The organism is Burkholderia sp. Ac-20345 (assembly GCF_017104825.1).
GTDB lineage: Bacteria > Pseudomonadota > Gammaproteobacteria > Burkholderiales > Burkholderiaceae > Burkholderia > Burkholderia lata_B.
The window spans coordinates 1-44,849 of record NZ_JAAGPO010000075.1 but is presented as its reverse complement, the minus strand read 5'-3'; the positions used below and the strand labels follow the sequence as shown (position 1 = coordinate 44,849).

General features: G+C 67.2%; 48 protein-coding genes, 2 tRNA genes and 1 pseudogene. 22 read left to right on the top strand and 29 right to left on the bottom strand.

The genetic code is table 11. The features are described 5' to 3' along the window. Positions 1-704 (top strand): acyl-CoA dehydrogenase C-terminal domain-containing protein (locus tag G3O06_RS25400; protein ID WP_205817863.1); only part of this gene is annotated, 704 nt, incomplete at its 5' end. A 93-nt stretch (positions 705-797) separates the two neighbouring features. On the opposite strand, the gene G3O06_RS25395 is transcribed toward G3O06_RS25400, so the two are convergent. Next, positions 798-2,084, bottom strand: a complete 1,287-nt coding sequence (locus G3O06_RS25395; RefSeq protein WP_205817862.1) for a D-amino acid dehydrogenase — start codon at positions 2,082-2,084, stop codon at positions 798-800. A 145-nt stretch (positions 2,085-2,229) separates the two neighbouring features. Here G3O06_RS25395 and G3O06_RS25390 point away from each other — a divergent pair, with 145 nt between their 5' ends. Next, on the top strand, positions 2,230-2,718 hold the full coding sequence (locus G3O06_RS25390; RefSeq protein WP_011351353.1) for an Lrp/AsnC ligand binding domain-containing protein: 489 nt from the start codon (positions 2,230-2,232) through the stop codon (positions 2,716-2,718). A gap of 90 nt (positions 2,719-2,808) precedes the next feature. Beyond that, positions 2,809-3,996, top strand: coding sequence for a PA0069 family radical SAM protein (locus G3O06_RS25385; protein WP_174915602.1), 1,188 nt, complete (start codon positions 2,809-2,811; stop codon positions 3,994-3,996). A gap of 49 nt (positions 3,997-4,045) precedes the next feature. Here the strand turns inward: G3O06_RS25385 and G3O06_RS25380 are convergent, their stop codons facing one another. Together G3O06_RS25380 and G3O06_RS25375 are read right to left on the bottom strand one after the other, a co-directional pair. Further along, complete coding sequence (locus G3O06_RS25380; RefSeq protein ID WP_174915603.1) at positions 4,046-4,513, bottom strand: TM2 domain-containing protein; 468 nt, start codon at positions 4,511-4,513, stop codon at positions 4,046-4,048. Positions 4,514-4,622: 109 nt separating this feature from the next. After that, complete coding sequence (locus G3O06_RS25375; protein WP_205817861.1) at positions 4,623-5,762, bottom strand: PQQ-dependent sugar dehydrogenase; 1,140 nt, start codon at positions 5,760-5,762, stop codon at positions 4,623-4,625. Positions 5,763-5,915: 153 nt separating this feature from the next. On the opposite strand from G3O06_RS25375, the gene rpsP reads away from it, so the two are divergent. The 6 genes from rpsP (at position 5,916) to G3O06_RS25345 (ending at position 10,045) form a co-directional block, all read left to right on the top strand. Then, entirely contained in the window at positions 5,916-6,170 is a 255-nt protein-coding gene (gene rpsP, locus G3O06_RS25370; RefSeq protein ID WP_006476550.1) for a 30S ribosomal protein S16, read from the top strand. 42 nt (positions 6,171-6,212) lie between these two features. After that, positions 6,213-6,890 carry a ribosome maturation factor RimM gene (gene rimM, locus G3O06_RS25365; RefSeq protein WP_205817860.1) on the top strand — a complete coding sequence of 226 codons (678 nt, stop codon included), beginning with the start codon at positions 6,213-6,215 and terminating at the stop codon, positions 6,888-6,890. A 1-nt stretch (position 6,891) separates the two neighbouring features. Continuing rightward, positions 6,892-7,686 carry a tRNA (guanosine(37)-N1)-methyltransferase TrmD gene (gene trmD / locus G3O06_RS25360; RefSeq protein ID WP_174982967.1) on the top strand — a complete coding sequence of 265 codons (795 nt, stop codon included), beginning with the start codon at positions 6,892-6,894 and terminating at the stop codon, positions 7,684-7,686. A gap of 133 nt (positions 7,687-7,819) precedes the next feature. Beyond that, on the top strand, positions 7,820-8,212 hold the full coding sequence (gene rplS, locus G3O06_RS25355; protein WP_174915607.1) for a 50S ribosomal protein L19: 393 nt from the start codon (positions 7,820-7,822) through the stop codon (positions 8,210-8,212). 87 nt (positions 8,213-8,299) lie between these two features. Next, a complete protein-coding gene (locus G3O06_RS25350; protein WP_174970272.1) occupies positions 8,300-8,986 on the top strand; it encodes a CoA pyrophosphatase in 687 nt (228 codons plus the stop codon). A gap of 120 nt (positions 8,987-9,106) precedes the next feature. Next, complete coding sequence (locus G3O06_RS25345) at positions 9,107-10,045, top strand: CobD/CbiB family protein (RefSeq protein ID WP_021159740.1); 939 nt, start codon at positions 9,107-9,109, stop codon at positions 10,043-10,045. A gap of 64 nt (positions 10,046-10,109) precedes the next feature. Here the strand turns inward: G3O06_RS25345 and G3O06_RS25340 are convergent, their stop codons facing one another. From G3O06_RS25340 to G3O06_RS25330, 3 genes are all read right to left on the bottom strand, one after another. Further along, complete coding sequence (locus G3O06_RS25340) at positions 10,110-10,427, bottom strand: DUF2007 domain-containing protein (protein ID WP_174915609.1); 318 nt, start codon at positions 10,425-10,427, stop codon at positions 10,110-10,112. Positions 10,428-10,493: 66 nt separating this feature from the next. Then, a complete protein-coding gene (gene rsgA, locus G3O06_RS25335) occupies positions 10,494-11,435 on the bottom strand; it encodes a ribosome small subunit-dependent GTPase A (protein WP_174915610.1) in 942 nt (313 codons plus the stop codon). Further along, entirely contained in the window at positions 11,432-12,691 is a 1,260-nt protein-coding gene (locus G3O06_RS25330; protein WP_205817859.1) for a M48 family metallopeptidase, read from the bottom strand. Before G3O06_RS25330 ends, rsgA begins: the two co-directional genes overlap by 4 nt. A 117-nt stretch (positions 12,692-12,808) precedes the next feature. On the opposite strand from G3O06_RS25330, the gene orn reads away from it, so the two are divergent. After that, entirely contained in the window at positions 12,809-13,429 is a 621-nt protein-coding gene (orn, locus tag G3O06_RS25325) for an oligoribonuclease (RefSeq protein ID WP_046545212.1), read from the top strand. A 46-nt stretch (positions 13,430-13,475) separates the two neighbouring features. Here the strand turns inward: orn and mog are convergent, their stop codons facing one another. Both mog and yjgA read right to left on the bottom strand, forming a co-directional pair. Further along, the gene (gene mog / locus G3O06_RS25320; RefSeq protein ID WP_174915612.1) at positions 13,476-14,084 is read right to left on the bottom strand and encodes a molybdopterin adenylyltransferase; all 609 of its coding nucleotides are present in this window, start codon (positions 14,082-14,084) and stop codon (positions 13,476-13,478) included. Then, positions 14,068-14,670 carry a ribosome biogenesis factor YjgA gene (gene yjgA, locus G3O06_RS25315; protein ID WP_277403750.1) on the bottom strand — a complete coding sequence of 201 codons (603 nt, stop codon included), beginning with the start codon at positions 14,668-14,670 and terminating at the stop codon, positions 14,068-14,070. Before yjgA ends, mog begins: the two co-directional genes overlap by 17 nt. 127 nt (positions 14,671-14,797) lie before the next feature. Between yjgA and pmbA the strand changes: the two genes are divergently transcribed. After that, positions 14,798-16,168, top strand: coding sequence for a metalloprotease PmbA (pmbA, locus tag G3O06_RS25310; RefSeq protein WP_174915614.1), 1,371 nt, complete (start codon positions 14,798-14,800; stop codon positions 16,166-16,168). Between the two features lie 83 nt (positions 16,169-16,251). Here the strand turns inward: pmbA and G3O06_RS25305 are convergent, their stop codons facing one another. After that, the gene (locus G3O06_RS25305; RefSeq protein ID WP_205817858.1) at positions 16,252-16,752 is read right to left on the bottom strand and encodes a dihydrofolate reductase; all 501 of its coding nucleotides are present in this window, start codon (positions 16,750-16,752) and stop codon (positions 16,252-16,254) included. 26 nt (positions 16,753-16,778) lie between these two features. On the opposite strand from G3O06_RS25305, the gene G3O06_RS25300 reads away from it, so the two are divergent. Beyond that, positions 16,779-16,964 (top strand): hypothetical protein, encoded by a 186-nt coding sequence (locus tag G3O06_RS25300; protein WP_174915616.1) that lies wholly within the window; start codon positions 16,779-16,781, stop codon positions 16,962-16,964. A gap of 62 nt (positions 16,965-17,026) precedes the next feature. On the opposite strand, the gene G3O06_RS25295 is transcribed toward G3O06_RS25300, so the two are convergent. Next, complete coding sequence (locus tag G3O06_RS25295) at positions 17,027-17,356, bottom strand: hypothetical protein (protein ID WP_174915617.1); 330 nt, start codon at positions 17,354-17,356, stop codon at positions 17,027-17,029. Positions 17,357-17,857: 501 nt separating this feature from the next. On the opposite strand from G3O06_RS25295, the gene G3O06_RS25290 reads away from it, so the two are divergent. Further along, positions 17,858-19,255: a sigma-54 dependent transcriptional regulator gene (locus tag G3O06_RS25290; protein ID WP_174970278.1), complete on the top strand. Its 1,398-nt coding sequence runs from the start codon at positions 17,858-17,860 to the stop codon at positions 19,253-19,255. 41 nt (positions 19,256-19,296) lie between these two features. Beyond that, on the top strand, positions 19,297-20,268 hold the full coding sequence (locus G3O06_RS25285) for a thymidylate synthase (RefSeq protein WP_174915619.1): 972 nt from the start codon (positions 19,297-19,299) through the stop codon (positions 20,266-20,268). A 102-nt stretch (positions 20,269-20,370) separates the two neighbouring features. Here the strand turns inward: G3O06_RS25285 and G3O06_RS25280 are convergent, their stop codons facing one another. After that, complete coding sequence (locus G3O06_RS25280) at positions 20,371-22,944, bottom strand: DUF6600 domain-containing protein (protein WP_205817864.1); 2,574 nt, start codon at positions 22,942-22,944, stop codon at positions 20,371-20,373. Between the two features lie 162 nt (positions 22,945-23,106). Further along, positions 23,107-23,814, bottom strand: a complete 708-nt coding sequence (locus tag G3O06_RS25275) for a helix-turn-helix transcriptional regulator (protein WP_011351374.1) — start codon at positions 23,812-23,814, stop codon at positions 23,107-23,109. A 196-nt stretch (positions 23,815-24,010) separates the two neighbouring features. On the opposite strand from G3O06_RS25275, the gene G3O06_RS25270 reads away from it, so the two are divergent. Next, complete coding sequence (locus G3O06_RS25270) at positions 24,011-24,148, top strand: hypothetical protein (RefSeq protein ID WP_174915620.1); 138 nt, start codon at positions 24,011-24,013, stop codon at positions 24,146-24,148. 130 nt (positions 24,149-24,278) lie between these two features. Further along, positions 24,279-24,791: an acyl-CoA thioesterase gene (locus G3O06_RS25265; RefSeq protein WP_031399991.1), complete on the top strand. Its 513-nt coding sequence runs from the start codon at positions 24,279-24,281 to the stop codon at positions 24,789-24,791. A 52-nt stretch (positions 24,792-24,843) separates the two neighbouring features. Here the strand turns inward: G3O06_RS25265 and fumC are convergent, their stop codons facing one another. The 3 genes from fumC to G3O06_RS25250 form a co-directional block, all read right to left on the bottom strand. Next, on the bottom strand, positions 24,844-26,235 hold the full coding sequence (gene fumC, locus G3O06_RS25260; RefSeq protein ID WP_174915621.1) for a class II fumarate hydratase: 1,392 nt from the start codon (positions 26,233-26,235) through the stop codon (positions 24,844-24,846). Positions 26,236-26,390: 155 nt separating this feature from the next. Beyond that, a complete protein-coding gene (gene norM, locus G3O06_RS25255) occupies positions 26,391-27,779 on the bottom strand; it encodes a multidrug efflux MATE transporter NorM (RefSeq protein WP_205817857.1) in 1,389 nt (462 codons plus the stop codon). A 133-nt stretch (positions 27,780-27,912) separates the two neighbouring features. Further along, complete coding sequence (locus tag G3O06_RS25250) at positions 27,913-28,131, bottom strand: RNA-binding S4 domain-containing protein (protein WP_006486208.1); 219 nt, start codon at positions 28,129-28,131, stop codon at positions 27,913-27,915. A 270-nt stretch (positions 28,132-28,401) separates the two neighbouring features. On the opposite strand from G3O06_RS25250, the gene G3O06_RS25245 reads away from it, so the two are divergent. Next, positions 28,402-28,803: a hypothetical protein gene (locus G3O06_RS25245; protein WP_205817856.1), complete on the top strand. Its 402-nt coding sequence runs from the start codon at positions 28,402-28,404 to the stop codon at positions 28,801-28,803. Between the two features lie 123 nt (positions 28,804-28,926). On the opposite strand, the gene G3O06_RS25240 is transcribed toward G3O06_RS25245, so the two are convergent. From G3O06_RS25240 to fdxA, 8 genes are all read right to left on the bottom strand, one after another. Then, the gene (locus G3O06_RS25240) at positions 28,927-29,709 is read right to left on the bottom strand and encodes a DUF4088 family protein (RefSeq protein ID WP_174970282.1); all 783 of its coding nucleotides are present in this window, start codon (positions 29,707-29,709) and stop codon (positions 28,927-28,929) included. 161 nt (positions 29,710-29,870) lie between these two features. Continuing rightward, on the bottom strand, positions 29,871-30,209 hold the full coding sequence (locus G3O06_RS25235; RefSeq protein ID WP_205817855.1) for an AzlD domain-containing protein: 339 nt from the start codon (positions 30,207-30,209) through the stop codon (positions 29,871-29,873). Continuing rightward, on the bottom strand, positions 30,206-30,973 hold the full coding sequence (locus G3O06_RS25230) for an AzlC family ABC transporter permease (RefSeq protein WP_205817854.1): 768 nt from the start codon (positions 30,971-30,973) through the stop codon (positions 30,206-30,208). Before G3O06_RS25230 ends, G3O06_RS25235 begins: the two co-directional genes overlap by 4 nt. 121 nt (positions 30,974-31,094) lie before the next feature. Next, on the bottom strand, positions 31,095-32,009 hold the full coding sequence (locus tag G3O06_RS25225; RefSeq protein WP_205817853.1) for an AraC family transcriptional regulator: 915 nt from the start codon (positions 32,007-32,009) through the stop codon (positions 31,095-31,097). A gap of 62 nt (positions 32,010-32,071) precedes the next feature. Beyond that, entirely contained in the window at positions 32,072-32,557 is a 486-nt protein-coding gene (locus G3O06_RS25220; RefSeq protein ID WP_174915628.1) for a CreA family protein, read from the bottom strand. A 112-nt stretch (positions 32,558-32,669) separates the two neighbouring features. Beyond that, positions 32,670-32,745, bottom strand: a tRNA-Asn gene (locus G3O06_RS25215). A 75-nt stretch (positions 32,746-32,820) separates the two neighbouring features. Then, a tRNA-Asn gene (locus G3O06_RS25210) sits at positions 32,821-32,896 on the bottom strand. 102 nt (positions 32,897-32,998) lie between these two features. After that, positions 32,999-33,322, bottom strand: coding sequence for a ferredoxin FdxA (fdxA, locus tag G3O06_RS25205; protein ID WP_174915629.1), 324 nt, complete (start codon positions 33,320-33,322; stop codon positions 32,999-33,001). 322 nt (positions 33,323-33,644) lie between these two features. On the opposite strand from fdxA, the gene pncB reads away from it, so the two are divergent. From pncB to rmuC, 5 genes are all read left to right on the top strand, one after another. Next, on the top strand, positions 33,645-34,844 hold the full coding sequence (gene pncB / locus G3O06_RS25200) for a nicotinate phosphoribosyltransferase (protein ID WP_174915630.1): 1,200 nt from the start codon (positions 33,645-33,647) through the stop codon (positions 34,842-34,844). Positions 34,845-34,932: 88 nt separating this feature from the next. Next, positions 34,933-35,595, top strand: a complete 663-nt coding sequence (locus tag G3O06_RS25195; protein ID WP_205817852.1) for a lactate utilization protein C — start codon at positions 34,933-34,935, stop codon at positions 35,593-35,595. Between the two features lie 43 nt (positions 35,596-35,638). Next, positions 35,639-37,069: a sodium:proton antiporter gene (locus tag G3O06_RS25190; protein WP_205817851.1), complete on the top strand. Its 1,431-nt coding sequence runs from the start codon at positions 35,639-35,641 to the stop codon at positions 37,067-37,069. Between the two features lie 81 nt (positions 37,070-37,150). Beyond that, the gene (locus G3O06_RS25185) at positions 37,151-38,140 is read left to right on the top strand and encodes a D-glycerate dehydrogenase (RefSeq protein WP_205817850.1); all 990 of its coding nucleotides are present in this window, start codon (positions 37,151-37,153) and stop codon (positions 38,138-38,140) included. Beyond that, complete coding sequence (rmuC, locus tag G3O06_RS25180; RefSeq protein WP_205817849.1) at positions 38,137-39,615, top strand: DNA recombination protein RmuC; 1,479 nt, start codon at positions 38,137-38,139, stop codon at positions 39,613-39,615. Before G3O06_RS25185 ends, rmuC begins: the two co-directional genes overlap by 4 nt. Positions 39,616-39,705: 90 nt before the next feature. Here rmuC and G3O06_RS25175 read toward each other — a convergent pair whose 3' ends face one another. The 6 genes and pseudogenes from G3O06_RS25175 to G3O06_RS25150 form a co-directional block, all read right to left on the bottom strand. After that, complete coding sequence (locus G3O06_RS25175) at positions 39,706-40,191, bottom strand: GNAT family N-acetyltransferase (protein ID WP_174982994.1); 486 nt, start codon at positions 40,189-40,191, stop codon at positions 39,706-39,708. Next, entirely contained in the window at positions 40,188-40,463 is a 276-nt protein-coding gene (locus tag G3O06_RS25170; protein ID WP_006476519.1) for a hypothetical protein, read from the bottom strand. The genes G3O06_RS25175 and G3O06_RS25170 overlap by 4 nt, the downstream gene beginning before the upstream one ends. A 39-nt stretch (positions 40,464-40,502) precedes the next feature. Then, entirely contained in the window at positions 40,503-41,801 is a 1,299-nt protein-coding gene (gene glp, locus G3O06_RS25165) for a gephyrin-like molybdotransferase Glp (protein ID WP_205817848.1), read from the bottom strand. 105 nt (positions 41,802-41,906) lie between these two features. After that, positions 41,907-42,524 (bottom strand): molybdenum cofactor guanylyltransferase MobA, encoded by a 618-nt coding sequence (gene mobA / locus G3O06_RS25160; protein ID WP_205817847.1) that lies wholly within the window; start codon positions 42,522-42,524, stop codon positions 41,907-41,909. 28 nt (positions 42,525-42,552) lie between these two features. Further along, positions 42,553-43,665, bottom strand: a complete 1,113-nt coding sequence (gene moaA / locus G3O06_RS25155; protein WP_174915638.1) for a GTP 3',8-cyclase MoaA — start codon at positions 43,663-43,665, stop codon at positions 42,553-42,555. 131 nt (positions 43,666-43,796) lie between these two features. Further along, a pseudogene (locus tag G3O06_RS25150) lies at positions 43,797-44,720 on the bottom strand (ribonuclease E/G); the annotation flags it as partial. Between the last annotated feature and the right edge of the window lie 129 nt (positions 44,721-44,849).

The window sequence follows — 44,849 nt, the reverse complement described above, 5'->3', positions numbered from 1 at the left end:
ACGTGGCCGCCGCGCACAGCGACATTGCCCACCGCCATTCGGACGAGGCGACGCGGGCACGTCATCAGGCAATCTACGAGTATCTGGTGCCGGTGGTGAAGGGCTGGAGCACGGAGATGGTGAACGATGTGGCGAGCCTGGGCGTGCAGGTGCACGGTGGGATGGGCTTCATCGAGGAGACGGGCGCGGCGCAGTATTACCGCGATGCACGTATCCTGGCGATCTACGAAGGCACGACGGCGATCCAGGCGAACGACCTGGTGGGCCGCAAGACGATGCGCGACGGCGGCGCGGTGGCGAAGGCGCTGATCGCGGAGATCGGCGAGACGGTGGCGGCGCTGGGTAAGCTGGACGGCGCGGCGGCCGCATCGGTGAAGGCGCAGCTGGAGAAGGGCGCGAAGGCGCTGTCGTCGGTGGTCGATTATGTGGTGGCGAACGTGAAGCAGGACCCGAACGCGGTGTTCGCGGGCAGCGTGCCGTACCTGAAGCTGGCGGGCGTGGTGCTGTGCGGGTGGCAAATGGGCCGCGCGCTGGTGGCGGCGCAGGCGAACCGCGCGAGCGACCCGGCGTTCTTCGATGCGAAGATCGCGTTCGCGCAATGCTATGCGGAGCACGTGCTGGTGCAGGCCGGCGCATTCGAAGCGTCGATCGTCGGCACGAAGGGCAACGAGGGCGTGCTCGCGTTGACGGAAGACCAGTTCTGACCGGCTGACGATTCGATGAAATGAAGAAGGCGCCCCTCGGGGCGCCTTTCTTTTTGATGCCTGCGGGCCCGTATGGCCGCGGGCGTCATCGGCTTATGCGTATGCCGGGCGCGGCTGGCCGGCCACGTCCTTCAGGTAACGGTGCACCGACAGGTCGTCGGCCTGGATCGCGGGCATCTTGCCGGAGATCAGGTCTGCGAGCAGTTGGCCCGAGCCGCACGACATCGTCCAGCCGAGCGTACCGTGGCCGGTGTTTAGGAACAGGTTCGACACCGGCGTGCGGCCGACGATCGGCGTGCCGTCCGGCGTCATCGGGCGCAGGCCCGTCCAGAACGTTGCCTTCGACGTGTCACCGCCGCCCGGGAACAGGTCGTTCACGCACATTTCGAGCGTTTCGCGGCGCGCGGCGCGCAGCTTCTTGTCGAAGCCGACGATTTCCGCCATGCCGCCGACGCGGATGCGCTGGTCGAAGCGCGTGATCGCGATCTTGTAGGTCTCGTCGAGCACGGTCGACACGGGGGCGGCCGCTTCGTTGACGATCGGTGCGGTGATCGAATAGCCCTTCAGCGGATAGACGGGGATCTTCATCAGGTTCGAGATGAAGCTGGTCGAGTACGAGCCGAGCGCGACGACGTACGCGTCCGCGCGCACCGTCTCGCTGCCGCACTGCACGCCGGCGATCTTGCCGCCCGCGATCGCGAGCGCATCGATCGGCGTGTTGTAGCGGAACTTCACGCCGAGCGATTCGGCGAGCGCCGCAAGGCGCGTCGTGAACAGCTGGCAGTCGCCCGTTTCGTCGCCCGGCAGGCGCAGGCCGCCCGTCAGCTTGTGCGAGACGGCGGCGAGTGCCGGTTCGGCTTTCTTCAGGTCGGCCGGCGACAGTAGTTCGAACGGCACGTTCGCTTCCTGCAGGACGGCGATGTCCTTCGCTGCACCGTCGAGTTGCTGCTGCGTGCGGAACAGCTGCAGCGTGCCGCCCGTGCGGCCTTCGTACTCGATGCCGGTATCGGCGCGCAGCGCTTGCAGGCAGTCACGGCTGTATTCGGCGAGGCGGACCATGCGGCCCTTGTTGACTGCATAGCGCTCGGCCGTGCAGTTGCGCAGCATCTGGTACATCCACTGGAGCTGGAAACGCGTGCCGTCGAGACGGATCGCGAGCGGCGCGTGTTTTTCGAACATCCACTTGACGGCCTTCAGCGGCACGCCGGGCGCGGCCCACGGTGCGGCATAGCCAGGGGAGATCTGGCCTGCGTTCGCGAAGCTCGTCTCGAGCGCCGGGCCGGCTTCCCGGTCGATCACCGTGACTTCATGACCGGCGCGCGCGAGGTAATACGCGCTTGCCACGCCCACCACACCGCTGCCCAGAATGACGACTCGCATAGCTGCTCCAGATGGAAGGGACCAGATCGAGGCCGGGCGCACCTGCGGCTCCGTGTAACCTCTAGCTGATCTAGTTTTTTGCGCTATGGTATTGTCGAATGTGTAGGTTTTGTTATCGTATTTTTCAGGTTTTCAGCATAAACAAATGAGAACGCAACGTCAGCCCGTACGCTCGCTCGACAAGCTCGACCGGCGCATCCTGAAACTGCTCCAGGACGACGGCCGGATGGCGATGAAAGACCTCGCGGAACAGGTTGGACTGACCGTCACGCCGTGTATCGAGCGTGTACGGCGCATGGAGCGGGATGGCGTGATCACCGGTTATCACGCGCGGGTCGATCCGCACCAGCTGGATGCCGCGCTGCTGGTGTTCGTCGAGATCACGCTCGGCCACAAGGGCGGCAACATGTTCGAGCAATTCCGCCGGGAAGTGATGAAGATCGACGAGGTGCTCGAATGCCATCTGGTGTCCGGTGATTTCGACTACCTGATCAAGGCGCGGATTGGCGAGATGGCCGACTACCGGAAGCTGCTCGGCGACATCCTGCTGCAGTTGCCCGGCGCCGTGCAGTCGAAGAGCTATGTCGTGATGGAAGAAATCAAGGAGACGCTGACGATCGCGGTGGGTGACTGACGCGGCCGCAGCAGGACGTCGGGCCCTTTATCCCGCCCTTGGCATGCTGCGCCCAATACTGTATAAATGTACAGTATTGGGCGCAGGCGAATGGGTGGGCACATGGACGATCGATCCGACAACGAATTTCCGGTAGCGCCGCCCGTGCCCCGCAAGGGGCGCGGTGCGGTCGACAACCTGCAGGGGCGATACGAGATCGCGCAGCGTGAAGCGGTCGATGACGGCTGGACGCACGAGTCGGACGATGCCGATTTCCCCGCGCCGCTGCGCACGCAAGTATTCGAGGAGCGTGCGAAGAGCATCCTGACGCACAATCAGTCGCCCGACATTCCATTCAGCGTATCGCTCAATCCGTATCGCGGCTGCGAGCATGGTTGCATCTACTGCTTCGCGCGGCCGACGCACAGTTATCTCGGCCTGTCGCCTGGGCTCGATTTCGAAAGCCGCATCTATGCGAAGGTCAATGCGGCCGAACTGCTCGAGCGCGAGATTTCGCGCAAGCGCTACGTACCGGAGCCGATCGCGCTCGGCGTCAATACTGACGCCTATCAGCCGGTCGAGCGCGACCTGCGCATCACGCGCAGCGTGATCCAGGTGATGCACGATCGCGGGTTGCCGTTCGCCGCGATCACGAAGTCGTCGCTGATCGAGCGCGATCTCGACCTGCTCGCGCCGATGGCCGAACGCGGGCAGGTGATGGCGGCGGTCACGATCACGACGCTCGATGCCGATCTCGCGCGCACGCTCGAGCCGCGCGCGGCAACACCGGCGCGACGGTTGCGTACGATTCGTGCGCTGAGCGAGGCGGGCGTGCCCGTCGGCGTGAGCATTGCGCCGATGATTCCGTTCGTCACGGAGCCCGATATGGAGCGCGTACTCGAGGCGTGCGCGGAAGCCGGCGCAACGTATGCGAGCTACATCATCCTGAGGCTGCCGTGGGAAGTCGCGCCGCTGTTCAAGAACTGGCTTGCCGCGCATTTTCCCGACCGGGCGGAACGCGTGATGAACCGTGTGCGCGACATGCGCGGCGGCAAAGACTACGACTCGGATTTCTCGAAACGGATGAAAGGCGAGGGGATCTGGGCCGACCTGCTGCGGCAGCGCTTTCGCCAGGCCGTCAAGCGGCTCGGGCTGAACGAGCGCACGAACGGCATTCTCGATCTGTCGCAGTTTCGCGGTGCGCCGGCCGCCGCGGCGCCGGCGCCGCGCGTTGCCGTTCGTTCAGCTGGCGTGCGGTCGACGCAGTCGCGTGACGACATGCAATTGAACCTGTTCTGACTGGCGTGTTGAACCGGTGCAGGGTGCCGGTGCGTCGCGGTCGTTACGCTTACTGCGAAATCTGCTTGGCCGCTTCGACCTGCGACTCGAAATACGTCTGGAACGACAGCGCGAGTGCGGTCATCAGCAGGAACGCACCGATCAGCAGCGAGAAGATCACCACGAAGATCACGGTCCAGCCCGACTTGCTGTGCTTGCCCGTTTCCGCGTTGAATTGCGCGTCCCATTTTTCGTCGGGACGCAGTCCGTAGACGAGCGCGGCGAGGAATGCCGCCAGCAACGAGATTGCGCCGGGTACCGCGAGCCACCAGCCGAGGCCGGCGCTGCGCTGGGTCGCGGCGAGCAAGAGGAAACCCGGGATGCCGACGATCGTCGCCAGCAGGTGCGCCCAGCCGTACACGTCGCGCAAGCCATACAGATAGAAGCGGTGCGCGCCGAGCGATCCGAGCAGGAACGCGAGGGCGGCGGTGAGCGTCTTGGAGCGAAAGCGGCGGGACGGTGCGGTGCTGCTGGACATGGATGGCGGCGTATTGTCGTTGGCATGGGTGGCCGGCGGGCCGGCGCGGGCGCGCGGCCCGGCACGCATTCTACGATGCCCGGTCGGGCCCGGTCACCCCTGTACTGCGTCAAGGTGCCGCATAGGTCACGCGGTAGATCGCACCCGCGTAGTCGTCGCTGACGAGCAGCGAGCCATCCGGCAGCGGCAGCACGTCGGCGGGGCGTCCCCATACCGTGCCGTCGGGGCGCAGCCAGCCCGTGACGAACGGGGTCTGGCGCGCCTGGCTGCCGTCCGCCGAGACGACCACGCGCATCACGCGGTAGCCGACCTTCGTGCTGCGGTTCCACGAGCCATGTTCGGCGATGAACACGTTATTGCGATACGACGCCGGAAACATCGGCCCCGTATAGAAGCGCATGCCGAGTGCCGCGACATGCGCGCCCAATTTCATCACGGGCGGCACATAGCGACGGCATGCGTCGGCGCTGCCGAATTCGGGGTCGGGCGTGTCGCCGCCATGGCAGTACGGGAAACCGAAGTCGAGGCCGGCGCGCGGTGCGCGGTTCAACTTGTCGTCGGGCACGTCGTCGCCCATCATGTCGCGCCCATTGTCGGTAAACCACAGCTCGCCCGAATCGGGGTGCCACGCGAAGCCGACCGTATTGCGTACGCCGCGGGCGACAACCTCACTCCCGCTGCCGTCTGTTTTCATGCGTGCGATGATCGCGTAGCGGCTGCGGTCGGCGAGACAGACGTTGCACGGTGCGCCGGTCGGCACGTACAGCTTGCCGTCGGGGCCGAACGCGATGAATTTCCAGCCGTGATGGTGCTCGGTCGGCAGCGCGTCGGTGACGACGGCGGGTGCGGGCGGCGTGGCGAGCCGGTCGTCGACATGATCGAGGCGCAGGATGCGCGACACGGCTGATATATAGAGTGCGCCGTCGCGGTAGGCGACCCCGACCGGCATGTCGAGCCCGGACGCGATCACGTAGCGCGCGCTGATCCGGCCCTCGTGCATCACGAGCGCATGCACGCGGCCTTCCCGCGTGCCGACATACAGGATGCCGCGCGGCGACCACGCCATTTCGCGGGCGGTCGGTACCGCGTCGGTCAGTACTTCGACGTGGAAGCCGGGCGGCACGACGAGTTCGCCCACCGGCAACGGCGCGGCAATCGCCGGTGCGGACGCGAGGCAGGCAAGGCCGGCAAGCAGCGCCGCGAAACGGTGCTGAGCACGGCGCGTCGAGGCGGCGCGAAGGGGCGGCATGACGGTGTGGAACGTCCCGGACACGACGATTGTATGCCCGGCGGACAGGCCGCCCGCGGATTTTTTGCGCGTAAGTGTTTGTTGTGCCTCTGGTTTCCGGCTATAATCGCGTGTTTCAGTAGTTTCGAACCCGGTTTTCCCGAAGGACATCATATGGTTATCATCCGTCTGGCTCGTGGCGGCTCGAAGAAGCGCCCGTTCTACAACATCGTTGCTACCGATTCGCGCAACCGTCGTGACGGCCGCTTCATCGAGCGCGTCGGCTTCTACAACCCGGTCGCCACGAAGGGCGAATCGCTGCGTATCGCTCAGGATCGCCTGACGTACTGGCAAGGCGTTGGCGCGCAACTGTCGCCGACCGTCCAGCGTCTCGTGAAGGAAGCGCAAAAGGCGCAACCGGCTGCCTAACATGGCACGGTGTGCCGGTCGTGCCGGCTGTGAGGTGCATTGATGGCGGGTCACGATTCCGGTAATGCAAGGCGCGGGCGTGCGTCGTTTGGCGCATTCGTCCGCAAGCCGGTCGAGCGCGACGCTGTCGCGGACGCCGGTCAGGCTGCCGAGCAGGGTAGTCTCGAAGTGGCGCAAGCCTGGCCCGACGATGCCGTCGAGGTCGGGGCGGTGGTCGACGCCTATGGCCTGAAGGGCTGGGTCAAGGTGGCGACGCATGCCGACGCCGGTCGCGGTGGCGATGCGCTGCTCAACGCGCGCCGCTGGTGGCTGGAACGTGGTGCGGAGCGGCTTTCCGTTCGCGTCATGCAGTCGAAGACGCACAGCGACACCGTCGTTGCGCAAACCGCGGGCGTCAGCGACCGCGATGCCGCGCTCGCCATGCGCGGCTTTCGCGTGTTCGTGCGCCGGGAAGATTTCCCGGCATTGGCCGCGGACGAATTCTATTGGGTCGACCTGATCGGTCTCGACGTCGTCAACGAGCAATCGGTGGCACTCGGGAAGGTGAGCGGGATGATCGACAATGGCGTGCATTCGATCATGCGTGTCGAGTATCCGGCGACCGGCAAAGACGGTCAGCCGACCATCGACGAGCGGTTGATTCCGTTCGTCGGCGTATACGTCAAAACGGTGGATCAGGCGGCGCGTCGCATCGTCGTCGACTGGGAAGCCGATTACTGAAATGAACCAGGTTAACGAGAGCGCGGTGCAGTTCGACGTCGTCACGCTCTTTCCCGAGATGTTCCGTGCACTGACCGACTGGGGGATCACCAGCCGGGCCGTCAAGCAAGGGCGCTTCGGGCTGCGCACCTGGAACCCGCGTGATTTCACGACGGACAACTACCGCACGGTCGACGATCGTCCGTACGGCGGCGGTCCGGGCATGGTGATGCTGGCCAGGCCGCTCGAAGCCGCGATCGATGCCGCGAAAGCGGCGCAGGCGGAACAGGGCATCGCGAGCACGCGTGTGGTGATGATGTCGCCGCAGGGCGCGCCGCTCACGCACGATCGTGCGGTGCGGATGGCGCAGGAACCCGGTGTCGTCGTGCTGTGCGGCCGCTATGAAGCGATCGACCAGCGCCTGCTCGATCGTTGCGTCGACGAGGAAATCAGCCTCGGCGATTTCGTGCTGTCCGGCGGAGAATTGCCGGCGATGGCGATGATGGATGCCGTCGTGCGGCTGCTGCCCGGTGTGCTGAACGATTCGCTGTCGGCCGTGCAGGACAGTTTCGCTGACGGCCTGCTCGATTGTCCGCACTACACGCGCCCCGAGGAATACGACGGTGTGCGCGTGCCGGACGTGCTGCTCGGCGGGCATCATGCCGAGATCGAGCGGTGGCGGCGGCAGGAAGCATTGCGGAATACGTTGCGGAAGCGGCCGGACCTGATCGTCCGGGCGCGCCGCGAGAAGTTGTTGAGCCGTGCCGACGAGGCATGGCTTGCGAACCTCGCACGCGAAGCGAAGAACGCCTCCTGAGGCGGCGTCGCGGGCGGGAATTGGCGGTGCCGCGCATGCGTGCGCGGTGCCTGATGTGAATCCATCCTCTATCGGGGCCAGGCCTGGAAGCAGGCGGGTGCCAACGCCGACACGATGGCATAAGGAGTCAGTAATGAATCTGATCGAAAAACTTGAGCAGGAAGAAATCGAGCGCGCGCTCGCCGGCAAGACGATCCCCGAATTCGCCCCGGGCGACACGGTGATCGTGAACGTGAACGTGGTTGAAGGTACCCGCAAGCGCGTTCAGGCTTACGAAGGCGTCGTGATCGCGATTCGCAGCCGTGGCCTGAACTCGAACTTCATCGTTCGCAAGATCTCGTCGGGCGAAGGCGTCGAGCGTACGTTCCAGACGTACTCGCCGCTGCTGGCAAGCATCGTCGTGAAGCGCCGCGGTGATGTGCGTCGTGCGAAGCTGTACTACCTGCGCGAGCGTTCGGGCAAGTCGGCTCGTATCAAGGAAAAGCTGGTGTCGAAGGATCGCGCCGCAGCAGCTTCCCAAGAGTAAGAGCTGTAAGGAAAAAGCACCCACCCGGGTGCTTTTTTCATTCTGGCGCGACAATATGCTCGATACGACACGAACTCGAGAGTCCCATTGAATCGCCGCCCCATCATCGATCCCGAAGTATTGCCGGTTGAAGGCACCAGCGCCGGCCTGCCGGCCATCGACTCCAGCCTGATGACGCCGTCCGGGCTGCGCGACCGTTTCGCGCGCACGCTCGAATGGAGCGTCGAGCCGGGCGAAGCGAGGCTGCAGGAGGGCATCGATCCGCGTAGCGCGGCCGTCCTCGTGCCGCTCGTCGTCCGCGAGTCCGGCCTCACCATGTTGCTGACCCAGCGCGCCGACCACCTGAACGATCACGCCGGACAGATCAGCTTCCCCGGCGGTCGTCGCGAGCCGTTCGATCACGATGCAACGGCAACCGCGTTGCGCGAGGCGAAGGAAGAGATCGGGCTGGCAGACGAGCGTGTCGAGATCCTCGGTGCGCTACCCGACTACCTGACCGGCACCGGCTTTTGCGTGACGCCGGTGGTCGGCCTCGTGCATCCGCCGTTCACCGTGCAGGCCGACACGTTCGAAGTCGCCGAGATTTTCGAGGTGCCGCTCGCGTTCCTGATGAATCCCGCGAACCATCAGGTTCGTGTGTTCCGCTGGGAAGGCGGCGAGCGTCGTTTTTTTGCGATGCCCTATCCGAACGGCGAACCCGGCGGGCATTACTTCATCTGGGGCGCAACTGCCGCCATGTTGCGCAATCTGTACCGCTTCTTGGCCGCCGGCTAGGCGCGCACGGCGTCCGGGGCGCGCGGCAGGCCGCCGGGCGACCGCGCCGGCAGCCATCCGGTGCTTACGCTGTGCTATCGTTATGCAAAAAATGACATAACTCCGAAGACGGCGCCACGCATGACTTTCTTTTCGGTTCTCCTCGCCCTCATCATCGAACAGGTCCGCGCGTTGTCGCCGAACAATCCGGTGTTCGCGCTGTTCCAGTTTCATGCGGAAACCGTCGCGCATGGTCTCGACGCAGGCAAGCAGAAGCACGGCATTCTTGCCTGGCTCGCGGTCGTGCTGCCGTGGGTGCTGATCGTCGCGCTGATCTATTTCCTGCTGTACAAGGTGAGCTTCGTGCTCGCATTCATCTGGAACGTCGTCGTCGTGTATTTCACGCTCGGCTTCCGCCAGTTCAGCCACTACTTCACCGATATCCACCTCGCGCTCAACAACGACGACGTGCCGCGCGCGCGCGAAATCCTGCACGAGTGGACGGGCATCGACACGGTCGACATGCCGGTCGGCGAAATCGTCCGCCATACGCTGATTCACGCCGTTGTCGCATCGCATCGCCACGTGTTCGGCGTGTTCTTCTGGTATGTGCTGCCGATCGGCCCGGCCGGCGCCGTGCTGTACCGGATTTCCGAATACCTCGCGCGCAGCTGGTCGACGCCGGGCGACGACCGCACGGCGGCTTTCTCGACGTTCGCGCAGCGCGCGTTCTTCGTGATCGACTGGATTCCCTCGCGATTGACCGCGCTCGGCTTCGCGATCGTCGGCAATTTCGAGGACGCGATCTACGCGTGGCGCAACCACACGCGCCAGTGGCCCGACCCGAACGATGGCGTCCTGCTGGCAGCCGGCAGCGGAGCGCTCGGCGCACGCCTCGCGGGGCCGCTCGCGGAACCGTCGAGCCTCGATGCGCTGGCAGTCGGCGACAGCGGTCCGCTGACGGTCGGTGACGATTGCACGCCGCGTACGCTGCAATCCGCGGTTGGCCTCGTCTGGCGCGCGGTGATCCTGTGGATGATTCTGCTGCTGATGCTGACGCTCGCCGTCTGGGTGTCGTGACGGGGCAGTGCGGTACCCGATGAAAGGCAAAAGGCCGGCTTGAAGCCGGCCTTTTTGCTGTGGGTCAGTCGTCGAGCGGGTCGCGTATGGCGCCGCATTGCCAGCACGCGGTGAACTGGGCTTCGAGCGCCTCGCCGCACTGCCGGCAGCGCCACGGCGCGGCGCCGGCCGACGGGCCGTGCGACGCCGCATCGAGGAGCCGGCGCGCGAGCGCGTCGTCGCGTTCGTCGTCGAGCCACAGCTCCGGCGTGCACGCGTCGGCGGGCAGGCCGCCGAGCGCGCCGGTCGCGTAGCAGTTGTGCAGCTCGCAACCGATGCCGGCCACCTGAAGCACGTTGGCCCAATGCTGCGCCGTCGCGAGATTGGGTGCCTTGAAACGCATCGCGGCTCCTGTCGGTGAAAGCCGGCCCGCATGGCACCGGCTGGCCGCCGCGCGCGTGCCGCGCGATCAGCGGACGATCTGGCTCGCCTCGTGCACGAGCTGCGCGTACAGCGCATGCCGCGACGGTGCGATGCGGCCGTCGGTAACGGCTTCCAGAATCGCGCAGCCAGGTTCGTGCAGATGATGACAATTATAGAAACGGCAGTCGGCGAGCAGCGGCCGGAACTCCGGAAATGCGCGCTCGAGACGGCCTTCCGTGAGGTGGTAGAGGCCGAATTCCTGGAAGCCCGGCGAATCGATCAGCGCGCCGCCGCCCTGCAATGGGTAGAGGCGCGTGAACGTCGTTGTGTGACGGCCGCTGTTGAGCGCGGCCGAAATCTCGCGCGTGGCGGCTTCGGCATCGGGAACGAGCAGGTTCACGAGCGTCGACTTGCCCATCCCGGACTGGCCGAGCAGGATCGTCGAATGCCCGGTCAGGTGCGGCATCAGTTGTGCGCGCGCATCGTCGGGCGAGCCCTTCACCGACAGCTCGAGCACGTCGTAGCCGAGTGCGCGGTACGGCGCGAGGCGCTCGCGCGCGACCGGCAGCGCGGCTTCGACGTCGATCTTGTTCAGCACGACGAGCGGCTTCAGCTCGTTCGCCTCGGCGGCGATCAGCGCGCGGCCGAGCAGGTCCTCGCTGAAGTAGGGCTCGGTCGCGAGCACGATCAGCAGCTGGTCGAGGTTGGCCGCGAACAGCTTCGACTTGAACTGGTCGGAACGGTACAGCAGGTTGCGCCGCTCGCCGATCTCGACGATGACGCCCTGGTCGGCCGATGCGAGTTCGTACGCGACACGGTCGCCCACAGCGATATCGCTCTTCTTGCCGCGCGGGAAGCACTGCAGCATCGGGCCGCCGTCGTCGGGTGCGACGATGTAGTGGCGCCCGTGCGCCGCGATCACGCGGCCTTCGACCCGTTGCGCGTTCGACGCGCGCGGGGCCGGCTTGCGGGAGGTCGGGCGGCTCATGCGTGCTGCAGCAGGCGGTCGATCCGCTGCGACGCAGGCGGATGCGAGTAGTAGAAGGCCGTGTAGACGGGGTCGGGCGTCAGCGTCGACGCGTTGTCCTCATAGAGCTTGACGAGTGCGCTGACGAGATCCTGCGCATCGGTCTGGCTGGCCGCGAACGCGTCGGCCTCGAATTCGTGCTTGCGCGACGTGAGGCTGCCGAACGGCGTCGCGAAGAACAGGAACACGGGAATCGCGAGGAAGAACAGCACGAGCGCGGCACCCGCGTTGCTCGTGTCGAGCGACGGCGTGACGCCGAGCCCCGTATAGAACCACGTGCGTTGCGCCAGCCAGCCGAGCAGCGCGAGCAGCACGAGGCTCAGCACGAACGACACGAGCATCCGCTTCATCACGTGGCGGCGCTTGAAGTGGCCGAGTTCGTGTGCGAGTACGGCCTCGATTTCCTGGCCGGACAGGCGCGCGAGCAGCGTGTCGAAGAATACGATCCGCTTCGACGCGCCGAAGCCCGTGAAGTAAGCGTTGCCGTGCGCGGAGCGGCGGCTGCCGTCCATCACGAACAGCCCCTTCGCCGCAAAGCCGCAGCGCTTCATCAGCGACTCGATGCGCGCGCGCAGCGCGTCGTCCTTCAGCGGCTCGAACTTGTTGAAGATCGGTGCGATGAAGGTGGGGTAGATCAGCAGCACGAGCATCTGGAACGCGACCCAGACGATCCAGGTCCACAGCCACCACAGGCTGCCGGCCTGGTTCATCAGCCACAGCACGACGAACAGCAGCGGCAGGCCGAGCGCGGCGCCGATCAGCGAGTTTTTCAACATGTCGGTGAAGAACAGCCGCTTCGTCATCCGGTTGAAGCCGAAGCGCTGTTCGATTCCGAACTGGCGGTAGTACTCGAACGGGATGTCGATGACGCTCGTGATCACGAGCACCGCAGCGACGAGCGTGACCTGCTGCCCGTAGCCGCGGCCGAGCCAGCCGGTGAGCAGCGTGTCGAGCGCGCCGACGCCGCCGAGCAGCGTGAGGCCGACCAGCACGGCCGCGCTGACGACGATCTCGAGCATCGTCAGCCGGGTGCGCTCGACCGTATAGTCGGCCGCGCGCTGGTGGGCGGTCAGCGGGATGGTTGCGCTGAACTGCGCGGGGACGCCGTTGCGGTGCGCCGCGACGAAGCGGATCTGCCGCGACGCGAGCCACAGCTTGGTGACGACCATCGCGAGCACGGCGAGCGCGAACAGCAGGGTGAACGAAAAGGGTGACATCGAAGGCGCCAAAGGGTTCTATGCGAGAATTATATGTTCTTGCGGACCGGGCCCGCTGATGCGATGCCGGCCGCCCGGGCGGCGCCGCGCGCCGTCCGCCATTTTCCAGGATGACTCATGACCGATACCGCCGCTTCCGCCAGCCAGCCCGCGCTCGTGCGCAACGAGTTGAACCTCGTCTGGCTCGACATGGAGATGACGGGCCTCGACCCGGATAACGACCGCATCATCGAGATCGCGGTCGTCGTGACCAATTCCACGCTCGACATCGCCGTCGAAGGCCCCGTGTTCGCGATCCACCAGAGCGACGAAACGCTCGCGAAGATGGACGACTGGAACAAGTCGACGCACGGCCGCTCGGGCCTGATCGACCGCGTGCGCGCGTCGACCGTGACCGAGGCGGAAGCCGCCGAGCAACTGCAGGCATTCCTCGCGCAGTACGTGTCGCCTGGCAAGTCGCCGATGTGCGGCAACTCGATCTGCCAGGACCGCCGCTTCATGGCGCGCTGGATGCCCGAATTCGAGCGGTTCTTCCACTACCGCAACCTCGACGTCAGCACGCTCAAGGAGCTGTGCCGCCGCTGGCAGCCCGCGATCTACAAGGGCTTCCAGAAGCGCGCGATGCACACGGCGCTCGCGGACATCCACGAATCGATCGACGAGCTGAAGTATTACCGCGAGCATTTCCTGATTCCGGCCGCATCGGCTTCGGCAGGCGAATCCGCGCCGGCCGCCTGAGCGGGCCGGCACGCGCTCAGCGCTGGGTACAGGCTCCGCGCCGGGCTCAGCGCCGAGCGCTTTTCGGCCGGAACGCCGCGACCACCGCGGCGTCGGTCTCGATGTACGGGCCGCCGATCAGGTCGATGCAGTAGGGCACCGCGGCGAAAATTCCGGGCACGGTCGACTGGCCGTCGGCATCGCGCAGCCCTTCGAGCGTTTCCCGGATCGACTTCGGCTGGCCGGGCAGGTTGATGATCAGCGCCGCATGGTCGGCTGTCTCGCGGATCACCGCGACCTGTCGCGACAGGATCGCGGTCGGCACGAAATTCAGGCTGATCTGCCGCATCTGTTCGCCGAATCCCGGCATTTCCTTCGTCGCCACGGCCAGCGTGGCCTCGGGCGTCACGTCGCGGCGCGCGGGGCCCGTGCCGCCCGTCGTCAGCACGAGATCGCACCCCGCGACGTCGACCAGTTCAGCGAGCGTGGCGGAGATCGTGGGCGCGTCGTCCTGGATCAGGCGCGTTTCGGCGCGCCACGGCGACGTGAGCGCACCGGCGAGCCACTCCTGCAGTGCCGGAATGCCTTTGTCCTCGTAGACGCCCGTGCTCGCGCGGTCGCTGATCGACACGAGGCCGACGACGAGCTCGTCCGGGTGGTTACGCTTCGTCGTCATGGTCGTCTTCAGTGTCGTCCGGCGCATCGTCACCCGCATCGGGCGTGCCGCTGGCGGTCTTGATCCACTGGAACAGCTCGCGGAAATAGCGCGGCGGCTTGCCTTGCTGCGCTTCCTTGCGTGCATTGCGGATCAGCGTGCGGCCTTCCTGGATATCCGCTTCCGGGTGCTGGCGCAGGAATTCGGTCAGCGCGTCGTCGTTGGCGAGCAACTGGTCGCGCGTGCGCTCGATCCAGTGCAGGCGGGCCGTCGCGGCCTTGTTCACGCCGCGTTGTGCGTCGAGTGCGGTGCGCAGCGCGGCCGTTTCGTCGTCAGTCAGCGAGCGCATCACGCGGCCGACGTACTGGAGCTGGCGGCGCTTGCCTTCGTGATCGGTGATCCGGCGTGCCTCGCGAACGGCGTCCGCGAGACTTTCGGGCATCGGCATGCGCTTGAGGGCGTCCTTCGGCAGATCGACGAGCGCCTGGCCGAGCACCTGCAACTCGTGCATCTCGCGCTTCAACTGGGATTTGCTGGGGCGATCGTAGCCATTGTCGTCGTCTTCGGCGGCATGCTCGATCGGCTGGATTCGGGTTTTGCGTGTCATGGGCGGCATTGTATCGCGCCGCGGACACCCCAAGCTTGTCGGTGTCCGGCCCCGGACCTTGCTATGATCGCGGGATACGCAACATTTTGAACATGCGGGCGCCCGCCCGCCACCGGATATCCAGACGATGGCAGCCAATCTCGACGTACAAGCGCGCTATTTCCCGCACACGCAGGACCAGCTCAAAGAAATCGCCTCCGACATCCTTCGCCATGCGAAGGCGCTCGGCGCGACGGACGCCGCGACCGAAATCTCCGAGGGCGACGGCCTGTCGGTGTCGGTGCGTCGCGGCGAAGTCGAAACGATCGAGCACAACCGCGACAAGATGGTCGGCGTGACCGTGTTCATCGGCAAGAAGCGCGGCAACGCGAGCACGTCGGATTTCTCGCCGGGCGCGATCAAGGATACGGTCGCCGCCGCGTACAACATCGCGCGCTTCACGGCCGAGGACGAGGCGGCCGGCCTGGCCGAGGCCGAGCTGCTCGAAACCGACCCGCGCGACCTCGATCTGTACCACCCGTGGGCGCTGACGGCCGACGAGGCTGTCGAGCTTGCCCGCCGCGCGGAAGACGCCGCATTCGCGGTCAGCCCGCAGATCCGCAATTCGGAAGGCGCGAGCGTGTCGGCCCAGCATTCGCAGTTCGTGCTCGCGACGTCGCGCGGCTTCCTGTCCGGCTATCCGTATTCGCGCCACTACATCGCATGTGCGCCGATCGCGGGCAGCGGCCGTCACATGCAGCGCGACGACTGGTATTCGTCGAAGCGCAGCGCGATCGATCTCGCGGCGCCCGAAGCGGTGGGCCGGTACGCGGCCGAGCGTGCGCTCGCACGGATGGGCGCGCGCCGTCTCGACACCCGCAAGGTGCCCGTGCTGTTCGAGGCGCCGCTCGCGGCCGGCCTGCTCGGCGCGTTCGTGCAGGCGGTGAGCGGCGGTGCGTTGTACCGCAAGACGTCGTTCCTCGTCGACAGCCTCGGCAAGCCGGTGTTCGCGCCGCACATCCAGGTCGTCGAGGATCCGCACGTGCCGCGCGCGATGGGCAGCGCGCCGTTCGACGAGGAAGGCGTGCGCACGCGTGCGCGCAGCGTCGTCACGGATGGCGTCGTCGAAGGCTACTTCCTGTCGACCTATTCGGCGCGCAAGCTCGGCACGCAGACCACCGGCAACGCGGGCGGCTCGCACAACCTCGCGCTGCGCAGCTCGAGCACGCAGCCGGGCGACGATTTCGACGCGATGCTGAAAAAGCTCGGCACGGGCCTGCTGCTGACCGAGCTGATGGGGCAGGGCGTGAACTACGTGACGGGCGACTATTCGCGCGGCGCGGCGGGCTTCTGGGTCGAGAACGGCGTGATCCAGTATCCGGTCGAGGAAATCACCGTCGCGAGCACGCTGCAGGAAATGTTCCGGCATATCGTCGCGATCGGCGCCGATTCGATCGTGCGCGGCACGAAGGAAACGGGCTCGGTGCTGATCGAGCAGATGACGATCGCCGGGCAGTAAGCGGCGCGCGGCAGCGGCCGCCATCAAACGAAAAAGCCCGACCGGCGTAAGCCGGTCGGGCTTTTTTCATGGCGCGCGACGCGTCAGCCGAGCTTGCGCGCGTAGACGACGAACGCATAGCCGAACGTGTTCGGCGCGGCCGCCTGGTGCGCATCGCGCGACACTTCCTGCCACTGCGCGGCGTCGGGCGCCGGAAACGATGCGTCACCGTCGAAGTCGGCATCGATCTCGGTGACGACCAGCTTGTCGGCGAGTGCGAGGCCTTCCGTGTAGAGTTGGGCGCCGCCGATCAGGAACGCTTCGGGCACCCCGTCGCGCGCAGCGAGCGTCAGCGCGTCGGCGAGCGACGTGACCGTGTCGCAGCCGTCGAAGCGGCGCGTCGCATCGCGCGTGACGACGATATTGCGGCGGCCCGGCAGCGGCCGGCCGATCGACTCGTGGGTCTTGCGGCCCATCACGATCGGTGCGCCCATCGTCGTGCGCTTGAAGAAGGCGAGATCCTCGGGAAGTTTCCAGGGCAACTGGTTGTCGCGGCCGATGATGCCGTTGCGGGCACGCGCGACGATCAGGGTCAACGTCGTCATGAAGGTCGTGGGAGAGGAAAACCGGAATGGCGCCGATTCTACCGGAACGGCGGCGCGCGCCGGTTCCTGGTGCGCGCATCCGCCTTTCTGTGCTGCGCGCCGCGACGCTCGAGGCAATGCGTCGCGGCGATGGAATGAATAAAAAGAGTGCCCGCCGGGGGACGGAGCACAAAACCGTTTCGTGTTGCGAGATCGCTGATATCGGCCGCTGATCGATGCTGTCCGGCCTGCTCGAATCAATACGTGATCCTTATCAAATGGATCGGCTCGGGCATCACTGATGCGTACTGCCTTGCGCGGTGCCTTCCATCGCGTGCTGCACGTCGCCCGGCTGCGGTAACGGGAGCGGCATGGGCAGCGGCAATTGGGGCGGCGGGATCTCGTCCCACAGCGTCACCGAAGTCTTGCCGGCCTGCAGCGGTTTCGGTGACGACACGGTCACGATGCCGAACCCGTTGCCGTGCTGCATGCTCGGCGCGTTTGCGGCAAGGAGTGTGGCGCGATCCGGATTCGTGCCTTCGTCTGCGCGTGCGGGTGTGGGCGGGCCTGCGGCCGCGACCGCAATGGCCATCGGCACGAAAGAAAGTAAAAGATGTTTTCGCATGGTCGCTGTCTCCGACGGTTTCCGTATTCAGCGAAATGCATGCCATCGCGCCGGGACCGTTGTAGAGACTGCGATTCGTGCGCAAGCGTTGCGAATTGTGTCTAAAAACGGCTGAAAATGTTTCAGACGTGAAACGAGGGGGCTTGGGAATTCTGCGGATTCATTCGTTACGCTTCAAGGACGAAAATCGTCGCACGTGTTGATGAGAGAACATATCGCTGCGCAGGTGCTATGTGCAGACGATTGACATGCATCGACCTCCTGAGCGATCCGGCCGTATCGCTCACCGCGCTGAAATCGGATTGTCGTATTCAGTGCCTATAACTAAGCTGTCTTGATCAAAATAACTGGACGCGAGATAAGCGCCATCATGCGAGGCCTTGTCGTCGCCGCGCATCGGCATGGCGAATCGAGCCGCCTTCGGCTGACCCGATTCGATCCTTTCGCACGTGACCTGGCGTGCACGGCAATCGTTAGACGGTTGATGAACGGGGTGAGCATATGGGCGCCGATCAGCGGCACGTGATCTACTATTCGCGCGAACCGAACGACGCGTTGCGCGGCCATTTCGACGAATGCGGTTGGCGTGTCGATCTCGCGGAGACCGTGCGGGATGTACGACGCGTCGTACAGCATGGCGTTGCAACGGCCGGGCTGCTCGATTTTTCGCCGGGCTTCAAGCCCTCGGACCTGCGCGAACTCGAATCTTGTCTGAGCATTCAGCACATCGGCTGGATCGCTGCGACGCGCCGTGGCCAGTTGCAGGACGCCACGCTGCGCCATCTCATTCGCGACTACTGTTTCGACTACGTGACGATGCCGTACGAGACGGCGCGGATCGTCGAGACCGTCGGTCATGCGCACGGCATGATCGCGCTGACCGAGCCCGTTGCGCCGCCTGTCGGCGCGGGACGCAGCGAAGGCGAAATGGTCGGGACCTGCGATGCGATGCTCGGTCTCTTCAGGACGATACGCCGTGTCGCGGCGACCGACGCGCCGGTGTTCATCTCCGGCGAATCGGGTACCGGCAAGGAGCTGACGGCGGTCGCGATTCACGAACGCTCGTCGCGCGCGCAGGCGCCGTTCATCGCGATCAACTGCGGCGCGATTCCGTCGACGCTGCTGCAGGCCGAGCTGTTCGGCTATGAGCGCGGCGCATTCACCGGCGCGAACCAGCGCAAGATCGGTCGCGTCGAGGCCGCCAACGGCGGCACGCTGTTTCTCGACGAGATCGGCGACTTGCCGCTCGAAAGCCAGGCAAGCCTGTTGCGCTTCCTGCAGGAAGGCAAGATCGAGCGGCTCGGTGCCCATGTGTCGGTGCCTGTCGACGTGCGCGTGATCTGCGCGACGCACGTGGACATGGAGGCTGCGCTGCGCGAAGGGCGGTTCCGCGAGGACCTGTTCCATCGCCTGTGCGTGCTTAAGATCGAGGAGCCGCCGCTGCGCGCGCGCGGCAAGGACATCGAGGTACTCGCGCGCCACATGCTCGAGCGCTTCAAGGGCGATGCGCATCGTCGCCTGCGCGGCTTTTCCCCTGACGCGGTCGCGTCGCTGTACGGCTACTCGTGGCCGGGCAACGTGCGCGAGCTGATCAATCGCGTGCGCCGCGCGATCGTCATGTCGGAGGGCCGGATGATCACCGCTGCCGATCTCGAGCTGAACGACTTTGCGACGCTCGCGCCCGTGTCGCTGCTGGAGGCGCGTGAGGCGGCCGAACGGCAGGCGATCGAGCAGGCGTTGTTGCGCCATCGCGGCCGTTTCGCGGATGCCGCGCGCGAACTCGGCGTGTCGCGCGTCACGCTCTACCGGCTGATGTGCGCGCACGGCATGCGCGATCGCGGCGACACGCTGGCAGGGTTTTCAGCGCCGTTGTCGGGGCTTCCGCAGCACGCTTGCTAAAATTGGCGGGTACGGCCGCCCTCGCGGCCGAAGGAACCCGCATGAAACAGTATCTCGATCTCGTTCGTACCATTCTCGATACGGGCACCTGGCAGGAGAACCGCACGGGGATCCGCACCATCAGCATGCCGGGCGCGATGCTGCGCTTCGACCTGCAGCAAGGCTTCCCGGCCGTGACGACCAAGAAGCTCGCGTTCAAGTCCGCGATCGGCGAACTGGTCGGCTTCCTGCGCGCATCGCGCAGCGCGGCCGATTTCCGCGCGCTCGGCTGCAAGGTGTGGGATGCGAACGCGAACGAGAACGCGCAGTGGCTCGCGAACCCGTATCGCCAGGGCGTCGACGATCTCGGCGACGTGTATGGCGTGCAATGGCGCCAGTGGCCGGGATACAAGGTGCTCGACGCGGGCGCCGACGCACAGATCGCCGACGCGACGCGCCGCGGCTTCCGGATCGTCACGCGTTTCGACGAAGACGGCGCGCCGAAGGTGCTGCTGTACAAGGCGATCGACCAGTTGCGCCAGTGCCTGGACACGATCATGGAGAACCCGTCCGACCGGCGCATCCTGTTTCACGCGTGGAATCCGGCCGTGCTCGACGAGATCGCGCTGCCCGCGTGCCATCTGCTGTACCAGTTCCTGCCGAATGCAACGAAGCGCGAAATCTCGCTGTGCCTGTACATCCGCAGCAACGACGTCGGCCTCGGCACGCCGTTCAACCTGACGGAAGGGGCCGCGCTGCTGTCGCTCGTCGGCCGGCTGACGGGCTACACGCCGCGCTGGTTCACGTACTTCATCGGCGACGCGCACATCTACGAGAACCAGCTCGACATGCTGCAGCGCCAGCTCACGCGCGAACCTTACGACAGCCCGCGGCTCGAGATTGCCGAGCGCGTGCCGGAATACGCGAAGACGGGCGTCTACGCACCCGAGTGGCTGGAGCAGATCGAGCCGTCCGATTTCTCGCTGGTCGGCTACCGCCACCACGAGCCGCTGACCGCGCCGATGGCGGTCTGATCGCGCACGACGGGCCGCGCGGATGCATCGATCCGCGCCCCGCAGGAAAAAGGCCCGACCGGCTGATACCGGTCGGGCCTTTTTGTTTCACGTTTGCGGCACTTACTGGCGATGCCGCTCTTCGTGACCGCCTTGCGGCGGCGGGTTGCTCGGGTGCGGCGCCGGTTGCGGCCGCGGTTCCATGTGCGGTGCAGGCATCGACGGGCGCGGCTCCATGCGTGGCGCCGGTTGCGGTCTCGACTCCATACGCGGCGCGGGTTGCGGCCGTGGATCCATGCGCGGCGCCTGCGGTTGCGGGCGTGGCATGTCATGCACGGCGGGGGCCGGCGGACGGTACTCGTTCACATGTGGCGGAGCGACTTCGCGGTGTGGCGACGGTTGCGCGAATTCGGGGCGCGGTTGCGGCGCAGGAACTGCCCGTTCCGGTTGGGGTTGCCCATGCTGGGTCGGCGTCGGGAAATCGGGGCGCGGACGCGGCTGCGGAATCTGCGCCGTGTTGTCGAGCCGCGGTTGCGGCAGTGCACGCGGCGCTTCGTTCCGGCCGCCGGGCTGCGCGCCCTGCGGAGTCGGCATGCCGTCCGGATGCGGGACCGCTGCACTGCGCACCGGCGGCAGCGCATTCTGTCCTGCGGCATGCAGCGCGGTCGGCGGAGCAGGGCGTTGACGTTCCATCGGCGTGTGCGGCTGCATCCACGCGGGCGACGGCGCCTCGGCTGCGCGTGCATTGCCGATGCCCGACGGACTGTTGGTCGCGACCGGCGGATGCGGGACGCCGTTGCCGGGCCCGACGGCCTGATGCGGCATCGGGTTGCCGGCTGCCTGCGGCATACCGCCGTTGGCGAAACGCGGTGCGTTGGGGTTTTCGCCGTTCGCCGGCCGCGCGACATTCGGCATGCCCGGCATCGGTGCCCCCGGCATCGGTGCCTCCGGCCGCCCGGCCTGCACGGCGGCCGGCTGGCCTTCGCGAGGCGCACGAGCCGGCTGCACGACGGGGCCGTGCGGATTCACGAGCTGCACGTTGTGCATCGCCCAAGCGCCGCCGCCCGGCTTGCCCGGAACGCGGACCGGGCGAGCCGTATAGTCGGCCGGCACGTTGGTCTTCACGACGGGCGCGCCGGCACCCGGCACGCGCCCGCCTTGCTGTGCGAGGTGGGCCGCGGCGTGGTCGCGATACGCGGCCGGCACGGCGGGATTGCGCGTTGCGACGTACGGGTGTTGCGCGATCGCCGCCGGCGGCCGGTAGGTCGCATTGCGCAGCCCGCCCGTGAAGCTCTGGCGCACCGGCGCAATGCCCGGCGTACCCGGCGTGACGTGCGCATTGCGCCATTGCTGCGGATCGACATGCTGCGAGAAGTGCGCGACAGGCTGGCCGTGCACGAACGCGGAGGCCGGCACGGCCGTGATCGCGTGCGGCGCGCGGAAGTTCACGTACGTCTTGTTGATGTTGGTGATATTGGTGATGTTCGTCACGTTCACGGTCTTGTTCACGTTGACGTTGTTCACCACGATGTTGCGGTTCACGCGGTCGTAGTAGTGCGGGCTCCAGCCGCCCCAGCCCGGATGCCACGGTTCGCCCGGGCCGAGCGCGAACCACGCGCAGCCGGCGGCGGCGACGCCGCCTACCGTGAGCGCGACGCTCCAGTCGGGACCGCCACCACCGCCCACGAACGCGACGAGCGCCGGCGCATAGGCCGGCGGCTGGCTGACGACCAGCGGGCCCGGTACCCAGGCCCAGCTATCGTCCACGTACGCCCAGCGGCCGTAGTGATACGGCGCGAAACCCCATGGCGCGTCGTCGACCCACGTCCAGCCCCACGGGGCCTGCCAGATCCAGTGGCCGTCGTGATACGGCGCCCAGTCGGCCGGCGTGTCGTTCGGCACCCAGACCTGACCGTAATTCGGGGTTTCGCGCCACGTGCCGTTCGCGTCGAGATCCTGGTAGCCGGGAATGTCGCGGGACACATAGCGGGCCGACACCGAGCGCGCCTCGGCCGCGTCGCGGCTGGCGGCCCACTGGTCGAGCGCATCGGGCCCCGGGGAGGCGGATTGCTGCGCGACCTGCAGGTCGGTGCCCGTGAACACGACCTGCTGCCCGGGCGACAGCGGGTACTGCCCGTTGCTCCCGTAGACGGTCGCACTGCCGCTGCGCATCGTGACCGTCGTGCTCGCTCCGTTCGGCGCGACGTCGACGCGATAGTCGCCGGGGCCCGTGATGCCGAGCGCGAGGTTGGGCGTGTCGATTTCGTACGATCCGCCGGCCGGCAGATCGCGCACGTGCGTCGACACGGTGCCGAGCCCCACTTTCAGCTGGGTCGTCGTGTCGTCGAGGTTCAGCACCGACAGGCTGGTCGACTCGCCGATCCGCACCGCGGTCGACCCGACGTGCAGTTCCGAGCGCGCACCGGCGTCGTTCCAGAGCTGGTCGCCGGTCGTCAGCGGCCGGTTCACGGCGGCATACGACCACGTATCGGTGCCGGCCGGTTCGGTCGTCACGGCGCCCGACAGGTAATTGAGCCGCGCGACACGGCTGGGCGGATCGCCGCCCGGTTGCCGTGCCGCGGCCGCATAGGGCGGGGCACCGGCCGATTGCGCGAATGCGGGGGGCAGTGCCGCAAGCGCGACGAACGCGAGCAGCGTGCAGCGGGCGGTTCGCTTGAGCGTGAACAGGGTGGCCATGATGAGCGTCTTCGTCATTATCGCGGCGCGTCGATTCGTGCCGTTGAGTTCACAATATCCGCTCGGCCTGTTTCAATGCTCTGTGTTTTGTAAGTCGATTGGCATGCGATGTAACAAAACCTGTCGATCGCGCGTCGTTGTCGTGCAGACGCAATGCAGGCGTCAAGCGGACGTAAGCCACCCGTCGAAAACCTGCTGTCCGGGCACGGTGACGCGCAGCACGCGCGGCCGTGCGGAGCGCTCGATCCAGCCGTGCGCGCAGAAGCTCTCGAGCAGCGCCGCACCGAGTGCGCCGCCGAGATGCGAGCGCCGCTCGCTCCAGTCGAGGCAGCCGCACGCGAAGCGGCGCCGGCGCGTGCGCTGCTGCGCGACGTCGATACCCCATTGTGCGAGCGCCTGGGTGCCGAGTTCGGTGGTCTCGATCGCATCGCCGTCGGCAAGCAGCCAGCCGCGCGCGGTGAGCCCGTCGAAGATGCGCACCGCAAGTTCGCCGGCCATGTGGTCGTAGCAGGTGCGCGCATAGCGCAGTTCGGCCGGGACCGTGCGGGACGGCGCCGGAACCGGGCGATGCGGTGCGGCCGCGCGGGCGACGTTCGCGAGTGCCTCGAGCGATGCCGCAATGTCGGCCGATGCGATCCGGTAGTAGCGGTGCCGGCCGCGCACGTCGAGCGCGAGCAGGCCGCCTTCGGTCAAGCGCGCGAGGTGGGCGCTTGCGGCGGACGGCGACAACCCCGCGATCATCGTCAGTTCGCCAGCCGGCCGTGCACTGCCGTCCATCAGCACCCACAGCATCGCGGCGCGCCCGGGGTCGGCAATCAGCGAGCCGATGCGGCTCAGGCCCGGAAAGTGGTGGTCGTCTTGGTCGGTCATCGTCGTGTCTCGTCAGGCGGGATGATCCTCAGTGTAGTGGGCGCGCGCATTCGATGTTTCGCTTTTGGCTGAAATGTCGGATGCAGTGGCGCGGGCGCCGTCGATGCGGCGGAACCGGGCTGCGGCCGCTTGCGGCGCGCGCGTAGAATGGCCGAAAGCGGCAGCAGCGGGCTGCCGCACGTGACACGATGCAACGATGAAGACGATTTTCTGTTTGCTGGCGGCTGCGCTCGTCTGCGCGGCCTGTGCGCAGGGCGGTGGCGCGACTGGTGAGCGCGGCGGCAGCCTCGAGATGTACGGAACGATCGATCAGGGCATCACGGTGCGCCGCTGACCGGTGCCGGCCGCGTGTGAGCCGGGCACGGCCCCGGCAGCCGCGCCACACGGGGCGCCCCGCGACGCGTTGCCGCAGTGCAACGTATAATGGCCCGATTACAGCGCCCCTGCCGCCTGGAGCCAACAAGATGTCCCAATCGTCCCCCGTACCGGCGGCCCTCGACCGCACCGAAACCGTATTCCGCTTCCTCGCCGAGCCGTCCTCCGTGAATTTCGGTGGAAAGGTGCATGGCGGCGCGCTGATGAAGTGGATCGACGAGGTCGCGTATGCGTGCGCGGCCGTCTGGTCGAGCCGCTATTGCGTGACGGTCAGCGTCGGCAACATCCGCTTCCAGCGTCCGATTCTGGTCGGCAATCTGGTCGAGTTGAAGGCGCGCGTCGTTGCGACGGGCCGCACCAGCATGCACATCCATGTGTCCGTGCATGCCGGCGACCCGAAGGGCGGCGTGCTGCGCCAGACGACCGATTGCCTCGTCGTGTTCGTCGCGGTCGACGAGAACGGCAACCCGGTGCCGGTGCCGCCGTTCGTGCCCGAGACGGACGAGCAGAAGGTGCTCGCGAAATATGCGGCCGACGTGCGGGCCGCGCTCGACAAGATCGTCGAGATGAAACCGGAAGAGGTCGCGAAGGGCGCGGTCTGACCGCTGCGGGCGCCGCGCATCGCGCCGCGCCCGGTTTCTGCCGTTACTGCCGTTACTGCCCGATCATCTGCTCGGGGCGCACCCACGCATCGAATTCCGCCTCGGTCAGGTAACCGAGCGCGAGCGCGGCCGCCTTCAGCGTCGTGCCTTCCTTGTGCGCCTTCTTCGCGATCTGCGCCGACTTGTCGTAGCCGATGTGCGGATTGAGCGCCGTCACGAGCATCAGCGATTCGTTCAGCAGCAGGTCGATCCGCGAACGGTTCGGCTCGATGCCCACCGCGCAGTGGTCGTTGAAGCTCTGCGCGCCGTCGGCGAGCAGCCGCACCGATTGCAGCACGTTGTGCGCGATCATCGGCCGGAACACGTTCAGCTCGAAATTGCCGCTCGCGCCACCGACGTTGACCGCGACGTCGTTGCCGAACACCTGGCAGCACAGCATCGTCACGGCTTCCGACTGCGTCGGGTTCACCTTGCCCGGCATGATCGAGCTGCCCGGCTCGTTTTCGGGAATCGACAGCTCGCCGAGCCCGCAGCGCGGCCCGCTCGCGAGCCAGCGGACGTCGTTCGCGATCTTCATCAGGCCGGCCGCGACCGTCTTCAGCGCGCCGTGCGCGAACACCAGCGCATCCGCGGCCGCCATCACCTCGAACTTGCTCGGTGCCGTCACGAACGGCAGCTTCGCGAGCCGGCCGATTTCATCGGCGACGCGCACCGCGAACTCCGGATGCGCGTTCAGCCCCGTGCCGACCGCGGTGCCGCCGAGCGCGAGTTCGTACAGGTGCGGTAGCGCCGATTCGACGTGACGGATGCCCTGGTCGAGCTGCGCGACGTAGCCGGAAAACTCCTGGCCGAGCGTGAGCGGCGTCGCGTCCTGCAGGTGCGTGCGGCCGATCTTCACGATATCGGCGAACGCCTTCGACTTCGCGTCGAGCGTCGTGCGCAGCGTGCGCAGCGCCGGCAGCAGGTGGTTGACGATCGCGTACGCGGCCGCGACGTGCATCGCGGTCGGGAACACGTCGTTCGACGACTGGCCGCGGTTCACGTCGTCGTTCGGATGAACCTTGCGCGCTTCGCCGCGCTCGCCGCCCATCAGTTCGCTCGCGCGATTCGCGATCACCTCGTTGAGGTTCATGTTGGTCTGCGTGCCGGAGCCCGTTTGCCACACGGCGAGCGGGAATTCGCGCGGATGCTTGCCGGCGATGATCTCGTCGGCCGCGTCGATGATCGCGCGCGCCTTGTCGTCGGCCAGCACGCCGAGCGACTGGTTCACGGCCGCTGCGGCGCGCTTGACGATCGCAAGCGCGTGGATCAGCTCGGGCGACTGCTTCTCGGTCGAGATCCGGAAATTCTGCAGCGAGCGCTCGGTCTGTGCGCCCCAGAGCCGGTCGGCCGGCACGGCGATCTCGCCGAACGTATCGCGTTCCATCCGAACTGCTTCGTTCATGATCCACTCCTCCAGGAAAGGGGAAAGGCCGCGCGTCGTCGCGCGGCATCAGACGTAATCAGACGTATCGTGAGGCAGTCGCGCCGCTCGCGCGGCGTCTTGAGATCTTCAACCGACAAGCATAGCGCCGGCTCGGATTTCGCGTCGTGTCGCGCTCAGTGCAGCGACGTCACGAGCGACCCGCTCTTCAGATGAAAGCGCCACGCCATCAGCACGGCCACGCTTGCGAGGCCGGCGGCGAGGCCCCACCAGAGGCCTCGGGCACCGAGCCCCACGTGGAACGCGAACCAGTAGCCGGTCGGAAAGCCGATGCCCCAGTAGCCGAGGGTCGCCGCGAGCATCGGGATGCGCGTGTCCTTCAGGCCGCGCAGCGCACCCGACGCGACGGTCTGCGCGCCGTCGACGATCTGGAACACCGCGGCGATGCCGAGTAGCGACGCGGCGAGCGAGACGGTGGCCGCGTTGGCCGGATCGTCGAGGTTCAGGTACAGACCGACGATCGCATGCGGCGCGACGACCAGCACGAGGCCCGACAGCGTCATGAACGCGACACCGAGGCCGAGTGCGACGAAGCCCGCATGCCGCGCGGCGACGGGCGCCCCTGCGCCGACCCAGTAACCGACCCGCACGTTGGCGGCCTGGCCGATCGCGAGCGGCACCATGAACGCCACCGACGCGACGTTCAGCGCGATCTGGTGCGCGGCCAGCGACGTCGCGCCGAGCACGCCGATCGTCAGGCCGGTCGCGAGGAACAGCGTCGACTCGACCCCGTACGTGATCGCGACGGGCCAGCCGATGCCGATCAGTTCGCCCATCATCGGCAGCTTCGGGCGCGCGGCGGTGACGAAGTGACGGAAGCGCTGCCGGCCGTGCAGCAGCCAGATCAGTGCGAGCGCGGTGAGCCAGATCGTGATCGTCGTCGCGACGGCTGAACCGAGGAAGCCGAGGCGCGGCAACCCGAACGCGCCGTGGATCAGCCCGTAGTTCAGCACGCCGTTGACGCCGACGCCGCCGATCGACACCCACAACAGCCGGCGTGCCGCGCCGATCGCCGGCAGGAACGCGCGCATCAGCCCGACGCCGATCAGGCTGCCGAGCGCCGCGAAGCGCAGGATGCCGGTGTATTCGCCGACGTGATGCGCGAGCAATGGCGGCTCGTGGAACATCAGCAGGATCGGTTCGGACAGCGACAGCGCGATGATGGCCGGAATCGCGAGCAGCACGGACAGCGCGAACCCGGTCCAGTAGATGTGCGGTACGCGTTCGTCGGCCTTGGCGCCGCGCGCATGCGCGACGCTGACGCTGACCGACGACAGCACGCCTTGCAGGATGGTGACGATGACGAAGAAGAAGTTCGCGCCGAGTCCGCCCGCGGCGAGCGAATCGGGGCCGAGCGAGCCGAGCAGTACCGTATCGGTGACGCTCATCGCCATCTGAGAGAGCTGCGCGATCGCGAGCGGCGCGGCGAGGCGCGCGGTATCGGCGGCGTGACTGGACAGGGACGGCGGCGCGGCGGCCGTCCGCGTAAGACCGGAATGCGACATGGAATGGGCGCTCGCGCGGGTGCGGGCCCGCGCTATATGTATTTATTTTGAGAGACGGCTAGCTTACGGCTTTATTCGAACCGTGTCGAACGCGCGCGCCGATGGCCATGTCGCAGGCAGGGGGAACAGATCCCTAGGCTTCGCGCACGGCAATGCGCGTGTCGCCGAGCAGGACGACCTGGCCCGCGCGGATCTTGCAGGTCTTGCGCAGTTCGACCGCGCCGTCGACTTTCACCGCGCCGGACGCGACGATCAGCTTCGCGGTGCCGCCGCTGTCCGCGAGGCCGGTGATCTTGAGAAGGTTGTGCAGCTCGACGTATTCGCCGGTCAGCGTGAAATCCAGGTTGGGCATGACGAAGAAGGGGCGCAATGCGCGGGAGGAATCGCCTCGCATCATACGGCACCGCGGGCCGGCGCGCGAGCGCGGCCGGCCGCTGCATGCAGTTGTTAGGGAGTGTGAGCCATTCGTCAGCAAATGAAACGGTGGGTAACAGTCTGAGAGATTCGAGAACCGGCCGTGCGGGCCGCGGGTTTTTTGTCGTACCTGCCGCGTGTTGTGGCGGGGGACGCACCGGACTGCATCGCTGCGGTTCGGGCGCACAACTTCCTGAGGAGAATTGCCATGTCCAAGATTCGTACGATGCTGATCGGTGCCGCGCTGACGGCGTTCGCCACTTCGGCCGCATTTGCCCAGACGGGCACGGCGGTGCAGGGTGCAGCCGGTGCCGGCGTACAGGCGCAGACGCCGGCGGCGGGTGCCGGTGCAGGCATGCAGGGCAGTGCGGGCGCGAACGCGTCGGGCAATGCAGTCGGCGGTGCAACCGATGCAGTCGGCGCGGCAGCCGATGGCGCGAAGGATACGGCGTCGTCGGCCGTCCACTCGGCCAAGAAGCACACGAAGCATGCCGCGAAGTCGGCCAAGGGCCATGTCGGCTCGGCCAAGGCGAAGGCCGGCGAAGCGACCGAAGGCGGCGCGTCGGTCGGCGCGGAGGGCAGTGCATCGGCCCAGGGTGCCACGCAGTAAACGGTGCCTGGTGCCGCGCGACGCTCGTCCCGGACGGTGCGTCGCGACGGTGGCCATCCGACGGCCCGGTTCGCATTGCGCGAACCGGGCCATATTCATCTGTCGATGCGCATCAGCGTGCCGTTACGGCCGGCGCTGTCCTTGCCCTTGTCCCTGGCCCTGCGCCGGCCGCGCGGCAGCCGGGGTGAATACGCTACGCAGCCATGCGGCGAGCCGGGCGAAGACGTCGTACGGTTCCTCGACGAAGATCTCCGGTTTCAGCAGCCGCAGGTATTCCATGATCTGCTGCGCTTCCTGCTTCTGGAACGAGCCGTGCGCGAGCCCGAGCCGCAGCAGCCCGCGCAGTTCGCCGAGCTTGTCGCGCGCGGTGCTGCCGACGCTCATCTCGCACGCGAGCTTGGCTTCGTAGACCCGTTGTCGCAGCGATTCCGCGAGCCGCCATGCAGGCGTCTGCATCAGTTCCTCGAGCGTCTGGATGTCTTGCGCGGCCCCTTTGATCTGCGAGGCGAGCGGGTCGATCAGCGACGGGTCGCCCTGTGCTTCGGCGACGATCGCTTTCGCCCAGTCGCGGCAAGCCTTCGCGAGCTCATCGGGGGTCCATTCGGAGCGCGATGCGAAGCCGAAACCGAATTCGCCGGCCTGTCGCATCAGGATCGCGACGACGTCCGGAAATTCCTTGTCGAGCGTGCGTTTTGCCCACGCGTACTGGCCGCCCTGCAGCATCCGCTGCACCGCGTGCTCGGTCAGCGGCACCATGTTGTCGAGCAGTTTGGCGCGCAGGAAATCCTCGAACGACGGCGTCGCGAACTGCGGGTCGAGTTTCAGCGACACGCGGACGAACGCGTCGTAGTCCTTGCGCAGGGACTCTAGCGTGTCGTCCTTGAGGGAAAGGGTGATCTGGCCCATGAATCGTCTCGATGGCGGCCCGCGCAAGCCGACGGCCGGCACGGCGCACCGGGGCGGGCGCAGCGTCGACTGACCGGTGCGCGCCGAGGCCGGTGGCGGGTCTTCATCCCCTTTATCGGCGTGCCGGGCGGAAACTTGAGCGCGCGCGACCGAGCGTGTGCTCAGGCGGGCAGCCAGTGAGGCAGCACGACCCCTTGCCAGAAAAAGAACACCGCGAGCCCCGCCGCGATCGTCACGAGCGGGCGGCGGGTTGCCGCCGACACGAACACGGCCGCCAGCGCACCGACGAGCTGCGGATTGCGCCAGGTCAGCTCGGCCGTGCCGCCATGCGGCGAGACGGTCATCGGCACGATGATCGCGGTCAGCACGGTGACGGGCACGAAGCCGAGTGCGGTCCGCACGAGCGGCGGGAAGGTCAGCCGTTCGCCGAACAGGAACAGCGTCGAGCGGATCGCGTACGTGATGACGGCCATCCCGAGAATCAGCAGCGCGTAGTTCACGATGCGGCCTCCGTGCGCGAGCCGGCACGTGTGCGTTCGTGCAGCAGCGTGAGCGCGACGCCGATCGCCACGCCGACGGCGACCGCGCCGAGCAGCCCGAGCTTGTACGGCCAGCCCTGCCAGAAGTACGCCAGCGTGCCGGCCGTCACGGCCGCCGCGAAATAGCGCAGCGTGCCGAGCTGCGGGACGACGATCGCAATGAAGGTCGCCGCCATCGCGAAATCGAGGCCGAGCGACTGCAGGCCCGGGAACGCCGCGCCGAAGCCGATGCCGGCGAGCGTCCAGACCTGCCAGTTCAGGTACATCGCGAGCCCGGAGCCGAAGAAGTAGTGGGGGCCGATCGCGCCGGGCGGGAAATGCCGGTAGTGCGCATAGGCGACCGCGAACACCTCGTCGGTCATCAGCGCGCCGAGCGTCGCGCGCCAGCGCAGCGGCAGGTGCGCGACATAGGGCGCGAGCGTTGCGCTGTACAGCAGGTGACGCAGGTTCACGATCAGCGTGGTCGCGAGCACGACGACGAAGCTCGCGCTGCCCGCGATCAGGCCGAGCGCGATGAACTGCGCGGAGCCCGCGAACACGGCGAGCGACATCAGCGCACCATGCCACGCGGCGAGCGGGCCGCCGCCAACGAGCGTGCCAAAAATCACGCCGAACGGGGCGGCGCCAATCATCATCGGAATCGTGTCGCGCGCGCCGTCGAGCCATTCGTTCAATGGGCGGCGAGCGGGCGATGCGGGTGTCGGGTTCAAAGGGCGTTCCTCCATGAACTGGAGGATAGCGGGCAGGTGGTGTGCCGGCTTGTATGTTCTTGCGCTCGCGGGGTGGGGGGGGCTTTCCCGCGCGCCGGTGCCGATGGCAGTGCGGTGGTGGGCCGGACGCTACGCGTCAGCTTGCCTGCCAGCGCCCGGGCGGCACGCCGAACATGCGCTTGAAATGCCGTGTGAAGTGGCTTTGGTCGACGAAGCCGCTGGCCGCCGCGACGTCGGCGACGGGTACGCCCGCGCGCAGCGGCGCCAGCGCGCGCTGCAGGCGCAACTGGTTGCGCCAGGCATGCGGCGGCATGCCGGTCGTGCGGGTGAACAGGCGCGCCGCGTGGAACGGCGACAGGCCGGCCGCCTGAGCGACTTCGTCGAGTGTCACCGCGCACATGAGATCGGCGGCGAGCCGCTCGCGCATCGCGTCGACACGCGGTTCGTCCGCCGCGAGCGGTGCCGGTCGCGGCAGTGCGTCGGCATGGCGCACGATCAGCGTCGACAACGCATCGAGCATTGCCGTTTCGGCAGCGAGCGGATCGTAGATGCGCGGTACGCCGGCCGCCGGATCGCCGGCCGCCGGATCGGCAGCCGGCTGCCCGTGTGCCTGCGACGGCAGTGCGCGCTCGCTGCCGGCCTCCATCATCCGGTGCGCCAGCGTGAGCCGGGCTGCAAGATCGGCGTCGTGAATCACGTCGGGCGCAAACCACGGCGCGTCCTGCTGGCGGCCGGTGATCGCACGGGTGAGTTCGCGGATGAATTCGACCGGCATGTAGCTGACGCGATAGCACCAGCCCTCGTCGGCTGCGCGCGAACCCGTATGCACCTCGCCGGGATTGATCACGGGCACGGAGCCGGTTTCGGCGACGTAGCCGCTGCCGCGATAGGTGAAGCGTTCCGCGCCTTCGAGAATCACGGGGATCGTGTACGCGTCGTGCCAGTGGGGCGCGAACGTGTGGTCGCGATAGGTGGCCGTGACGAGATCCGCATCCGGCAGCAGCGGCGTGCGCCAGTAGCGTGCGGAGTCGGGAAGGCGGGTGGCGGACATGATCGGGCGCGGGAGCGGTCGAATCGACAGTGTATCGCTCGCGCGCCCGGCAGGCGCGGGCTTTACTTGACCGGAATCGTCGTGCCGGCCGGCATCGGCACCGCGGTGACGGCGTTTTTCGGGCTGCCGCTGACGATGCGGTCGCTGTAGGTCAGGTAGACGATCGTGTTGCGCTTGGCGTCGACCACGCGCACGACGTGCAGGGTCTTGAAGATGAACGACATGCGCTCGCTGAACACGTCGGTCTGTTGCTTGAGCGGCTCCTTGAAGCTGATCGGGCCGACCTGCCGGCATGCAATCGACGCTTCGCTGGGATCCTCGGCGACGCCGAGCGTGCCCTTGATCCCGCCGGTGCGGGCGCGCGACACGTAGCAGGTCACGCCGTTTACAACCGGATCGTCATACGCCTCGACGACCACGCGATCGGAGCCCGTGACGCGGAAATGGGTGTTGACGCTGCCGACTTCCTCCGCGTGCGCGAGCGGTGCCGCGGCGAATGCGGAAAGCAGGAGGGCGAAGGGGGCTGAGCGGAGGATGCGGTGCTTCATCGACGGAACCGGATGCGAATGCGGGACAGAGACTCTAGCATGCGCGCGACCGGGCGATGAAAGGCGGGCCGGAAAAACAAAAGGCCCGTCGAATGACGGGCCTTTCGCTATTTGGCTCCCCGACCTGGGCTCGAACCAGGGACCTACGGATTAACAGTCCGGCGCTCTACCGACTGAGCTATCGGGGAATAAATCGGTACATCTGCATGCTTGTTTGTCTACCAGCAAAAAGCCCGTCCACTTTCAACGGGCCTTTGCGTTTTTGGCTCCCCGACCTGGGCTCGAACCAGGGACCTACGGATTAACAGTCCGGCGCTCTACCGACTGAGCTATCGGGGAACAAACAACAACAGCAGAGAAACGAGATTATATGGGGCGTTGATCAGGTCGTCAACACTTTTGAGCCGCGGCGCACAAAAATTTTTTGCGGCCGCCGCGCGATCAGCGTTCGAGCAGGTGCAGCTTTTCCTGCACGTCCTTCCACTCGTCCGCGTCGGCCGGTGCCGGCTTGGTCTTCGTGATCGACGGCCAGTCCTTCGCCAGCTCGGCGTTCAGCGCGGTGAACTGCTGCTGGTCGCCCGGAACGTCTTCTTCGGCATAGATCGCATTGGTCGGGCACTCGGCGACGCACACTGCGCAGTCGATGCACTCGTCCGGATCGATGGCGAGAAAGTTGGGACCTTCACGGAAGCAATCCACCGGGCACACATCCACGCAGTCCGTGTATTTGCACTTGATGCAGCCTTCGGTCACAACGTGAGTCATTAAAACGCTCCTGCTTGGCGGTATATATGGGGTGGCGTTTGCGCCAAAACCGGCATTGTAACTGAAGCGCAAAACCCGCATGGCGTGGTCGGCTATCCGGCTTATATCGTTTCGTGATTAGTTTATGGGGCCCCGCCCAGGGGGCAGGCGAAGGGACGCACCAGCGGGGGCGCGTGTACCGTGTGCCGGCAGGGCGGTGCGACCGGAGCAGGGCGGCGGGCGGTTTCACGATGGTCGGGCCCGCATTCGGGTAACATGGCCGACAGACCGGGCGGCGCGCGGTGCGCCGAGGCCCTGTCACGATATTGGCGGTGCCGTAATCATGATCATCACTTCGCTGCTCGACACGGATCTCTACAAGTTCACGATGATGCAGGTTGTCCTGCATCACTTCCCCGCTGCAAGCGTCGAATACCGGTTCCGGTGCCGCACGCCCGGCGTCGATCTCGTGCCGTACATCGACGAGATCCGCGACGAGGTGCGCGGCCTGTGCGCGCTGCGTTTTTCCGACGTCGAACTCGACTACCTGCGGCGGATGCGCTTCATCAAGAGCGATTTCGTCGATTTCCTCGCGCTGTTCCACCTGAACGAGAAGTACATCTCGATCACGCCGTCGCCGAAGGGCAACGGTGAAATCGACATCGAGATCACGGGGCCGTGGCTGCACACGATCCTGTTCGAGATCCCGGTGCTCGCGATCGTCAACGAAGTGTATTTCCGCAACACGCAGCGCGAGCCCGACTATCGCGAAGGCCGCGAGCGGCTGTGCGAGAAGATCAAGCTGCTCGGTGCGAAGCCCGAGTTCGCCGACTGCAAGATCGCCGACTACGGTACGCGCCGGCGCTTCTCGAAGGTCTGGCACGAGGAAGTCGCGCTCACGCTGCGCGACGGCCTCGGCCCGCAGTTCGCGGGCACGAGCAACGTGCTTTACGCGATGAAGCACGGCATCACGCCGCTCGGCACGATGGCGCACGAGTACCTGCAGGCATGCCAGGCGCTCGGCCCGCGGCTGCGCGATTCGCAGACCTACGGCTTCGAGATGTGGGCGAAGGAATACCGCGGCGATCTCGGGATCGCGTTGTCGGACGTCTACGGGATGGACGCATTCCTGAACGACTTCGACATGTACTTCTGCAAGCTGTTCGACGGTGCGCGCCACGATTCGGGCGATCCGTTCGAATGGGGCGAGCGGATGATCCGCCATTACGAGTCGAACCGTTGCGACCCGCGTACCAAGGTGCTCGTGTTCTCGGACGCGCTCGACATCCCGAAGGTCATGCAGTTGTACGAACGGTTCCGCGGCCGCAGCAAGCTCGCGTTCGGTGTCGGCACGAACCTTACCAACGATCTTGGCTATGTGCCGTTGCAGATCGTGATCAAGATGGTCCGCTGCAACGGCCAGCCGGTCGCGAAGCTGTCGGATTCGCCGGGCAAGAGCATGTGCGACGACAAGGCGTATCTCGCGTACCTGCGCCAGGTGTTCGGCATCGCGCAGCCGGTCGAGGAAGACGCGTCGAAGTAGGCGTCGGCCGAACGGCCAAAACTGCGTGGCGGCGAGGTCGGCCGGTATAATCCGACGGTATCGCCCGCCAACGTCACGAGGACCGTTCATGGACACTTCCGCTGCCCGTCGCCAGATCCTCGCGCGCATTCGCGCGGCGCAGGGGCGTGTGGCCGAACCCGATGCGGCCGAGCGCGACGGCGTTACCGATTATCTCGCGCGTCATCCGGAGGGCCCGCGCCCGCCGGCGCCGGCCGATCTCGTCGCTGCATTTGTCGACGAAGCGGTACGCCTGTCGACGACGGTCGACGAAGTTGCGACGCTGGCCGAGGTACCGGCCGCCGCGGCCCGCTACCTTTCTGCTCACGGCCTGCCGACGCAGGCCGTCGCGTGGCGCACGCTTGCCGATTTCGACTGGGCGGGCGCAGGCTTGTCGGTCGAATGCCGCAAGCCGCGCGACGGCGATCTGGTCGGCCTCACGGGCTGTTTTTGCGCGACTGCCGAAACGGGCTCGCTGGTGCTGTTGTCCGGCCCCGACGCCTATGCGTCGGCCGGTCTGCTGCCGGAAACACACATCGCGATCGTTCCCGCGTCGCGGATCGTCGCCGGTCATGAAGACGCGTTTGCACTGATCCGCTCGGAGCGCGGCGAATTGCCGCGCGCGGTCAATTTCGTGTCGGGCCCGTCGCGCACGGGCGATATCGAGCAGACCATCGTACTGGGCGCGCACGGCCCGTACCGCGTTCACGTGATCGTCGTACGGGGCGCATGACGCGCCCGCCGCATCCACTACCACTCGAACAAGGAAGTTCTGCATGAAACGACATGCCGCCTGGGCGGGCATGGCGTCGGGGATCGCGCTTGGCGCCGTTCCCGCGCTTGCATCGGCCGCAACGCTCGACGGTGCCACGCTGTCTGCCCTCTGGGGTATCCCGTTCGCCGGGATCCTGCTGTCCATCGCATTGTTCCCGCTCGTCGCCCCCGTGTTCTGGCATCACCACTTCGGCAAGATTGCGGCCGGGTGGGCAATCGTGTTCCTGATCCCGTTCGGGGTCGCGTTCGGCGCGGGCACCGCGTTCGGCACGCTCGTGCATGCGCTGCTCGAGGAATACATTCCGTTCATCGTGCTGCTCACCGCGCTCTATACGGTCGCGGGCGGCATCTGCGTGAACGGCAACCTGCACGGCACGCCGAAGCTGAACACCGCGATCCTCGCGCTCGGCACGCTGCTCGCGAGCGTGATGGGCACGACGGGCGCCGCGATGCTGCTGATCCGGCCGCTGCTGCGCGCGAACGACAACCGCAAGCATGTCGTGCATGTCGTGATCTTCTTCATCTTCCTCGTCGCGAACGCGGGCGGCTCGCTGTCGCCGCTCGGCGATCCGCCGCTGTTCCTCGGTTTCCTGAATGGCGTGAGCTTCTTCTGGACGACCACACACCTCGCGCTGCCGATGCTGTTCATCTGCGCGGTGCTGCTGACGCTGTTCTTCGTGCTCGATACGTACTTCTACCGGAAGGGCGGCGAGGAGCGGCCGGCCGTGCTCGACCCGACGCCCGACAGCGCCCGGCTGTCGATCGACGGCAAGATCAATTTCGTGCTGCTCGCGGCCGTGATCGGCCTGGTGCTGATGAGCGGCATCTGGAAGCCGGGCATCACGTTCGACGTATGGGGCACACACGTCGCATTGCAGAACCTCGTGCGCGACGTCGCACTCGTGGGCGTGACGCTCGCGTCGCTCGCACTGACGCCGCGCTCCGCGCGCGAGGGCAACGCGTTCAACTGGGCGCCGATCGAGGAAGTCGCGAAGCTGTTCGCGGGGATCTTCGTGACGATTGCGCCGGTGATCGTGATTTTGCGCGCCGGTGCCGACGGTGCGTTCGCACAGATCATCCATCTCGTCACGGGGCCGGACGGCAAGCCGATCGACGCGATGTACTTCTGGGCGACCGGCATCCTGTCGTCGTTCCTCGACAACGCGCCGACCTATCTCGTGTTCTTCAACCTCGCAGGCGGCGATGCGCAGTCGCTGATGACGACCGGCGCATCGACGCTCGCCGCGATTTCCGCGGGCGCGGTGTTCATGGGCGCGAACAGCTATATCGGCAACGCGCCGAACTTCATGGTGAAGGCGATCGCCGAATCGCGCGGCGTGAAGATGCCGAGCTTCTTCGCGTATCTCGGCTGGGCGCTGGTCGTGCTGATACCGGTATTCCTGCTGACGTCGTGGATCTTCTTCACGGCGTAAGCTGACGATTTTCAACCTAGAGCGGGCGGTCACGGCGGCGCACGGCGCGCTGCGATCCGTCCGCGGCATGCGGAGATGGCGATGCAGAAGATCCTGGTCGCGCGTCCGATCTTTCCGGACGTGATCGAGCGGCTCAAGCAGTATTTCGAGGTCGACTGGAACAACGGCGACGCACTCGCTCCCGACGCGCTCGCCGCGCGTCTGGCCGACAAGGACGGCGCGCTGACGGCCGGTGATCCGGTCGGCGCGGCGGCGCTCGCGGCGGCGCCGCGCCTGCGCGCCGTGGCGAACATGGCGGTCGGCTACAACAATTTCGATATGGCCGCGTTCAACGCGGCGAACGTGCTCGGCACCAACACGCCCGACGTGCTGAACGAGTCGACCGCCGATTTCGGCTGGGCGCTGATGATGGCCGCAGCACGCCGGATCGCCGAATCCGAACACTGGCTGCGGGCCGGCCACTGGCAGAAGTGGGCGTACGACGGCTTCCTCGGCAGCGACATTTACGGTTCGACGCTCGGCGTCATCGGGATGGGGCGCATCGGCCAGGCGCTTGCGCGCCGCGCGCGCGGCTTCGGGATGCAGGTGATCTATCACAACCGGTCGCGGGTCGCGCCCGAGATCGAGGCCGAGCTGAATGCCGAATACGTGTCGAAGGATGCGCTGCTCGCGCGTGCCGATCACGTCGTGCTCGTGCTGCCGTACACGAAGGAGAACCATCACACGATCGGCGCTGCCGAGCTCGCGAAGATGAAGCCCACCGCGACGCTGACCAACATTGCGCGCGGCGGGATCGTCGACGACGCGGCGCTGGCCGTCGCGCTGCGCGACGGCACGATCGCCGCCGCCGGCCTTGACGTGTACGAAGGCGAGCCGACGGTCCATCCGGCGCTGCTCGAGGTGCCGAACGTCGTGCTGACGCCGCATATCGCGAGCGCGACCGAAAAAACGCGCCGCGCGATGGCGAACCTCGCCGTCGACAACCTGATCGCCGCGTTGGGCGAGGGGCCGCGCGCGGGTCAGCCGCCGAATCCGATCAACCCTGACGTGATCGGGAAGCCGCGCGCATGACGATGACGTTGTTGCTTGCGGCGGTCGTCGTGCTGGCCGTCGCGCTTGCGGTGGCGATCGTCGCGCTCGTGCGTGGCGGTGGCCGCCACGACGATGCGGCGGTACTGGGCGACCAGATCGAGGACGCCGCGCATGCGCAGGCGCGCGCGGTCGAGCGGCTCGAACGCGAATTGCGCGGCGAGATCGTCGAGAACGCGCGCGGGTCGCGCACCGAGCTGGCCAGCAGTTTCGCGCAGCTTCAGCAGACGCTCGCCGCGCAACTGACGAGCGTGGCGACCGTGCAGAACAACCAGATCGAGGGTTTCGCACAGCAGCTCGGCAAGCTCGTCGCCGGCAATGCGCAGCAGTTCGACGCGATGCGCGAGAGCGTGCAGCGCCAGGCGCAGCAGGCGCGCGAGGAGCAGACGGGCGCGCTCAGGCTGTTCGGCGACACGCTGAACCGGCAGCTCACGCAACTGACCGAGGCGAACGACCGCCGGATCGGCGAGGTGCGCGCGACGCTCGAACAGCGGTTGAAGGAAATCGAGACGAACAACGCGGCGAAGCTCGAGGAGATGCGCCGCACCGTCGACGAGAAGCTGCACGCGACGCTCGAGCATCGGCTCGGCGAATCGTTCAAGCTCGTGTCGGACCGGCTCGAGCAGGTGCATCGCGGGCTCGGCGAGATGCAGACGCTCGCGGCGGGCGTCGGCGACTTGAAGAAAGTGCTGACCAACGTGAAGACGCGCGGCACCTGGGGCGAAGTGCAGCTCGAGGCGCTGCTCGAGCAGATGCTGACGCCCGAGCAGTACGCGAAGAACGTCGCGACGGTGCCGAAGAGCAGCGAGCGCGTCGAGTTCGCGATCCGGCTGCCGGGGCGCGAGGCAGGCACGCGTGACGCGCCGCCCGTGTGGTTGCCGATCGACGCGAAATTCCCGCGCGAGGACTACGAGCGGTTGATCGATGCGCAGGAGCGTGCCGATGCGGTGGCGGTCGAGGAAGCGGCCCGCGCGCTCGAAGCGCGTGTGCGGCTGGAGGCGCGCACGATTGCCGAGAAGTACGTCGCGCCGCCGCATACGACCGATTTCGCGCTGCTGTTCCTGCCGACCGAAGGGCTCTATGCGGAGATTCTGCGTCGCCCGGGGCTGACCGACCTGCTGCAGCGCGACTATCGCGTGACGGTCGCCGGCCCGACGACGCTCACCGCACTGTTGAACAGCCTGCAAATGGGCTTCCGCACGCTCGCGATCGAGCAACGGTCGAGCGAGGTGTGGCAGGTGCTCGGCGCGGTGAAGACGGAGTTCGGCAAGTTCGGCGACGTACTTGCGCGCACGAAGTCGCAGCTCGAAACGGTCACGCGCTCGATCGAGGCGGCCGAGCAGCGCACGCGTGTGATGAACCGCAAGCTGAAGCAGGTCGAGGCGTTGCCGGGCGACACGGCGGCCGGGCTGCTCGGCGCGGAAGGTACCGAAGGTGCCGACGCGGACGACGCATGATGCACATGGCCGACATCGGCCGGAAAGCAAAAACGGGCGCCGCGGCGCCCGTTTTCTTTCGCAGTGCCTGCCGGTGTGGCCGGCCCGCGGTCAATGCCCGGCGAGCGTGTCCAGCGCGTCACCCGTGACGCGAACGATGCGCCAGTCGGGCAGCACGGTCGCGCCCATCTTTTCGTAGAAATCGATCGCAGGCTGGTTCCAGTCGAGAACCGACCATTCGAAGCGAGCGCAACGGCGTTCGACGGCCAATGCCGCGAGGTGGCGCAGCATCGCGGTGCCGAGGCCCGTGCCGCGCTGCGACGGCTGCACGTACAGATCCTCGAGATAGAGGCCGCGACGGCCGAGGAACGTCGAATAATTGTGGAAGAACAGCGCATACGCGACGATCGCGCCGTCGTGTTCGGCCACGCGCGCCTCGGCGGCAGGCTGCTCGCCGAACAGCGCGTCGGCGAGATCGGCCTCGGTCGCGACGAACAGGTGCGTCAGCTTCTCGAACTCGGCCAGCTCGCGCATCAGCGCGAGGATCGCGCCGACGTCGCGTGCCTCTGCCGCGCGGATCAGCGGCGTGCCGCTCACGCTTCCTCCGGCGGATCGGACAGCACGATCTCGATGCCGCCGAAGCGCGATGCGACCCAGTTGTACGCATGGCATGCGATCCACAGCAGCACGAAGCCGAGGATTGCGTTCAGCAGCAGCGCGCTCAGGATCGTGCTCAGTTCGACCATCCCGTAGCGGATGTACGCGACGAGAATGCCGAGCAGCACGATCGGCACGCTGAACGTCAGGTAGACGAGGATCAGCGCCTTGGCGGTCTGTCCCGCGGCGATCGACGAAATTTGTTTCTTCATGTGCGGATTGCCCCCGTAGAGATATACCGATAGTGGAATTCAGATCAGGCCGTCGAGCGGCAGGATGTCGACCGGGGTGCCCGCGTCGACTGCCGCGGTATCGTGGCCCAGGACGATGAAACAGTTGGCGGCCGAGAGGCCGCTCAGCGACGCGGAACTCTGCGAGCCGGCCGGTGCGACGTGCCAGCGGCCGTCGGCGGCGCGCGTCGCGATGCCGCGCAGGTAATCGGTGCGGCCCGGGCGCGTCTTCAGCGCTTGCGTGCTGAGTGCCGTATGCATCGCCGGCGGCTGGGCCTGCGCGCCGGCCAGCGTCAGCAGCGCGGGGCGCACGATCGCGTAGAACGTCACGGCAGACGCGACCGGATTGCCGGGCAGCCCGAAGAACAGCGTGTGACCGGCGCCATCGGCCGTGCGTGCGAGCGTGCCGCACGCGAGTGGCCGGCCGGGACGTAGCGCGAGGCTGGCGAACGTCACGTCACCGAGCTGCGCCATGACGTCGCGGGTGAAGTCGGCTTCGCCGACCGATACGCCGCCGGACGTGATGACGGCGTCGGCCTGCGCGGCGACGGCGTCGCGCAATGCGGCTTCGAGCGCGGCCGGGTCGTCGCGGACGATCCCGAGATCGACCGCGTCGACATGCAGCCTTTCGAGCATCGCGATCAGCATCCCGCGATTGCTGTCGTACAGTGCGCCGGGGCCGAGCGGCTCGCCGGGCTCGCGCAGTTCGTCGCCGGTGGAGAACACGGCGACGCGCACGCGCCGGCGTACCGTGACCTCGGGGAAACCGAACGACGCGAGCAGGCCGAGATCGGACGGTCGCAGGATGCGGCCCGCGGCGAGTGCACAGGCGCCGCGCGCGAGATCTTCGCCGGCCTTGCGGCAGTTCGCGCCGCGCGCGACGTCGTGCGCGGCGAAGTGGATCGTGTCGCCGTCGACGCGCACGCGTTCCTGCGGAATCACCGTGTCGCAGCCGGCCGGCATCGGCGCGCCCGTCATGATGCGCACGCATGAACCGGCCGCCACGGCGCCGTCGAACGGATGACCGGCGAGCGCGGTGCCGGCGACCGTCAGCGCGACATCCACTGGCGGCGACGCGTGCGTGCCGGCGCTGCCATTGAACGCATAGCCGTCCATCGCCGAGTTGTCGTACGCGGGAATGTCGAACGGCGCGTTCACGTCGGCCGCGAGCACGCGGTCGAGCGCGTCGCGCAGCTTCACCGTGTCACACGCGTCGACGGGTACCGCGAAGCGGCACGCGAGCGCCTGCGCGTCGGCGAGCGACAGCGGGGCATCGGAATCGGGTGCGGTTCGGGAGGCGGGCGAGGATTGCGTGATCATCAGTCGGACTGCGCCGCAAGGCGTATCGGGTTCGTGGCCGGTGGCGCGAGGAGGGTGCCTGGGCGCGGGTTTCGCGTGCGGCGGGCGGGAACCGCACGGGTGCCGTCAGCGGCGGGCCAGCGCGGCGAGTTCCTGCCAGGAGTTGGCATTGTAAAACGCACGCTCGTCGTGAAACTCGACTTCGACCGTCTTGTGGCGTGCGTACCACGCACGCACCTTGCGGTCGCCGGCCGCGAGCCGGGTGGCGAGATCGTCGGCCAGCGACGTGCGCAGCAGCGCGAACGTCGGCTGCGGCGAGCGCGCCTGTTGTGCGTCGACGGTCACCGCCATCGCGATGTCGGCCTGCTGCGCGTCGAGCGCCGCCTGCAGCCGTGCGACGAGGTCGGCGGGCAGATAGGGCGTGTCGCATGGCGAGCACGCGACGAGCGGCGCGCGCGCCGCCCGCATGCCGGCGAGCAGGCCCGCGAGCGGGCCGGGGAAGTCGGGCGTTTCGTCCGCGACGATGCGCGCGTCGAACGGCGCACCGAGTTCGGCATAGCGATCGGCATGGCGATTCGCGCTGATCAGCGTCTCGTCGACCTGCGGCGAGAGCCGGCGCAGCACGTGCAGCGCGAGCGGCGTGCCGTCGAGCAACTGCAGGCCCTTGTCGACGCCGTCCATGCGCGTGGCGCGCCCGCCTGCGAGCAGCAGGCCGGCGATCGAGGGGGAGGTGGAAGCGGGCATCGTGAGAAGGCGGGAAGGGCGGCGTGCGTCAGCCGCCGATATACGACATCTCGACCCGCTTGCCGGCGCCGTCGGGCAGGGCCTCGGCAGACGCGCTGCCGCGCAGTTGCGAATAACGGTCGGTGCGGGCCTGCCAGATGCGGGCGATCGCGGTCGCGATCTCGGCGTCGCTCGCGCCGCCGCGCACGAGCGCGCGCAGGTCGTGGCCCGTCGACGCGAACAGGCACAGGTACAGCTTGCCTTCGGTCGACAGCCGTGCGCGCGTGCAGTCGCCGCAGAAGGCCTGCGTGACGCTCGAAATCACGCCGATCTCGCCGCTGCCGTCCGCATAGCCCCAGCGCTGTGCGGTTTCGGCCGCCGTGTGCGGCTCGAGCGGCACGAGCGGGAAGTGTTCGGCGAGCCGTGCGATGACGTCCGCCGACGGCAGCACCTCGGTCATGTTCCAGCCGTTCGACGTGCCGACGTCCATGTATTCGATGAAGCGCAGGATCACGCCGGTGCCGCGGAAGCGCTCGGCCATCGGCAGGATCTCGCTGTCGTTGGTGCCGCGCTTCACGACCATGTTGACCTTGACCGGCGCGAGGCCCACGGCCTGGGCGGCGAAGATGCCGTCGAGCACGTCGGCGCTCGCGAACTCGGCATCGTTCATGCGCTTGAACAACGTATCGTCGAGCGCGTCGAGGCTGACCGTCACGCGCGTGAGCCCGGCGTCCTTCAGCGCGCGCGCCTTGCGCGCGAGCAGTGAACCGTTGGTCGTGAGCGTCAGGTCGAGCGGGCGGCCGTCATGCGTGGTCAGGCGGGCGAGGCGCTCGATCAGGAATTCGAGATTCTTGCGCAGCAGCGGCTCACCGCCCGTGATGCGGATTTTCTCGACGCCGTGTGCGACAAAGAGTCGCGCCACGCGTTCGATCTCCTCGTGCGTGAGCAGTGCGCTGTGCGGCAGGAACGGGTAGTCCTTGTCGAAGACGGCGCGCGGCATGCAGTACACGCAGCGAAAGTTGCAGCGATCCGTCACCGAAATGCGCAGGTCGCGCAGCGGCCTGGCGAACGTGTCGGCCAGCGTGCCGTCCGGGGCATGCGCGACGCCGGAGACGTCCGGCATCCCGCTGACGTCGGCGAGAGGAATGATGCGTCGGGACATGTTGAAAGAAGTGCGAACCAGATCTCTATTTTAGCCGCAAGCGGCGGGCGGGTCCGGTGGGCGGAAACCCGCAGCGCGGACGTGAAAAAGCCCGCCGGAGGCGGGCTTTTCCTGGTCGGACGATGCGTCGATCAGTGATGCGTCGTTTCGACCTGCTGCATCGGGGCCGTATCGACCGGCGGCAGCGCCTTGCGTTCGCGCGGCACGCGAGCCGGGCGCGAGAGGTGCGACGCGGCTTCCTGTGCAGCGGCGAACTTGCCGGCGTCCGTGTTCACCCAGACGAGGCCGGCCTGCTCCAGCACGACATCCAGGCTCGCCGAAGCGGGCGCGGCTGCCGGTTGGGCGGGAGCCGGTGCCGGCGCGGCGACGGCCTCGACCGGCGCTGCTTCGACATGGGCCGGCTCGGCAGCCACCGGAGCGGCTTCGGTCGCCACGGCCGGTGCGGCTTGCTCGACGGGCGCCGGCTGCGGCGTCTCGACAGCGGCAGGCGCTGCCGGCACTTCGAACGCGTCGGTCGGCGAAACCGCGACCGGAGCCGGACCGGCTTCCGTATCGACGGCCGGTGCGACCGGTGCCGGTTCTGCTGCCTGGGCGACAACGGCTGCTTCGACCGGCGCTGCTTCGACGTATACCGGTGCCGGCTGCGGCTCGACAGCGGCCGGTGCTGCCGGTTCGGCATGGCGCTCGACCACGGCTTCGGCGACGACGGCGCTTGCCGCGGCGGCTGCCACGACGACTGCCGGTGCGGCCGTGTGGGCCGGTTCGGCAGCAGCCGGTGCTTCCGACGTCACCGCTTGCACGGTGGCTTCGCCCTCTGCGCCTTGCTCGGCGTGGTCGACGACTGCGCCGTCTTCCTCGCGCTCGCGACGACCGCCACGGCGGCCGCGACGGCGACGGCGGCGTTCCTCGCCATCACGCGCGACGGCTTCCGCGTCGGCTGCCAGCTCGGCGCCGGGCAGTGCTTCTGCGAGTGCCTCGTCGGTTTCCGGTTCCGGATGCGTTTCGCCACGGGTGACGGTTTCGAGCGTAGCCGCATGCTGGGTCGGCTTGCGGCGCTACGGCGACGGCGGCGTTCCTCGCCATCACGCGCGACGGCTTCCGCGTCGGCTGCCAGCTCGGCGCCGGGCAGTGCTTCTGCGAGTGCCTCGTCGGTTTCCGGTTCCGGATGCGTTTCGCCACGGGTG

What these genes read in the sequence shown, in the direction of transcription:
- G3O06_RS25280 (WP_205817864.1), bottom strand. Translation starts at nt 22,944, where the DNA reads ATGGCCACCCTGTTCACGCTCAAGCGAACCGCCCGCTGCACGCTGCTC.
- G3O06_RS25290 (WP_174970278.1), top strand. Translation starts at nt 17,858, where the DNA reads ATGGGCGCCGATCAGCGGCACGTGATCTACTATTCGCGCGAACCGAAC.
- mog (WP_174915612.1), bottom strand. Translation starts at nt 14,084, where the DNA reads ATGACGACGAAGCGTAACCACCCGGACGAGCTCGTCGTCGGCCTCGTG.
- pmbA (WP_174915614.1), top strand. Translation starts at nt 14,798, where the DNA reads ATGGCAGCCAATCTCGACGTACAAGCGCGCTATTTCCCGCACACGCAG.
- mobA (WP_205817847.1), bottom strand. Translation starts at nt 42,524, where the DNA reads ATGCCCGCTTCCACCTCCCCCTCGATCGCCGGCCTGCTGCTCGCAGGC.
- G3O06_RS25250 (WP_006486208.1), bottom strand. Translation starts at nt 28,131, where the DNA reads ATGCCCAACCTGGATTTCACGCTGACCGGCGAATACGTCGAGCTGCAC.
- rsgA (WP_174915610.1), bottom strand. Translation starts at nt 11,435, where the DNA reads ATGAGCCGCCCGACCTCCCGCAAGCCGGCCCCGCGCGCGTCGAACGCG.
- G3O06_RS25195 (WP_205817852.1), top strand. Translation starts at nt 34,933, where the DNA reads ATGGACACTTCCGCTGCCCGTCGCCAGATCCTCGCGCGCATTCGCGCG.
- G3O06_RS25295 (WP_174915617.1), bottom strand. Translation starts at nt 17,356, where the DNA reads ATGCGAAAACATCTTTTACTTTCTTTCGTGCCGATGGCCATTGCGGTC.
- G3O06_RS25265 (WP_031399991.1), top strand. Translation starts at nt 24,279, where the DNA reads ATGTCCCAATCGTCCCCCGTACCGGCGGCCCTCGACCGCACCGAAACC.
- G3O06_RS25220 (WP_174915628.1), bottom strand. Translation starts at nt 32,557, where the DNA reads ATGAAGCACCGCATCCTCCGCTCAGCCCCCTTCGCCCTCCTGCTTTCC.
- G3O06_RS25185 (WP_205817850.1), top strand. Translation starts at nt 37,151, where the DNA reads ATGCAGAAGATCCTGGTCGCGCGTCCGATCTTTCCGGACGTGATCGAG.
- G3O06_RS25340 (WP_174915609.1), bottom strand. Translation starts at nt 10,427, where the DNA reads ATGCGTTTCAAGGCACCCAATCTCGCGACGGCGCAGCATTGGGCCAAC.
- norM (WP_205817857.1), bottom strand. Translation starts at nt 27,779, where the DNA reads ATGTCGCATTCCGGTCTTACGCGGACGGCCGCCGCGCCGCCGTCCCTG.
- G3O06_RS25300 (WP_174915616.1), top strand. Translation starts at nt 16,779, where the DNA reads ATGGCGCCGATTCTACCGGAACGGCGGCGCGCGCCGGTTCCTGGTGCG.
- orn (WP_046545212.1), top strand. Translation starts at nt 12,809, where the DNA reads ATGACCGATACCGCCGCTTCCGCCAGCCAGCCCGCGCTCGTGCGCAAC.
- G3O06_RS25345 (WP_021159740.1), top strand. Translation starts at nt 9,107, where the DNA reads ATGACTTTCTTTTCGGTTCTCCTCGCCCTCATCATCGAACAGGTCCGC.
- G3O06_RS25170 (WP_006476519.1), bottom strand. Translation starts at nt 40,463, where the DNA reads ATGAAGAAACAAATTTCGTCGATCGCCGCGGGACAGACCGCCAAGGCG.
- G3O06_RS25390 (WP_011351353.1), top strand. Translation starts at nt 2,230, where the DNA reads ATGAGAACGCAACGTCAGCCCGTACGCTCGCTCGACAAGCTCGACCGG.
- G3O06_RS25285 (WP_174915619.1), top strand. Translation starts at nt 19,297, where the DNA reads ATGAAACAGTATCTCGATCTCGTTCGTACCATTCTCGATACGGGCACC.
- G3O06_RS25330 (WP_205817859.1), bottom strand. Translation starts at nt 12,691, where the DNA reads ATGTCACCCTTTTCGTTCACCCTGCTGTTCGCGCTCGCCGTGCTCGCG.
- G3O06_RS25395 (WP_205817862.1), bottom strand. Translation starts at nt 2,084, where the DNA reads ATGCGAGTCGTCATTCTGGGCAGCGGTGTGGTGGGCGTGGCAAGCGCG.
- G3O06_RS25275 (WP_011351374.1), bottom strand. Translation starts at nt 23,814, where the DNA reads ATGACCGACCAAGACGACCACCACTTTCCGGGCCTGAGCCGCATCGGC.
- rpsP (WP_006476550.1), top strand. Translation starts at nt 5,916, where the DNA reads ATGGTTATCATCCGTCTGGCTCGTGGCGGCTCGAAGAAGCGCCCGTTC.
- fumC (WP_174915621.1), bottom strand. Translation starts at nt 26,235, where the DNA reads ATGAACGAAGCAGTTCGGATGGAACGCGATACGTTCGGCGAGATCGCC.
- G3O06_RS25245 (WP_205817856.1), top strand. Translation starts at nt 28,402, where the DNA reads ATGTCCAAGATTCGTACGATGCTGATCGGTGCCGCGCTGACGGCGTTC.
- rmuC (WP_205817849.1), top strand. Translation starts at nt 38,137, where the DNA reads ATGACGATGACGTTGTTGCTTGCGGCGGTCGTCGTGCTGGCCGTCGCG.
- glp (WP_205817848.1), bottom strand. Translation starts at nt 41,801, where the DNA reads ATGATCACGCAATCCTCGCCCGCCTCCCGAACCGCACCCGATTCCGAT.
- rplS (WP_174915607.1), top strand. Translation starts at nt 7,820, where the DNA reads ATGAATCTGATCGAAAAACTTGAGCAGGAAGAAATCGAGCGCGCGCTC.
- G3O06_RS25190 (WP_205817851.1), top strand. Translation starts at nt 35,639, where the DNA reads ATGAAACGACATGCCGCCTGGGCGGGCATGGCGTCGGGGATCGCGCTT.
- rimM (WP_205817860.1), top strand. Translation starts at nt 6,213, where the DNA reads ATGGCGGGTCACGATTCCGGTAATGCAAGGCGCGGGCGTGCGTCGTTT.
- fdxA (WP_174915629.1), bottom strand. Translation starts at nt 33,322, where the DNA reads ATGACTCACGTTGTGACCGAAGGCTGCATCAAGTGCAAATACACGGAC.
- G3O06_RS25385 (WP_174915602.1), top strand. Translation starts at nt 2,809, where the DNA reads ATGGGTGGGCACATGGACGATCGATCCGACAACGAATTTCCGGTAGCG.
- G3O06_RS25305 (WP_205817858.1), bottom strand. Translation starts at nt 16,752, where the DNA reads ATGACGACGTTGACCCTGATCGTCGCGCGTGCCCGCAACGGCATCATC.
- trmD (WP_174982967.1), top strand. Translation starts at nt 6,892, where the DNA reads ATGAACCAGGTTAACGAGAGCGCGGTGCAGTTCGACGTCGTCACGCTC.
- G3O06_RS25240 (WP_174970282.1), bottom strand. Translation starts at nt 29,709, where the DNA reads ATGGGCCAGATCACCCTTTCCCTCAAGGACGACACGCTAGAGTCCCTG.
- G3O06_RS25375 (WP_205817861.1), bottom strand. Translation starts at nt 5,762, where the DNA reads ATGCCGCCCCTTCGCGCCGCCTCGACGCGCCGTGCTCAGCACCGTTTC.
- yjgA (WP_277403750.1), bottom strand. Translation starts at nt 14,670, where the DNA reads ATGACACGCAAAACCCGAATCCAGCCGATCGAGCATGCCGCCGAAGAC.
- G3O06_RS25270 (WP_174915620.1), top strand. Translation starts at nt 24,011, where the DNA reads ATGAAGACGATTTTCTGTTTGCTGGCGGCTGCGCTCGTCTGCGCGGCC.
- G3O06_RS25230 (WP_205817854.1), bottom strand. Translation starts at nt 30,973, where the DNA reads ATGGAGGAACGCCCTTTGAACCCGACACCCGCATCGCCCGCTCGCCGC.
- G3O06_RS25380 (WP_174915603.1), bottom strand. Translation starts at nt 4,513, where the DNA reads ATGTCCAGCAGCACCGCACCGTCCCGCCGCTTTCGCTCCAAGACGCTC.
- G3O06_RS25225 (WP_205817853.1), bottom strand. Translation starts at nt 32,009, where the DNA reads ATGTCCGCCACCCGCCTTCCCGACTCCGCACGCTACTGGCGCACGCCG.
- moaA (WP_174915638.1), bottom strand. Translation starts at nt 43,665, where the DNA reads ATGTCCCGACGCATCATTCCTCTCGCCGACGTCAGCGGGATGCCGGAC.
- pncB (WP_174915630.1), top strand. Translation starts at nt 33,645, where the DNA reads ATGATCATCACTTCGCTGCTCGACACGGATCTCTACAAGTTCACGATG.